Origin of the sequence: Paraburkholderia sediminicola (genome assembly GCF_046026855.1) — a bacterium.
GTDB lineage: Bacteria > Pseudomonadota > Gammaproteobacteria > Burkholderiales > Burkholderiaceae > Paraburkholderia > Paraburkholderia sediminicola_A.
This window is the reverse complement of the sequence record NZ_JAQQET010000019.1, coordinates 57,672-115,342: the sequence shown is the minus strand read 5'-3', so window position 1 is coordinate 115,342 and position 57,671 is coordinate 57,672. Positions and strand designations below refer to the sequence as shown.

The window sequence follows — 57,671 nt, the reverse complement described above, 5'->3', positions numbered from 1 at the left end:
TTCTGACCGATTCCGAATTCCTGCGTTTTTCCGAACTCCAGCAGAAGCAGTCGAGCTTCACGATCACGCCTGAAGAAGCCGACGAACTGCGCGACATCGTCGCTCATGCGCAGAAGCGCCGCGACGACCGCGCCGCAGCGATGCAAAGCATCGAGACTTTCATCCAGCAATTCGACATCAGCCCGGACGAGCTGTTTTCGGCCGAGCAGATCGGCGATGCCGCGCGCACCTTCGGCCTGATTCCGGCCGCGAAGAAAGAGCGTGTGCTGCCGCCGTCGTTCACGTTCAACGGCAAGCCGTATCAATGGACCAACCGCGCGCTGCCGGACGACATCCGCGTTCCTCTGTTCGATGCCTTCAAGGCGGGTGAATCGGTGAAGTCGTTCATTGCGACGCTGAAGGACGCGAACCGTTGCGCGGCGACCATCGCGCGTCTTGAGCGCGAGACCGGCGCTGTTTACGCTGAAGCGTTGCTGGAAGAGTTGGCCGTGACCCGCACGCAGGTCGACGAGGCTGCGGCGAAGCTGTCGGCTTAAAGCTCAATTCTTAACGCCTCGCCTGGCCGTTAGTCTTGCCACATAAGCAGCACAGGCGGTCGGCATCTTTTGCGATTGGCGGCCATCTCGCGGGTGGCGGCCACGCGCAGCGGCTACGGCTTCGCCGTGGCCGCGCATTTCACCCTTGAGCACCGGTCTTCGCCGCTCCCGCCAGATTGACCGCTTCGGCAAGCGCCGCCCCCGCCACTTAACCCTGCGCCGTTTCATCCAGCGCCATCCTGAAGCCGACCACGCCCGGATCCTCCGTCGGCGTAATCGTGAAACCGCGCGATCTGGCGAGCGCGATCATCGGACCGTTTTCCCGCAACGCCTCGCCGACCAGCCAATGGATGCCGCGCGCCCGCGCGTACTTGATGATCCGGTCCATCAGCAACTGCCCGAGCTTCCGACCCTTCTGGTCCGAGCGTATCGCGACCGCAAACTCCGCGGTCTCGTTGTCGGGATCGGCGACGGCGCGCACCACGCCGAGCGTCCGCGTGAAACCCTCTTCACTGTCCACTGTCGCGATCAGGGCCATCTCACGGTCGTAGTCGATCTGCGTCATGCGCGCGAGTTGTGAATGGTCGAAACTGCCGACCGCGCCGAAGAACCGTAGGCGCAAATCCTCCGGCGTCATCGCCTCAACGAAATCGTGATGCGCGGCTTCGTCTTCCGGACGGATCGGCCGCACCGTGACCCGCAGACCTTGCCAGTCGAGCGTCTCTTCAAAGCGCCTCGGGTACGGCACGATCGCAAGCCGACTGCGCGTCGGCGCGATGCTCAGAGTAGGTTCGACCACCACCACATGGTCGGAAAACACCCTCAACGTCAACGCGAGTCCGACGATCTCCTTGACGTCGCAGACGGCCTGCGAGAGCGCCGTCAACGCGGCTAGTGCCGGTTCCGGCGCGATGAGCCGGGCGTAACGCGAGCGCGAGACGATGTCGCGCGCCAGCATCGGATTCAGCGGCGGCAGGCCGTACACGCGCAGCGGCTCGGAGACGCCATCCGCCGACGGCGCGGTGAAGCGGAACACAGGGCCGAAGTTGTCGTCGTCGTGAAGCTCCACGGCGAGATCGACGACCGGTTTCTGCGACGGCGTAGCGGCTTGGTCGGCGCCCGCTTGCGTTTCGACGCGCAGCCCGAAGCGCTCAAGAAATTGAGCGGCCGCTTCCCCGGTTAGTTGGCGCTCACCTGCGGCGAGTGCGGCGCGCGCCTGCGCCTGGGCGGCGTCGATTGCTTCGGGAACCTGCGCCGGCAGATCTTCCGGCGTCTGCATCAACAGCTCGCGGCCCATCCGGTAATCGACCAGCCGGGCGAACGCGCGCGCGAGCCGCTGCGGCGTCGTGTGAACCGGGATGCCTTGCGCGTGCAGCGCGTCCCGCGTCGCCGCATCCACGCCGCCGAAAAAGCATGCGAGCAAACCGCGATACGCGAAACGCTGATTCGCGATTAGCGCCTGCGCAACCTCGCCGACCGGCGCGCCATGGGTCGACGCGTGAACCACGAAGGCCGTCCCCGTGCTGCGGTGGTCGGCGAGCAGCTTGAGCGCGGTGCCGAAGTGCTCGGGACGAGCGTCGTCGCCGAGTTGCAGCGGGTTGCCCGGCACCGCGTACGGCAGCGCTTCGGATAGCGCCGCATCGGCTTCGGCGGGCCACGGCGCAAGCGTGTCGCCGGCGGCTGCGAAGGCGTCGCAGGCAAGTGTGGCGAGGCCGCTGTCGCTCGTGATCAACGTGGCCGTGGCGCCCGCCGCCACGCGACCCACGCCGAGGGTTTCGATTTCGTCGAGCAGATCGTCGAGCGCGTCCACGCGCACCATGCCCGCGCGACGGAACGCGGCAGTGTACAACGCATCGGCGGGATCGGCACGGCCCGAGCGCAGCGCCAGCACCGGCTTGTTGCGCGCCGCCGCCCGGGCAGCCGACATGAACTTGCGCGCCGCGCGCACCGTGTCCAGTTCGAGCAGGATGGCGCGGGTGCCGGGGTCGCTTGCCAGATAGTCGAGCACGTCGCCGGCATCCACGTCAGCCTCGCCGCCGAGCGCCACCGCGTGCGAAAACCCCAGCCCGCGTGCATGTGCCCAGCCGAGCACCGCATTGGTTAACGCATTCGACTGCGACACCCACGCCACGCCACCCGCTTTCACCGTGCACGAAGGCGCGCCGAGATACGCGTGGAACGCCGGCGACACCACACCGAGACTGCCCGGCCCGACGATGCGCAGCAAATGCGGACGCGCCGCGGACAACGCATGCCGCAGCGCCAGCCGGTCCTCGTCGCAGCGCACCTCGCCGACGATGATCGCCGCGCGCGTGCCCAATCCGCCGAGCTTGTGGATGATGCCAGGCCAGGTGTCCGGCGGCGTGCAGATCACCGCAACGGTGGGCGCGTGTGGCAGATCGCCTGCGTCGCCAATCACCGCGCGGCCGTCGAGCGTGTCGTATTTCGGATTGACAGGCCAGACGGGGCCCTCGAAGCCGCCTTCCAGCACACGCCTCCACACCATCTCACCGGTGCTGCCCGGCCGCTCGGAAGCACCGATCACGGCGACGGATTTGGGTCGAAACAAGGCGTCGAGATTGCGAACGGTCACGGGCGCTCCGCGGAGTGGAGAAGGCGCGCCCGGTGGCCGGCGCGCGTCTTCGTCAGGATAGGCGAAGTCGGGACCTTGCGCGGGGCTCCTGATCGGGCGGCTTGACGTGCACGAGTTTCGGCTTGATCCGAGCCAACGCACACTGGAATTTTTTTAGCGCACTCAGGCAAAATATTGAGCCGGAATGCGACAATCCTCGAGAGGCTAGACGGCACATTGGCCAGAAAAATCGTCGGCAGATGACGGCCTGCATCACGCGTCGGAGACAACGCGCGGCAGGCACACAGCGCGCACATCGATTCCGTGGTCACGGCAGGACGCCAGCCGGCCGGCAACGGATGACCCAAAGAGACAGAAGGTGATTTATGCGGCGCTTGCCATCGCTGATCGCGTTGCGCTTCTTTGAAGAGACGGCCCGTCATATGAGCTTCAATCGCGCGGCCACTGCGCTATGCGTGACGCAAGGCGCGGTGAGCCGGCAGATCAAGCTGCTTGAGGAGTCGATCGGCACAAAACTGTTCGAGCGCGATCACAAGGGCATCCGCCTGACGCCAGCCGGGCTGCAGTTCCTGCCTTGCCTCTCCGAGGCCTTCGACACGATCGAGCGCGGCTTCCGTCAGATCACTGCAGCAAAAGGCCGTCGCCGTCTCGTACTCGCTGTGCCGCCCACTTTCGCCACGCAATGGTTTTCGCCGCGGCTTGGTTCGTTGGCGGACGAATTGCCCGACGTCGAACTGTCTGTCCGCACCTCACCCACCGAGGACTGTCACTGCAGCATCCGCTTCGGTCGTGACGCGCTGGCAGGTGCGCATTCCGAATTGCTGATGATCGAACGCCATGTGCTGGTTGGCGCGCCGCGCCTGCTTGGGCAGCCGCTCGACATGCTGCTAGAACATATGCCGGCGCTGCATGTGCTGCATAACGACGCCAGGCTGGACCTATGGCCGAACTGGCTGGCAAAGGCGGGTATGCCTGCCCGTTACGCGGAGAACGGCACCGAGTTCTCCACGCTTGAGCAGGCGATTCGCGCGGCACGCAAAGGCGGGGGGCTGGCGATCGTCGACCGGAACATGATCGTAGAGGAACTGGCGGACGGCAGTCTCGCGCAGTTTTCCGATATCGAAGTGGCCGGGCCGTTCGGTTACTGGCTCGACGTGGCGCAACGCCACGCGGCGCCTGAGCATGTGCAGGCGTTTGCCGGCTGGATGCGGGAAGAGGTTTTGAAGACGGGGTGAGGTGCGCGGAGCCAGGCTTCCTCGCTCAGGGGTTCGCTGCGCCGGGCTCACCCTCTATTCATCGGCCAACCCTGCATACTGGTGTTTAATGGCCCATACACGGGCTTTTAAGCAGGTTAATAGCCCATACAAGGACCATTAAACAGTTTCACTAACGCACTCTGGTGTATCTACTATAATAGCCCTCATGGAGTCCACTAAACCCATTAAAAGCCCACATGAGGGCCGTAATATCGAGAAACCGCTCCCCACGCCGGTGCAGCGAACGCTCTCGAAACTCGGCGAGGACCTCAACCGTGCGCGTCGCCGACGAGGGCTGACGCAGCAGGCGCTCGCCGAGCGGATTGGGGCGGGACTCAATACCGTCAAGCGGATGGAAGCGGGCGACCCGCGCGTGCAGTTGCACTTCCTGGCTCGGGCGCTCCATCTGTTCGGAGAGTTGCAACGCCTCAACGACCTCCTCGACAGTGGCCAGGACGATACCGGTCTCATGTTGATGGATGAGAAGCTTCCTCAGCGAGTACGCACCCGCAAAAAAGCCACCAAAGCGTTCTGAAGGCCTTGCGAATGAAAACCAAAGCCGCCAAACCCGGTATTCGTCAGAACCTGGAGGTTCACCTCGGGGCGTCCGGGCAACTTGTCGGGCATCTGACCTACGCGAGCCAAGGGCGTCGCGAGGTGTCACAGCTCGTCTATGACGATGCCTGGTTGACGAAGCCGGACAGATTTGAAGTCTCGCCTGATCTGCCGCTAGTTTCGGGCTATCAGTCGCGTCGGGCAGCCAATGCAGCGGACTCGACGTTTCATTTTGCGCTGGCGGATACCGCGCCTGACGCGTGGGGGCGCCGCATCATCGAACGCGCACGCGCCAAAGAACGCAAGAGCAATCCACGTCTGCCGCCCTTGAACGAGCTCGACTATCTGTGCGCAGTGGATGATTTCAGCCGCGTTGGCGCGCTCCGCCTTTGCGAGGACGGTGTATATCTACGCACGGTTGCTGAAGGTCGGCGTGCGACGCCGCCTCTGATCGAGCTTGAGCGGATGTATAGGGCAACGCGTGCGGTCGAGACGAGCAAGGACACCACCGAAGATCTGCGCTACCTGCAGGGCAAGGGCACCTCGCTCGGCGGGATGCGTCCCAAGTGCACTTTGCTGGATGAAAACGGCAAGCTGGCCATCGGCAAGTTTCCTAGCGTGAAGGACACCGTCAACGTCACACGGGCCGAAGTGCTGGCGCTGCATCTCGCGCGCAACGCGGGCATCACCACGGCCAATGCCCGTTGCGTTGATCTCAATGGCACGCCGGTTGCCCTCATCGAACGGTTTGACCGGGAAGGCGCTGACTTGCGCGTTCCCTATCTGTCCGCCGCCTCAATGTTGCAGGCCTCGCGCCAGGACGATCACGCTTACACGGAAATCGTGGATGTCATGCAGCAGAAATGCTCGCATCCTGACCAGGACGCGCGGGAACTATGGCGGCGGCTGATCTTCAATCTGCTCGTCACCAATACCGACGACCATCTCCAGAACCTGGGCTTCCTGTACGACGGCAATGGTCAGTGGCGCATCGCGCCGGCCTTCGACGTGAACCCGATGCCCGGCAAGCTGCGCGAGTCCAAGACCTGGCTTACGGAGGACGCCGGTCCTATCGATTCGGTTCAGATGCTTCTGGACGCGCGCGCGTACTTCGCGCTGTCCGAGGGCCAGGCGCGGGTCGTTCTGGCCGAAGTTCTCGACGCGGTACTGGACTGGCAGCAGGTGGCGGTGACGCCCGAGGTCGGCCTTACTCCTCAGGAACTGCCGGACTTCGAGGACGCCTTTGAACATGACCAGACGGACCAGGCTCGCAAGCTGCTGGGGCGGCCGATGCTACGCCCCGAACTCGAGGAAGAAGCAGAATAGCGAGCGGGAGATCTTTGCTTTTGCGCGCATCCAGCTATGGCCGAAGCGGCGCTTACCTTCTTCGTCGATGAGCGCCTGTATGACGGTAGTCTTGCGCAGTTTTCCGATATCGAAGTGGCCGGACCCTTCGGTTCCTGGCTCGACGTGGCGGAACGCCACGCGGCGCTTGAGCATGTGCAGGCGTTTGCCGGCTGGATGCGGGAAGAGGTCTTGAAGATGGGGTGAGGTGCGCAAAAAGAAGAATCAGAATCCGAGGCGCCCTTCCTTTTTTAAGCAGCATCCACTGCACTCACCGTCAGATTTTTCCTACTTATTAAGATTCTTCCTATATTTACTGAGGCAGTGGACAGCGAAAATGCATTTTGCCGATGACTTTGTCGCGCCACCGTAAAGACATGAGGGTTGAACCGGCAATCAAGCCGATTCATATATGACTCGCCACTCGATCATCAAGCCCTTCCTGGTCCGATCTCACGGATTCCTTTTCGACAACATTGGCCTCGACATGGCGACAGGTCGTCGCCGCCAACGATATGAACTCGTTGCAAATGGTTTATCACTTCGAGGTGCAAATTGAACCGGTTGAAAAGTTGCAGTGTCCGCGTGCTGAACCCGTCAGGGCGACTGACCCATTCATTGCGTGCGGCGAATCTGTTGCGCATTTTCCGCGTCACGTGCCAGGCCGCCGCCATCTTCCTGCTTTGCGCGACGACCGCGCGAGCCGATTGCTCCTGGGCAAATGGTGCTGGGCCTTTGAACTTTACGTACAGCATCCCGCAACTCACAGTCCCGCGTAATGCGGCAATCGGAACTGTTATTTACTCCGCGCCAGCGCAAGCGGGGACTCCTGCTACTGGCTATTACGCCAACTGTGACAGTGGCACCGTCTGGTCATACACCGTCAATGGCGGATCCCAGGTTAGCAGCAATCCCAACACCTTTGCGACCAACGTACCGGGTGTTGGCATGCGCTTCTATAGAGTAGACAGCGGGGGGAGCACAAGGTATTTCGGGCCAGGAAACACTGGCAACTACGGTGGCGCGTGGAGCTTTAACGGCGCGACGTTTGGCGTCGACGTGGTCATCACAGGCCCAGTCGGAAGCGGAACGGTAGATGGCGCGCTGACGGGAACTTTTACGCAAGGCTCATTGACTATTGTGACAATGAAAGTCAGTCCCGCTGTAGTCGCCGCGTCGACCTGCAGCGTAACCTCGACCTCGGTTGCCGTGACTCTGCCACAGGCTTACACAGGCCGGCTGCCTACCGCCGGCGCAACCACGGGAGCCACGCCGTTCAACCTTGCTCTCGACTGCTCGCCGGGCACCAGGGTCAACGTGACGCTGACCGACGCATCCAATGCTTCGAACACTTCAACCACGCTAAGCCTCGCGCCAGGCTCAACCGCAACAGGTATCGGTCTGCAGGTTCTCAATGGTTCGACGCCGATTGCTTATGGCCCTGACTCCGCGGCCGCGGGAAATCAGAATCAATGGCTGGCTGGCACCGCCGCCGGTGGTTCGATGACGATTCCGCTGACTGCCCAATACGTACGCACGCCGGGCACCGTGGCGCCCGGCACCGTGAAAGGTTTGGCCACATTCACGATGTCGTATCAATGACCTCCCCTCGTTCATCCATCTCGACGTGGCGCAACGCCACGCGGCGCTTGGCAGAACGATCCCTGCGGATATCGCAAATACGTGGATGAATTTTGCAATGCCTTATCCAAACGGCCAAAATTGACCATTTAGTCTGGGCAAGTAACAGGCGCCACGCCACCCTGATTTATAATCATCAAGCCATCGGAAAACACCCGGCGGTCAGGTTTGGAAGCCTGTATGTAATGCCCGCACACCCGCCCAGGCGGGGCGTGCGTCTACCCCTGCACGTCTGTTGTTTTTCAATGGGCGGGCTGTGGTGGGGGAGCCGCAAGGCTCGCCGGCTTGGCGTTACACCGGTCTTCCAATCCCGCTACGTGCCCGCTCACCCACTTGACAAGCGAGTGTCGGGCGATCCAAGCTGTATCAGGGAGGTCGCACCATGAGCAAATCCACAAAACAATCTCAACCCGATTCACGTCCGCCAGTCGACGCAATGCAGTACGAAAAGCTTGCGCTGTCTGCATTCGATCTGTGTGAACGGCAGTTGACCCAACTCAATACGCTGATCACACTTGCGTCCTCAATGTGTAGGAATCCTGCCATCACGAGCGACGAAAGACGACGTCAGCGAACGCTACTTGAATTGCTTGTCGACACAGCGGAGCAATATCAGCGAGAGCTCGAGTGTGACCGCGAACTGTACCAGGTCATCGCGCTCGATGCGAAGGGCATCCCTCAAAGCCGTATCACGGCGAGGCGCGCGGCGCGCCTTCTTGAAGAGGCATCAAAAGTAACGGAGAAAGCTTCGCCTACCGAAAAGGCCTCAGCGTGCGAACAGGCCGCCACTGAAAGCGCGACAAGTGCAGCCGCAGATTCGCAGCAAGTGCGCCACTGATCCTTGACATCCACCCACCCTGAAGGGCGAGGTTTGCCGCGCATTGGGTCAAGGGCCGTCACCGTCCTGCATAAGCTTCTGTGTATGCACGTGGGCTAGTAGCGACAGCCACGTGAACCCTGCAAGCAAAAAGGCCCCGTCGCTCAGTGGCGGGGCCTTTCACATGATCGGTCAGCGTTGGCGTGCTAACGCGGATACCTGATTACATCGCCTTCTTGAACGGCGCACCCGAATGTTCGCGCAGTTCGTTAAAGACAATCTTCGGCCACGCCTTCTGCGCGACTTCGATTTCCGACACGTGCGATGCGAGATACGTCGGCGCATCCGATGCATCGAGCGCGATCCGCGCCGCGTACGAATCGGTGAAACGGCGCAATTCAGCCGCATCGTCGCAGGTCACCCAGCGTGACATCCGATAGCGCGCCGGCGCCATCCGCACATCGACCTTGTATTCCGTCGACAAACGGTGCGACACCACTTCGAACTGCAGTTGACCAACCGCACCAAGAATTATCAAGCCGCCGACTTCCGGACGGAACACCTGAATCGCGCCTTCCTCACCGAGTTGCTTCAGCGCTTCGCCGAGTTGCTTGGCGCGCATCGGATCGACCACTTCCACCGTCTGGAAAATTTCCGGCGCGAAGAACGGCAAGCCGACGAACTGCAACAGCTCGCCTTCGGTCAGCGTATCGCCGAGGCTCAACGTGCCGTGATTCGGAATACCGATGATATCGCCAGGATATGCCTCGCTAACCGTCTCGCGACGCTGCGACAGGAACGTCACCACGTTATTCGCGCGGAACGTCTTGTTCGTGCGCGTCACCTTCACGGCCATGCCGCGTTCGAAATGCCCCGAACACACGCGAATGAATGCCACGCGGTCGCGGTGCGCCAGGTCCATATTCGCCTGCACCTTGAACACAACGCCGGTGAACTTCGGCTCGTCCGGCAGCACCGGACGCTGCACGGTCATGCGCATCGACGGCGGCGGCGCCAGATCGACAAGCGCGTCGAGAATTTCCTTTACGCCGAAATTGTTGATCGCTGAGCCGAACAGCACGGGTGATTGCTGACCCGCGAGGAACTGCTCGCGATCGAAATCAGGCGATGCGCCGGTGATCAGGTCGATCTCTTCCTTTGCCTTGACCCAGGCATGGCCGAAACGGCGCTCGCCTTCTTCGTCGCTGAGCGCTTGCAGCGTTTCGACCTCGCCGCCCGCCTTATCCTGCCCGGCGCGGAACAGGCGCACCTGATCGCGCTGGATGTCGTAGACGCCCTGGAAGTCCTTGCCCATGCCGATCGGCCACGTGAACGGCACGGCTGCAACGCCCAGATGCTGTTCGATTTCGTCGAGCAGTTCGAGCGGCTCGCGCACTTCGCGGTCGAGCTTGTTGATGAAAGTGACGATCGGCGTCTTGCGGCTGCGGCAGACTTCGAGCAGTTTGAGCGTTTGCGCTTCGACGCCGTTCGCGCCGTCGATCACCATCACAGCGGCGTCGACTGCAGTCAGCACACGATAGGTATCTTCGGAGAAGTCTTCGTGGCCTGGCGTGTCGAGCAGGTTGATCACGGCGTTGCCATATTCGAACTGCATCACCGAGCTGGCCACCGAAATGCCCCGCTGCTTTTCGATCTCCATCCAGTCGGAGGTCGCGTAGCGATTGCTCTTGCGGCCCTTCACGGTACCGGCGATCTGAATCGCGCCCGAGAACAGCAGCAGCTTTTCAGTGAGCGTGGTCTTGCCCGCGTCCGGGTGGGAAATGACCGCGAATGTGCGGCGGCGTTTGAGTTCGGAGACTGACATCGGGTCTGGCGGTCACGGATAGGGGTTCGGGCGGTCTTCGGCAGCTTGTGGCTGCCTGCCTGCCAAGTCTTGCGTGGCGGCGTCGAGCTGCGGGAGCGGGGTCGGAAACCCGCATCACATGGCAACTCGGACGCATCGGAACCAAGTCACGAACGAGCGTTCGACAATACCGGAATCGCCAGCGCAGAACAGCGCAGGGAACGAATGATACACGTCATGGAGGCGTCGCGAGGAAAATGGCTTGGCGCTATATCCGGCGCGACGCGGGGAGCCGCTGCGCGACTTGGCAAAGGCGGCACACCGCCGCCTTGCTCCAGCACTACTGATACGACATCGTGAAAGTGGCCGTACCTTTCACCGTCCCCAAAGTCAAGGCGCCGGCTGTCCGGATGTATCGGACCGTGAGGGGAATGCTCATCATGCCGACTGACGACTTGCCCACAAGCCATTGATTCAGGTTCCCCGCCACTGCGGAGTCCGGCCCGAATGCCACGGGCTTTGTGCCGTTCAGTATCTGCAGCCCGACGCCCGCCGCTGACGAACCTGGCGCCAAGCCAAGCGTGGTCGACCGGTTGGAACCATCCGAAGCGTCCGTCAACGCAATGTTGACGTTGATACCCGCTTTCGAACAGTTGAGACCGAGATTGACCGGCGCGGACCCTTTCGTCGAGCCGACAGTAGCAAAGCCGTCGGCGGAAATCGGCAGCAAGGTGACATTCAGAGAAGGTGTGGTGACGCTACACGTCTGGCCTGTAATAACCGTGCCGGGATTGAGCGCCAGCGAGTGCGGCGACGTCGAAGGCGAATTTGGGTCATTCAGGCACCCCCCGCTGTATTGGATAGCCATGCTCGGTAAAGTGGTCAGCGTACCGTTGCCAACTGGCCCGGTCACCACGAGGTCTGCTCTTGTATAAAAAATGGGTTGCCCGCCACTCGAGCTTGGCGCAAGCGTCTCACTCGATGGCGCCTGGATCAACGGATTTGGGCTACCACCCCAACCGGAAGTCACGTAAAACTGAACGCCGATTCCAGGCACATTGGTTTGATACGTACCTGTCATGCTAGGGACAGGCGTACCGTCGACCGTGATCGTCTTCGTGACCGAACATGTTGCGGAATAAGTAATCTGGTTCTGAATCTTGACGGTCTGTAGAACACTGCCTATGGGCAAGTCTCGTGACGGCGCAAACGACGCAGAGAAGCTTATGTTGTCGAAGTTGTCCGTCCAACCCTTCGCGTACGGCAAATGGATGTAGTCGGCGTACGCATGGATTGAGCCGAGCAACAGCAAGCCCGCACAGAGCGCTTTCATGACGTGCGCGCCAATGTGGCTAACCTGACGCGCACTGGACGACGTCGCGTCGTTTGCGCCACGCATCGTTACTATTCTGGTGAATTTCATAATCGTCTCTGCGTTAGTAAGTTGCGTGAGCAATGGTCGAGTCGGGTGGCAGGGCGTTCGTTGACTCGCTCGACGTGCCGCCCACACAGTGCGCTTCCACCGATGTATAGGCTGCACTCGCCTTACCCATCTGCTTGGACAACACATAATCAATCTGGCACTGCTCAGCAGCCGCCGAACCCCACTTCACGAACAACGAGCCTTTGTCTTCCAGCCCACGCGCGAAAATCCGGCTGTCCTGGGCAACAACGCCAACAGTTTTGCCGCTGCTATCCACCACATCCACACCGAACGGCAGCGCCTTGTCGCCGAGCTGCGGCGCACGAATCAGCGCGGCACGTCCGTTCACCGTCTTGTACTTGATCATCACCACCGAACCGAGACGCGGCACAGCCTGTTCCGATGTCGATTCGAACTCGACATCGGTCGACGTGCCCTTCGGGTCGATATCGACGGTGTTCATGCCGTAAGGCGTGAGGTAAGGCACAACCGCATAGCCGCGGCTGTTGACCTTGACGCCCGGCGCGCTGGTCACGTTCGCACCTGCGGCGCCCGGCGCGTCGACGATGCCGAACGTGTCGCCCACGGTTTGCGAAAACGTCACGCCGCCCGGGTGCGCGACAACCGTTCCGCTGACACCCGCGGACACCTGGCTCGAATTCGAACCCGCGCTCGCTGACGCCGTCATCTGCGCATACGGCGCACGATAGGCGCCGCTCACGCCCGTGTTGGCCGATCTGTTGCCGTTGCCAGCACCATACGTGCCGTACGCGTTATACGAGTACTCGTTGTTCTCGCCCAAGGAGCCGCTGAGGTTGGCCTGCAGACTCGTGTTGCCACTCGAGTTCGAGAGGTTCGTCGACAGCAGCGGCGCATGCTGGCTATGGCCAAGCGGAAGCGTCGTGCTGACCATGTACTGGTTCGACATCGACCCGTCCGCGTTACGCGTGCGTCCAGCGGTAATGCTGTAGGTCCCGTACTTGAAGCTGTTGGTGTAGCCGGCCTGGTAGAACGTATCGCTGCCGCCGTGATTCCAGTACTGCTGGGCGGAAGCACTCAGGAACACCGTGCCGTGTTCCTTGAAATTCTGGTTGACCGTGAGCTGAAAACGATTGCGCTGGCGGTAGACCGAATTCGTATCGCCGCCGCGCATCGCGAGATCGCGCACGGAGGCCGCATCGGTCAGATTCATAAAGCCCGCAGTCGAATAACGGTACGCGGCGACCGAAATGTTGGTATCAGTCGGATCGATGAACTTGCTGTAGCCGATGCGCAAGCTGGTGCCGCGCATCGTGCTCTGGTTCGGCACCTGGGTCTGCGCACCCGTCACGTCGGCGGAAAACGCGCCGAACTTCGTGTTAAGTGCGGCGCCGAGGTCTGCCGCCACATAGCCGTTCGCGGCCACACCGCCGCCGTAGGCCGTCACTAGGTTGGTGAGACCGCGCTGCAACGTGAACTGCGCAAAATTCGGCTTGGTGTCGAGCGTGGCGTTACGTAATTCGCCGGCCGTGACCGAAAAGCGCGTGGTGCCCGGCCGCAGCGACTGCGCAACCGATGCATATGGCACGGTAAAGCTCTTCGTGCGACCATCGGCTTCGGTGACGGTCACATCGAGGTTGCCACCGTAGCCGGTCGCATACAGGTCGGTGATTTCGAACGGGCCCGGTGACACGCTGGTTTCATAGATCACCTGGCCGTTCTGCCGAACCGTCACACGCGCATTCGATTCCGCCGTGCCACGCACCACCGGTGCATAGCCGCGCAACGATTCGGGCAGCATGCGGTCGTCGGTAGCGATCTGCGCTCCGCGGAATTGCACACTGTCGAACACGTCGCCCGTCGTGTAGCCGTCGCCCACCGTCACCTGCGATTTCAACGCGGCGACGTCATGCTGCAGATAGGTCGCGATATTATCGAAGTGCGTGCCCTGCCCGGTCGCCTGCGACACCGACGATTGATGGCGGAAATGCCACGCGCCGATGTTCACGCCGGCGTTCAGACCCAGATAGCTCTGCGTCGATTCCATGCCTGAACCGGCGGTGTGATAGGTATTTGCGTTGTAGCTCACGAATCCCGCGTTCACACCGTCCTGCCACATTTCGGGCGGCACATAGCCACGCGCGGCGTTGCGCATGTATTTCTGCGGCACGCTCAGCGTGAGCTTCTGTTCCGAAAAGTCGAAGTCGACCGTGGTGTCGGGCACCATGGCTGTCAGATCGACGCATTCGTCGGCCTTGGCGCCGGCTGTCGGTCCGGACGGCTTTGCAGCGGTCGATTCCGCACCTGCGCCTAAGTCATCACGCGTGTCATTGGCGGCGCTCACCGCGGCGGCTGCATGTTCCGGCGCCTTCGCACCGGTAACCGCGCCGACCTTGGCGAAATCGACGCCGAGCGTTTCCAGCATCTGACGGCTGAAGCACGGACGCGCACTTTGACCTTCGCTACTCGCCACGAAACGCACATCCTGGTGCGCCACACGTGCATCGTTCACCCAGATGTCAACGGAATACACGCCTGGCGACACCATATTGCCGCGCGCAAAACGCGTAACGTCCACGGTCTGCTTTGGGTCAGTGCGCAGGAACGTTGTATCGAACTGAACGGCGTTGCCGTCATTACTGGTTTCAGCTGCATTCACGCTCGCCGACTGGACGCCGCCCAGCGCCGCGAACACCGACAGCACAACTGCGGCGACGGGGCTCAGGCCGAACGGACCAGAAAATTCACTGGTGCGAGCTTGCGACTGATGACGAGGTGAGAGTTTCATGATTTAACTGACTTCCAATGTCTGCAACAGGCGTGCGTCGTCCCTGTGCGTTGCCTGTGCAACACACGCTGTGGTCGAGAAAGGGTTGAGCTATGGGCGGAAAACTGCCGCCCGACCGGCAAGCGGGTGCGGTCTATTTGCCGAGCGTCGCGTCGCCATTGAGGGCGCCGCCGTAATCGCTAATCGCGGTGTAGTGAACCTTTGAACCTGCCGATACACCATTCATCTTTGCAACCGGCAACACAACCGATGCGCGCGGCGCAACCATGCCGCCCTGTTCGTTCTTGAAGGTATGACCATCGCTTTCGACATCGACTTCGCTAAACGACACGTAGTACGGCGTCGGATTCGATACGCTCACCGCTTCGCCCTTGCCATCCGGCGATGCAACTACTTTCCAGCTCAATTGCGCCGGTGCATCTTCAGGTTTGCCAGGCAATTTGGCCGGACGCACAAACACCTTGATACGCGTGCGATAGGCCAATTGAAGCGAGTTGGCGTCGGCCGTGCCATTTGCTTTCGGCGGAATATCGAGCACGTTGAGCCAGTAAACCGATTCGCGATCCTGCGGCAATGCTTCACCGCTGTACATCACGCGCAGCGTCTGCGCTTTCTTCGGGTCCATCCGGAAGATCGGCGGCGTAATCACAAACGGCACCTTGATCTCGCCAGGTTTCGCATCCGCGTTGCCATCGTCCATCCATACCTGCACGAGTGACGGATTGTGGCTATCGTTATCCAGCTTGACTGTGACTTCGCGCTGCTCAAGCGGATACACCACTCGCGTACCGCCGATCGTCACGCTTGCTTGTGCGCTGCCTGCGAGCAGCGCACAAGCAAATCCGATTCCTATCGTCATTTTTCCGAGCAACTTCATCACAACACCTTTAAATGTAATCTTGAAAAAAGGCCGTTAAAAAGGCGTTCGCCTGAGCGAACGCCCCGGTCATCGCTTACTGATACTGCATCGTGTACTGAACCGACGTATTCACTGCGCCCGGCGTTGCCTTGCCCGTGGCGTAGTACTGCGCGAAGTACTTCAGATTCGCGCTACCGCCGCTGATCGTCGCGCCGTTGGTCGAGATATCGTTGTTCAAACCGGTCGTAACGTTGATCGGTTGCAGCGAGGCGTTAAGCAGACGCACTTCCACGTTCGCCGCCGGGCCTGAAACGGCCTGGTTCGTCAGATAGCCCGTGGTCTGGTCGACGGTCGAGCCGTTTTCGAAGGCGGCGACCGCCTTGGTAGCCGTACCCGAGCAGCCGCTCAATGCAAGCGTGATGTCGGTCGGGCTCGACGTACCTGCAACTGCGCCTTGTGCGGCCAGCGTGCCTGCCGAAACCGTCGGCAGAACGACCGCGAAGTCAGCGGGCGAACCCGATGCCGTGCCGTTGATCGAGCACGTGGTGTCCGAGACGGTGCCGGTGAAGGTAATCGTGCCGTCCGCCGCTTCGGCGCCGAACGATGCGAGGCCCAACAGACCGCCGGTTGCGATCGCGATTGCGGAGAGGATTGATTTCATGTTTGCTGCTCCAGTGAGTTAAGAAATTGATTGAATCAACGGCGATTCGATATGCGGTAAGACTCGCCATTTGCCCCTGGGCGCTCCAATGTTCTACGCCGGGAAAATGGCGGTCTTTGCTTCGAACTATTGGCCTATCGTTCAGGCGCAAAACAATATTAAGATTTGGCGCGACGCAAGTACGTAGGACGATTCCTATTTAATTGAGAATCGCCTTACGTGACGTGAGATATTCCTGACAAGCGAACCCGCACGGGGAATGGGAATAAGACTTTTCTTAAAAATCCCATCAGAAGGTTGATTTCAGACAACGCGACGCACGAAAAAAACCCGCCGCACCGTTGCCGGTGCGGCGGGTTTTATTGAAACAGGTGGGCGCGTTACGCGCCGCTGGCTTCGTTCAACGTCAGGTGCTTCGTCTCAGGTGCCCAGGCGATCGACACCACCATACCGACCAGCAGCACAGCGGCAAGCACCATCATCGTCGCGTGAAAGCCTACGTGGACGATCCCGAGCGGCAGCAGAAAGGTGCCGACTGCCGAACCGAGACGGCTGCACGCAATCGCGAGCCCTACGCCACACGCGCGCACTTCCGTTGGAAAACACTCTGGCGGAAACACGCCGACCAGATTCGAAAACGCCGACATCGTCAATGTGAAGATCGCGAATGCGACGATCATCGCGAGCATTGCGGACTCCGGCAGTAAACTCAACGCAATCAGCGACGCACACGTCACCGCGAACGAACTGATCAGAAACACGCGCCGGGACAATTTAATCGTGAGCCAGATACCAATCAGAGCGCCAAGCACCAGGAACCCATTCAGCAGTAAATCCGCGCCCGACCCATCATTCAAATGGATCGCTTTAAGAATGGTCGGCAGGAACGTGTAAATCGCGAAATACGGAATCACGAGACACACAAAAAATGCGCAATTGAAGATCGTTCTACGGATCAGATCTTTCCTGAACAAACGCATGAAACCGCCATGCGACTGCGCGTGCTCATCGTTGCCGCCATCGAGCGTCACGTTGGGGCCGAAGTGCTTGAGCACGATCGCTTTGGCTTCGGCAACGCGCCCTTTGCCGTGCAGCCAACGCGGCGACTCCGGCGTGCCCATGCGCAACAGCAGCACGATCAGAGCCGGAACGCCCGCCGATGCAAGCAGCCATCGCCACGCATCAGGCGACGCGTCGGCATAGTGCATACCGAGCACGTTAGCCACGACATAGCCGACGGTCCACACCACGCTGAACGAGCCGAGCAAGGTCCCACGGTGTTTGCGCGGCGAGAATTCGGCGAGGATCGCATGCCCGACCGCGAAATCGCCCCCCATGCCGAAGCCGATCAATACCCTTAGCAAACACAACTCGAACGGCGAGCTTACGTAGAACTGCGCAAATGCCGCGGCCGTGATGATCAGGAAGCTCAGCAGAAAGATCTTCTGCCGTCCCAGCCGATCCGACAGCCAGCCGAACACGAGGCTGCCGACAAAGATACCCATCAGCGCGGAGCTGCCGATCATGCCCATCCAGAACGCGTCGAGCGGCATCTGGCGGTTGAGTGACGCAAGCGCATAGCCGATCGTGCCGAGCGCGAAGCCTTCGGTGAAGTGCGCGCCGAACGTCAGCCCGGCAATCTTGATGTGAAACCTGTTCAGCGGAACGTCGTCGAGAGAAATGGGGCCGTGCGCGGGTGCCGCGGCGGCGGCCGGCAAAGTGGGGGCGAGGCCGAGAGCGGCTGCCTGGAGGTCCTGATTGCTCACGCTGTCTCCTTCGTTGTGTGGACAACCCTTGCGTCGCCGGCATGGCTTTTGTACGCAGGGCTGCATCGCCCGCCTCGCCTACAGCGCGAGGCGGACGCGTAAACGCCTGATGCGAGGGCTAGCGGCCGAGGCCGCCCATCATCATGTATTTCAGCTCGGTGTATTCATCGAGGCCGTATTTCGAGCCTTCGCGGCCGAGTCCAGACTGCTTGACGCCACCGAACGGCGCGACTTCGGTGGACAGAATCCCTTCGTTGATGCCGACCATGCCGCTTTCCAGCGAGTCGGCGACGCGCCAGGCGCGTGCGAGATCGCGCGTGTAGAAATAGGCGGAGAGGCCGAAGGGCGTGTCGTTGGCCGCGGCGATGGCTTCGTCTTCGGTCTTGAAGCGAAAGCACGCGGCAACCGGACCGAAGGTTTCCTCCGCGGCAATTAGCATCGACTTCGATACATCGACCAGCACCGTCGGTTCGTAGAACGTGCCGCCAAGCGCATGCGCCTTGCCGCCGGTCAGCACCTTCGCGCCTTTTCGCAGCGCATCGGCGACATGCGTTTCAACTTTCTTCAGTGCCGCCGCGTTGATCAACGGGCCTTGCTCGACCTCGCCTTGCAACGCATTGCCCACGCGCATTTTTCGCACGGCGGTGGTCAGCGCCTGGGTGAACGCTTCATGAACACCGTCCTGCACGTAGAAGCGATTCACGCAGACGCAGGTCTGCCCGGTGTTGCGGAACTTCGACGCCATAGCGCCCTGGACGGCGGCGTCGATATCGGCATCATCGAAAACGATAAACGGTGCGTTGCCGCCCAGCTCCAACGACAGCTTCTTCAACGTATCCGCAGACTGCTTTGCAAGCAGCTTGCCCACCCGCGTCGAGCCGGTGAACGACAGCTTGCGCACGACTTCAGATTCAGTTAGCACGCCGCCAATCGCCACCGCATCGCCGGAAACGATATTGAATACGCCGGGCGGAATGCCAGCCTTCTCTGCCAGCACGGCGAGTGCGAACGCGGAAAGCGGCGTCTCTTCCGAGGGCTTCAGCACCATCGTGCACCCTGCTGCAAGCGCTGGGGCCGCCTTGCGCGTGATCATCGCGAGCGGAAAATTCCACGGTGTGATTGCCGCGACCACGCCGACCGGCTCGCGCGTCACAATGATTTTCGCGTTCGGGTTCGGGCTCGGAATCACGTCGCCGTAGCTGCGCTTCGCTTCTTCCGCGAACCATTCGAAGAAGCTCGCCGCGTAACCGACTTCGCCTCGCGCTTCGGCCAGCGGCTTGCCTTGCTCGAGGGTCAGCAACTCAGCCAACGCGTCGCGATTTTCCAGCATCAGCTCGCCCCAACGCCTCACACGTGCGCCGCGCTCTTTCGCCGTCATCACGCGCCACGCGGGAAAGGCCCGCTCGGCCGCGGCGATGGCCTGCGTCGTTTCCGCCGCGCCGCCTCTCGCCACGTGGGCTACGACTTCGCCGGTCGCGGGGTTCAGCACGGAGTAAGTGGTCGCGCTGTCATACCATTCGCCGCCAATGTAATGTCCAGTTCGAAGAAACGCGTTCATGCCGCCTTCTCCAAAGTTTCGACGAAGCCGCCCTGTGCGAGCCGCGCCTCGCGAGCGACGCGCTTGCCCGCGGTGTAGTCGTTGATCAGGTCGCACGGTGTGTAGTTGCGTTCGAGTTCGAACAGTTCGTCGGCAGAGAGCCGGGTGCTGAGCGCGGCCAGCGCGCTATCGAACTGCGCGGGTGTGTCGGCGCCAACCAGCATGCTCGCCACACCCCCATGATTCAGCACCCATGCTTGCGCAATCTGTGCAGCCGACACACCACGCCTTGCCGCCACCCGAGCCACCGAAGCGGCGATCTCGCGCGATGCCGTGTCGCCGTACATTTGAGCGGTGAAGAAATCGGTCTGATTGCGCGTGGAGTTCGGATCGCAAGTCAGCAGACCGCGCGCGAGCGGACTGAACACGGAGACGCCGACACCGCGATCCTGGCAGTACGGAATCATTTCGCGCTCTTCCTCGCGATATGCAAGGTTGAGCTGCAACTGCATGTTGATCGGTTTGTGCCAGCCGTTGCGCTCGCAGACCTGCATGATCTTGGCGAACTGCCACGTGTACATGGTCGACACGCCGATATAACGCGCCTTGCCGGCGCACACAATATCGTTCAACGCGCCCATGGTTTCTTCTACCGGTGTATTCACGTCGAAGTAATGCAGCATGTAGATGTCGACGTACTCCATGCCGAGGCGCGTAAGCGACCCATCGATGCCATCCATGATGTGCTTGCGCGAATGGCCGCCGGCGTTCTGATACGCGCCCATGTCATAGCCCACCTTGGTCGTCATGACGATTTCCTCGCGGCGCGCAATGCGTTTCAGAATACGGCCCACTACTTCTTCACCCACGCCGGTCGAATAGAAATCGGCGAGGTCGATGAAATTGACGCCCGCTTCCAGCGCGTGGCGCACGATCGGCTCGCTCTGCGCTTCGTCGAAAATCCACGGCTTCCATTGCGGCGTGCCCATGTTCATCGTGCCGAGGCACAGACGCGAAACCTTCAGGCCCGAGTGGCCGAGGCGAATGTATTCCACAGTGCTGTCTCCTTCCTGATCGCATCGAGTTGCGCAAGCGGCTGCGTCGGCCCCATGGCGTGCGAACCGCGTGGCGCGTGATTAAAGTTGTTTCGGGGTGTAGAACGGATTCGATACGTCACGTGCCGCGGCGAAAACTTCTTCGCGATGCGGCAGGCCCTTCATCGCCGCGAGGATCGCGTTCTTGCACGCGAGGTAGTTGTTTTCGAAGACAGCGTCGAGATTGTCGGTGCCCGGATTGACCCAATTCGCCGACACCACTACCCAATCGTTTTCCGCTTCGGGCGGCAAGGTGCCGTTCTCCAGCGACTCAGCCACCGCTTTGGCGATGCCGGCTTGCGAGGCACCCCACGTTGCGTTGCCATGAAAGTCGCTGCCGATTTGCGCCTTGTTGACGTAAAGCGTCAACGGCTTGGTCGGCACACCTGGCCGCGCGATCACGACGAACGGCGCATGTCCTACGGAAGGCGTCGCCAATGCAGTAGCGAAGGCCTGACCCGCAGGCCCGTTGCGCGGGCCGACGAGTACGTTGATGTGCGCGAGATTGACGCCGGGGCCTTCGAAACCTTCGCCGATAAAGAGTTGTGTGTCCGTCGATACGCTCATGGTCTTTCCGTCGAGGTGAGTGGATGACCGATTGTGCTGTCCGGTCTTCGCGACCATGTATCGATGAGTTTTGATCTGGGGTATGAGGCGAACTCATCTCCGGGTTTGCCTAGGGGCGCCTTACGTGGCGCTCAGGCGACGACCAGGTGGCGCATCGAGTCGCGCACCTGGACGGGCGCAAAGGTGAGAGTTTTCGGGACCCGCGATTGCGAAGCTCGAATCGGGGCGAAAGGTGAACACACCGACGGCCGATCACGCACTCGCGGCGCGACGTTCAGCCGCCAGGCAAAGTCTGTGAAAAAGACGGCTTGAGAACCGACCGACGGATTCCGCGATTCTTCGGATAGCCTGGGAACGCCCGCCAGCAAAGGCAGACGCGGGTTTCAAGAAAGATCGTGCGACCAAGAGGGACTGCAGAGGTGATCGCGCCGCGAGGTGCGTCATCCGACAAAACCAGGCTCACCGAAACAACGGACCCTGGCTCGGAGCAGTTGGATAAATCCACGACGCGCGTTACAGGCTCACACGAAAGGTGAGCGTTTTCGGGACCCGCTCAACGGTGCGAGAAAAACCCGGCGCAACCTCACTTCGGAAAACCCGGCGCGTTGCGAGCGCAAGCGCCATGCACGAAAGGGCTTCAGACTTCGATCAGAAAGCGCTCGCGATTCTTGCCAGCGAGCCAGCCAGGCGAGCGGCCACGACCGCTCCAGGTCTCGCCGGTTTTCGGGTTACGGTACCTGGCGACTGAAACCGTTTTGCGTCCGGTTGTACGTTTGCTCGTGAAACCCAGCTCTTCCGCCGTGAGGTCGTATTCGGCGACCTTTTGCTTGATCTCAGCGATCGCCTGTGCGATTTCTTTTTCGCGCGCCACCGCAACTTCCTTGTGGAGCTTTTCGAGCTGGGCAGTCAACTGTTTGTACGAGGCCATGGCGGGTACTCCGATCAATTTGACGAACTGCAGTGCGGACGCTCCGGAGGAAGTCTCCGTGCGCGCACACTATCAGACGAATAAAGTGCCGGATAGAGCGGCCCGCGCAGGGCGGCCCGCCAGGATGCGCCCGCAAGGATGCGCCCGCAAGGAGCGACCCGCATAGAACGGCATGCGACCAACCGCCGTCCACAGTTACCCGCTCACCTGCCGTCGCTAACGCACTCAATCGTCAATCGCATCGTACACGCGGCGTTCGAAATCGAGCGACATTGGGAATGGTTCGACAGCACGCCGCTGAATCAGCATAAGACCGATCAGGTCTTCCACCGGATCGGCGAACCAGCTTGTGCCATACGCACCCGGCCAGCCGAACGATCCCATCGAACGATAACCGAGCGGCAACTGCTGCGCAGGATCGTCGACAATGGACAAGCCGAGGCCAAAGCCCTGGCCCGCCCACAGCACGTGACCGAACGCCGGCACGCGGCGCTGGTCGCGGGTCAGGAAATTCGAGCGCATCAAATCGACCGAGCGATGCGACAGCAAGCGTATTGAACCGACACGTCCACGCCCCAGCAATAGCTGCGCAAACTGCAGATAGTCCTGCGCCGTCGAGACGAGGCCGCCACCGCCGCTCTGGAACCGGTCGGGATTCGCCCAGCGACTCGCCGACGGATGATCTTCGACCACACGCCGCCGAGTGCCCGGTTCGACGCCATAAGCCGTCGCCAAACGCGTGAGCTGCGCGTCGGGCACCCAGAACGCCGTGTCGCGCATGCCGAGCGGTTCGAAGATCCGTGTCCGGAAGAAGTCGCCGAGCCGCATGCCGCTGATGCGCTCGATCAGCACGCCGAGGACGTCGGTCGCGATGCCGTAGTGCCAGCGCGAGCCGGGCTGAAACATCAACGGCAAACCCGCTATCCGCGCCAGCCACGCGCTGGCATCCCCACGCGCTTCAATGCCGTTGAAGGCCGCCGCGTAAGCCTCGGCCAACGGACCGGTGGCGGTGAAGTGATAAGCAAAGCCGGCGCGATGGGTGAGCAGATCGAGTACGGTAAGCGGCGTTCTGACCGGGTTGGTTTCGTCGAGCGGGCCGGTGGGGTCACGCAGCACGACCGGAGCAGCCAGCTCCGGCAGCCACGCGGAGATCGGCGTATCGAGTGCGAGCCGATCCTCCTCAATCAGCATCAGGATCGCCGCACTCGTAACCGGTTTGGTCATCGACGCGATGCGAAACAGCGTCTCGCGCTCCATGGGCAATTGCGCGGCTTCGTCGCGCAAGCCGAGCGGCTCGAAATAGCCGATTTCACCGCGCCGCCAGACCAGCGAAACGACGCCCGCCACCTCGCCGCGTTCCACATAGCCTTGCATGGCGTTCGTGAGCGCCGTCAGGCGGATCGCCGATAGTCCTGCTGGGTGCATGATCCTCCTGGGTCCTTAGGCGTTACGTTCCCTTATTCTTGCAGAAAACGTTACCCGATCAGACGGTACACGTAATCATCCGCCCCCGCGGACAGTCACGCTTTCTGCCGGCTCTCCAATGCCGAGAGGGCTGCATTGAGCCGTTTGACGCGGCTCGCCTGCGCCGGCACCAATCCCGCCCCGGACACCGAAGCGATGCGATTGCGCCAATAGGACAAAGGGATACGGTCTTCAGCAGAGATATGCGAAATTACATGTTCAAGATGCTCGATATCTTTTTCGAGTTGACGGTGATTCATTATTTTCCCCGGAATTACTCATTGAACCCGTTTAAAAAGCATAAAACGTGCCGCAATTACCTCGTCCCGCCACTCGGGCGGAAAATCTTTCTTAAGCTGTTAATCCGGCCCGTCGCGATCCGGCAAAATCTGCGTATATGTTTTATCTTTGAGCCGGCGAGTTAAGGATACTGCGAAGATTCTTCGCGTTCCGTTGGGTGCCGCACCGACTCAGCTTAATGGAGAAACCGGAGCGCTTCGTTATTGGCGCAAACGGTATAAGCAATAGTCTGGGAACAGCTAGATAAATATTCAATGTGCATCATAACCGTTTCGGCAATGCGCATTAGAGGCAGATATTTATGACGGCCATATGCGTATTGCGCGACATCATGGCCGGGTTTGGCCCGTTCAAACGGGATCTGCGCTGCGAGAGACACCGCCGTCATAGCCGCGCGGCGAGATAAAGGAAGAAAATAGGCAATCCGTTACGCTAGCCATTGGCCGGCGTAACGTCATTTCGCCCGGCAGGCGTATATCAGACTGAACGTGCCATTGTCGCTCGACTGCCGCACGACGTCGAAAGCGCCGCCACAAGCTGCGCTTGCCTGCTGCGAGCAGGAATCGGAGCCTTCCCGGCATTGAACCAGCGTAGTCGGACGGCCGTCCGACAGAAACAGCGGTGCGCTGCTGCTGCAACCGCTCAGTACGGCGATTGCGGGAAGCGCCAGCGCGGCACAGGTCCGGCGCGCGACAGAGGAAAGATTGCGTTTCATTTGAAACCCCGATCACATCTTGTTTTTCGATCACGCGATTGTGCCACGCGGCAATTACGCTGCGTCACTCAATGACGCCTGACTTTGTCACACCTCGATACCGTATGCCGCGATCTTCTTGTAGAGCGTCGCGCGGCCCATGCCGATCTGCATTGCCGTCTCGATCACACGACCGCCGTTGGCGCGCAAGGCGTCGCCCAGATAGCGCTTTTCGAACGCAGCCATGGCGTCGCTCCACGACGTCGCTGCGGACGCCTCTGCCGCCGCGTCTGAAGCGTGCGCTGCAGAGACAGCGCTGGATGCGTATGGACGGTGGCCGCCCCCATGTGCCGGACCGATGAACGGCGCCAGCGCACGTGCATCGATCCGCTCGCTGTCCGAGAGCATTACCGCGCGCTCCAGCGTATTGCGCAGCTCGCGCACATTGCCGGGCCATCCGTACGAACACAGCAGCCGCAATGCATCGTCCTGCAATTCGAAGTGACTGGCGCCACGCGCTTGCGTCGACAGATCCTCGAGCATGGCGTAGGCAAGCGCTTCGATATCGGACGAACGCTCGCGAAGCGCCGGCGCCTGGATGGTCAACACGTTCAGCCGGTAGAACAGGTCCGCGCGGAAACGTCCTGCCGCGACCAGCGCCGGCAAATCGGCCGAGGTCGCCGCGATGATCCGCACGTCCGCGCGCACGATCCGGTTCGAGCCAAGCGGCTCGAACTCCTTGTCCTGCAACACGCGCAACAGCTTGCCCTGCAAAGGCAACGGCATGTCGCCGATTTCGTCGAGAAACAACGTGCCGCCGTTCGCGAGTTCGAACTTGCCGGCACGCCCCTTCCGGTCCGCGCCGGTATAAGCGCCGGGCGCGGCGCCGAAGAATTCGACTTCGAGCAAGGTGTCCGGAATCGCCGCGACGTTGACGGTCACGAGCGGCTGGTTCGCCCGCGCCGAGCCGCCGTGAATGGCATGCGCCAGCAGCTCCTTGCCCGTGCCGGTTTCGCCGAGCAACAACACCGGTGACTCGAGTTGCGCTGCCCGGCGCGCCTGGCGCTTCACTTCGAGACTGGCCGCGCTCGTGCCGACAAAGCTGCCGAACGTGTACTTCGCCCGTCTTGCCTGCGCGAGCGACTGACGCGTCGCGATCAGTTCCTCCTGCACGCGCGAATAATGGGAAAAAAGCGGCGTGAGCGCCTTCAGTTCATCGAACAACGCGAACCCTACCGCGCCGACCGTTTCACCCGCATCGTCTTTCAGCGGCAACCGCGTCACGACAAGCGGCTCGCGATCCGTTTCGAGGATGTCGAGCAGAATCGGTTTGCCGGTGTTCACGACCTCGCGCATCAGGCTGTTGGGAATCACCGCCTCACAATCCCGGCCAATTGCCTGCTCCGGGTCCGAAAAACCGAAGCGCGCCGCGTAGCGCTTGTTGATCCAGACGACTCGCGCCTCGGCGTCGACGATGAACGTGCCTTCGCTGAAGTTTTCGAACGTGCGGAAAAGCGAATCCATCGCCCGGCGGAGTACGTCGCCGTAGGTGGCAGGAAGGCCCGCCCAGTCGTTCATCATGATGTCGCTGTCTCCGGCTATCGTCTTGTTTATGCTTATCTCATTTCGTAGACAAGCATATCTCATCGATGAGATCGACCAGAAGCTTTACACATAAGGGTTTAACCTCAATTCAGCCTATGTTCGGAGGATTTGTGTCCCGCTTTAGAGACGTTTGGGTACAATCGGCCGCATCACGTTTCGAACTTCTGCCTGTGAAATCAATGGCCGGGCCGCTGCGGCGCGCGTGGCATGGAATCTGCATTTGCGAGCGCCGGGCCGTTGCATTCACTGGGACGGCGTACACGTAGAACAATCAAGCTTCGGAGACTCAATGTCCTTTGTTATCGTCCTCGCCGCGTTGGCGTTTCTGATGTTTGCCGCATATCGCGGCTACAGCGTCATTCTGTTCGCGCCGATCGCCGCCCTCGGCGCGGTGCTGCTGACCGATCCAGGCGCCGTTGCGCCAGTGTTCTCCGGCATCTTCATGGAGAAGATGGTCGGCTTCGTGAAGCTGTACTTCCCCGTGTTTCTGCTGGGCGCGGTGTTCGGCAAGGTCATCGAACTCTCCGGCTTTTCGGAGTCGATCGTGGCCGCGGCCATTCGCTACATCGGCCGCTCGCGCGCCAATGCGGTGATCGTCGCGGTGTGTGCACTCCTCACCTATGGCGGCGTATCGCTGTTCGTGGTGGTGTTCGCGGTGTATCCGTTCGCGGCCGAGTTGTACCGCCAGAGCAATATTCCGAAACGCCTGATGCCGGGCGCGATCGCGCTCGGCGCGTTCTCGTTCACGATGGATTCGTTGCCGGGCACGCCGCAGATCCAGAACATCATCCCGACCACCTTCTTCAAGACGACGTCCTGGGCCGCGCCCGCGCTTGGCGTAATCGGCTCGCTGTTCATCATCGTGGTTGGCCTCACGTATCTGGAATGGCGCCGCCGCGCGGCAATGGCGACCGGCGAAGGCTACGGCACCGATCTCGTCAACGAGCCGGAGCGCGTCGAATCGAAGCAACTGCCGCATCCGCTGCTCGCGGTCGCACCGCTGGTGCTGGTCGGCGTGGCGAACTTCCTGCTGACCCGCTGGATTCCGAACTGGTACGGTGCGTCGTACACCGTCGCACCGGACATCCTGCCGGGCATCCATGCGCCGGTCACGACGACGATCAAAAGCGTCGTCGCGATCTGGGCCGTTGAAGGCGCGCTGCTGCTCGGTATCGTGATGGTCGTGGTGACGGCGTTCGGCCGCGTGCGCGAACGCTTCGCGGTCGGTACCAAGGCTGCGGTGGCGGGCGCTCTGCTGGCTTCGTTGAACACGGCGTCGGAGTATGGCTTCGGCGGCGTGATCGCAGCGTTGCCGGGCTTCCTGGTGGTCAGCGACGCGCTGAAGAGCATCCCGAATCCGCTCGTCAATGCCGCCGTTTCGGTGAGCTCGCTTGCGGGTATCACGGGTTCGGCGTCGGGTGGTATGAGCATCGCGCTTGCGGCCATGTCCGACACCTTCATCAAGGGTGCGGAAGCCGCGCATATCCCGATGGAAGTGTTGCACCGGGTCGTCGCGATGGCGAGCGGCGGAATGGACACGCTCCCGCATAACGGCGCGGTGATCACGCTGCTCGCGGTGACGGGTTTGACGCACCGTCAGTCATACCGCGATATCTTTGCGGTGACGGTGATCAAGACACTGGCGGTTTTCTTTGTGATCGCGGTGTACTACATGACGGGGCTGGTTTAACAGCATCGCTGAAAACTGATCGACTGCAGGCAAGCCCCGGAGTTTGTGCACAAACTCCGGGGCTTTTTTTATTCCCTTGAGGTGGCCGTGTGCCTGATCGCCAGAGCGCGCCCGGCGCCACCGTACGCGTCAGTGCATCGACTCTTCATCCAGCCCGAAGTGATCGGATAACGCCTCGTGCAGCGAGATCGCGCGTTCGTCCATTTCGGTCGTCCAACGATCAGCGTTCTCGCATAGCCGCTGCAGTTCCCGGCATTGCTCAGCGAAGACCTGTTCCTGAACAATCAGGAACGCCCCGCTCGCGCTATGCGCCCAGCCTCCCAACGCCACCCGGTCCTCCTGCTCGACGATCGTCATCAGTCTCGGCAGATCGGTCTGCAAATGCGTTTTCAGCATGGCTGTATAGCGCGCCTTGTCGTCCGCACTTAGGGTGGTCGCCGCAGCAGCGGTGGCGGTGGCGCTGGGCCGCACCACCTGTTCCGTCGCAGCGGGCGGCCGCGCGACCGCGACCAGCGCCGCCTCCAGTTCGCTCAACGACGCCGGCTTTCCGACATAGCCAGTAAAGCCCCGCTCGCGCCAGCCTTCGCGCTGCTGATTGTCGGTGACGGCGCTAAAAGCCAGTACCGGCACGTCCGGATTGGACTTGCGCAACGCCGCGAGCAATTCGTAGCCGTCCATGAGCGGCATATGGATATCGGTGAGCACCACCGCGAAACGCGCCTGCTCGAATATCGCGAGCGCCAGCCGCCCGTCGCCGGCGAGCGTCGGCGCGCAGCCCAACGTATTGAGTTGTTCGACGATCAACGTCTGGATCAGTGGGTTGTCTTCGGCAACCAGCACCGTCAATCCCCGCAGCGCTGGATTGGCCAGCGGCTCCGGCGTCGCAGCGGCATCGGCCGGTGGCGCCTCGACACCGCTGGGCACGGTGCCTTCGGCCGCGAGCTCGACCGCGGACAGGATCTCCATCCGGTTGAACTCGCCGACTTCGAGCACGCCGTCGCCGCGCGAAGTCGGCCGATACGGCCCCATGCGCGTAACCCACGCCACGCCGACAGGCTGCAGCGCGCGCAGTTCGGCAATGGCGTCGAGCCCGTATTCGCCGGTGGTCACCATCACATCCGGCCGGTTCACCCGCAACCAGGCTTGCGCGCTACGCAATGAGGTCACCACGTGCGCCACCCAGCCCGCCCGCTGCAACCAGCTGTCGACAATCTGTCCCGAGTCGCGCTCCTGGCACAGCACCAGCGCACTACCCCGGCGTTCCATTTTAACGACCGGCACGCGCAGCGCTTCCGGCGGCAGCGCAAGCGGTATCGAAACCGTGAACGCGCTGCCCACCCCTAGCACGCTCTCGACCGAAATATGACCGCCCATCAATTCGCACAGCCGCGCGCAGATCGACAGGCCCAAGCCGGTGCCGCCATAACGGCTCGAGGTGCTCGCCTCGCCCTGCACGAACGGATTAAAAATACGCGCTACCAGCGCCTGATCCATGCCGATTCCCGAATCGTAGACCGCGCAGATCAGGATCGGTCGGCCTTGCAGATCCTCCTTCACTTCCGCGCTCATCGTGATCTTGCCGCACGAGGTGAATTTGAATGCGTTGCTCAGCAGGTTGTTGACGATCTGCGCGATGCGGGTCCGGTCGCCGCACAGCACCTGGTCGAGCGTCGGTGATTGATGCGAATAAAAGCGGATCGCACGATCCGTCGTCATCGGTGCATAGGAAAGCGCGATATTTTCGAAATCGTCGATTGGACGGAACGCCTCGATCACAAGCTTCATTTCGCCGGCATCGATCTTCGAGAAGTCGAGAATGTCATTGACGATACCGCGCAACGCATCGGCCGCGACATTCAAGGTCGCAAGCCGTTGCGCATGCGCTTCAAGTCCGGGCGTGCGCGCGAACAGTTCCAGGTTGCCAAGCAGCGCGTTCAGCGGCGTACGGATTTCGTGGCTCATCGACGCGAAGAAATTCGAACGCGCCCGCATCATTGTCTCCGCGCTCTGCTGCGCAAGCCGCAGTTGCTGTTCGAGGACATGCTGCGCGGTCACATCGAGAATCGCACAGAACAGCACGTCCTCGCCGGCATAGCGCGCGGGTGCGTAGGTGAACTGGAGGAACTGGTCCTGCGCCGTGCCCTCTTCGGCCGGCCGCCCCGGATGCAGTTGCTGGGCGGCCTGCGGCCGCGGCCCAGGCCGTGCCGGCGCGACGAAGGCGGCGATCTTCGCAAACGCCATCACGGACGGCTTGTCCGGCGTCTGGGCGAGAAACTCGCTGACGATATGCGGCGGCAAGCGATTGCCGTCCGGTTCGATATGCAGCAGGTCCGCGGCAAGCGCGTTCGCAGTGAGAATGGAATAGTCGCTCTGCCGGACGATGCACAAACCGACCGGCGTCGCGCTGACCAGAATGTGATTGAGCGTTTCGCTCTCCAGCGCTCGCGACGTCTCCAGAAAGGTGTTGCGCAACAGCCGGAGGCCCCAGAAGCGGGCCGTCAACGCGATGGCCAGCAGGACCAGCAGCGTGAGGCATGCGAGTACCGCCAGTTGCCAGCCAAGCGCGGCGGCGAGCGCGCCCCACGATATGTAGCCGACCACCACACCGAAGCCCGGACTCAGCGTCTGATAGAAAATGGCACCGTGCCAGGTATATCGGTACGTGTCAGGCGGCCTGCCGGCGATCGCGTCCTGCAGCGCTTTCGCAGTTTGCGCGTCGACGGGCGGCGACGATGCAATCACCCGATGGTCCCCCGTCATCAGTACCACGATGCCTTCGCTGTCGGGCCGGGCGAGATCCGCGGATAGCGCTGCGAGCGGAATGCTCATGCTGGTCAGCGTGATCGGCGTATCGCCGGCGTAGTAGGCACTGACCGCTGAAATCACCGGTATACCCTGCAGCGGATCGAGATATGGGCCGAGCCAGATATGTTCGTCCTTGCCCGGCACGCGCTTGCCGGTTTGCAGGTCCAGTTCGTGTTCAAGGGTCTCGCGCAGGGTGCTCACGGTCTCCGGCCGGAGTGGCGCGGCGGCCGGCACACCGACAGCGGCGGATTGGCCCTTCGCCGGCTGCCCGAGTGACGGCAGGATCGCGGCGTAATCTTCAGTGAGCCCGATCAGCATCGCCCGCTGCGGCAGTGCGAATGCCTGCTGTGTCACCAGGATAGACTGCGCCGCTTCGTACAGGCGCCACAGTTTCTCGTTTAATTGCGGCCCCCATGCCGTGCGCGTCGCTTCGCCGACCAGCAGGTCGAAATCCGCGTCGACCCGCTCGACCGTGCCGCGAGCGGCACCACTCTGCCGGATCGACTCTTCAATGGCATCGGGCACGCGCAGCACGTTATCGGTGCCGCGATAGTAGTCGAGCGTGAATTCGGCGCGCCGCAGAAACGACTCTTCGCGATGCAGGACCAGGAGGATCTCGGTGGCGCTCTGGGAAATGAAGCTGCGCCGGTAGTCGAGCTGCTGGGCGCCGACAAGAACCACGAGCAGCAAAGCGAAAATCACCACGATCAGCATCAGCGAAGCGATCGTCGCCACGTACACCCGCCGTTGGCGCTTCGCGTTCTGTACGAGCGAAGCGAACGCGTGAACGAGTGACTCCTGAGAACGGTCGAGTATCTTCTGCATCGTCTCGCTTGAGTAGCGTGATTCGCGCAGGCAGACCACTGCGAGTGTCGAGGAGACGAGATGCGTCTGCAGGCCTTGTCCGGCGCAGTGTAACGCTTTTGAAGGCACCACGAAACGCATCCGGCACCGGTTTCCACGGCGATACAACACGCATGAAACAACCCTGCATTAACGGCTCGGCGCGTCATAAACCTGAGTGGTTTACTGGGAAACCCTAAAGACTGCGGGGTTAATGCCGTTATGCCTTGCATAGCTGTAAGGACCGCACGAACGCGTGTCCGCACCTGCAAGGAAAACCATGCGCAACAACCAGCCTGTCACCGGGCACGAGTACGAATTCCCTGCGTCACAGATGCTGGTTTCCGCGACCGACCTGACCGGCCGCATCCAGTATTGCAACCCGGCCTTCATCGCCGTCTCGGGCTACACGCGCGACGAGTTGATCGGCCAGCCGCACAACCTGATCCGTCATCCGGACATGCCGCGTGAAGCCTTCGCCGACATGTGGACGACAATCCGCGACGGTCGCCCGTGGACCGCGCTCGTCAAGAACCGCCGCAAGAACGGTGACCATTACTGGGTGCATGCGAACGTCACGCCGGTCGTCGACAAAGGCGCGGTGGTCGGCTATCTGAGCGTGCGTGTGAAGCCGGAACGCGACGCGGTGCGCGCAACCGTTGCGTTGTACGCGCGGATCCGCAACGGCGAATCGCGAGCGTTCAAGCTTCATCGCGGCGTGGTGGTACGCACCGGCATGCCCGGCCAATTGCAATCGCTAATGCGCCTGCCGGTCGCAACGCGTGCGGCGATCGGCTATGCGATCACGCCGTTGGCTTTGTTGCTAACCGGCCTCGCTGCATGGGACGGCACACCGCCCGCGCCGTTCTGGATTGCGTTCGGCGTCACTACTGCATTCGGCCTCGTTTCCTGGCGGGTGCTGACGCGGCAACTCGCCGAACCGATTCGCGACATGTCCGGCTTCGCGACCCGCCTCGCCGCGGGCGATCTGACCGCCGATCTGATGATCGCGCGTCACGACGATCTCGGCGATGTGCTGCAAGCGTTGAATCAACTGAAAGCGAATCTCGCGGCGATCGTCTACGACGTGCGCGCGCAGATCACCGGCATGCTCGACAACGCGCGCGAAATCTCCCGCGGCAATGTCGATCTCGCGCGCCGCACCGAATTGCAGGCGGCGTCGCTCGAAGAAACCGCCGCCACGATGGAAGAATTGACGACCACCGTGCAGGCCAACGCCGATGCCAGTGTGCGTGCGCTCGATCTGGCGAAAGACGCGCAAGCGGCGGCGGCCGTCGGCGGCAAGATCGCGGGTCAGGTCGAGCAGACCATGGCCGGCATCACGGCGGCATCGAAGCGCATTGCGGACATCACCGGTGTAATCGACGGCATCGCCTTCCAGACCAACATCCTGGCGCTGAATGCCGCCGTCGAAGCGGCGCGCGCGGGCGAAGCGGGCCGCTCGTTCGCGGTCGTCGCAGGCGAAGTGCGGATGCTGGCGCAACGTTGCGCGGCGTCGTCGAAAGAAATCAAATCGGTGGTCGAAGCGAGTGCAACCGAGGTGGCGCTCGGCACCGAACTGGTTGCACGCACGACCTCACAGATGCGCGTAATCGATGAAGCGGTGAGCCGCGTGTCGTCGATCATCGTCGAAGTGGCGAATGCAAGCAGCGAGCAGGCTGAAGGGATTCGCCAGGTCAATCAGGCGGTTTCGCATCTCGACGGCGCGACGCAGCAGAACGCCGCGCTGGTCGAGCAGGCGGCAGCCACGGCGCAACGTCTCGCGGAACAGGCCGATGTGCTCGACGAAGCGGTACGCCTTTTCACCGTCGCCGATACAACACCCGCGCCGCGTTCAGCGCAGCCGCTGCGGCATTCAGCGCAGCCGCTGCGGCAGATACCCACGCACCATGTAGCGCTGCATCCGGCGCACACCCCGGCGCCCGACTTCACGCGCGACGCCGCGCACGGAATCGCGCATGAGGTCGAGCAGGAAGAATCGACATTGATCTGATAGATCGGCGTTACTCCCACCTCGACAGCCTGGAATTGGCGCATCAGGATGGAAGCGTCAGCGCTCAATTGGTTGTAAGGGCAGGCTGACCCAAGTAACAACGGCGTTTAGCAGCCCGTCCCTTCAAGGACGGGCTATTTTTTTCCAGTTGTTTCTCTCGGTGCGCCCAGTCCTAACCGACGCGCGCGTCAACACCGTGACAGTAGGGGAGAAGGACTGCACCGCCACGGGGCACGAAAAATGCAGCCGTCGTTGCGGGGAGTCGCGTTAAACTGGTTGTCACAGTCGGGCGCCATGGCGCGCGCTGCCCGGTGGGCCTTGCCAGCTATTGGCCAATACAGCGCGGCGCGGCGCCCCGGCAAGCAGATAGGACGGGCAGATTCCCCGGGTGTGAGCGCGGCACGACAGACGGCGCGCGAACCTGGCAGTACGCCCGTACAATGGTTCGATCAACAACGGAACAAGGACAACCTCGATGCGCACTACCGGGTCCTCCGGGTCAATGGCCCTGCTCACCGAATACGACGACGCAACGGCGCGCGAACTCCGCTCGCTGCGCCTCGAATCGACAGAAGACGGCAAAGGCATTCTTCTGATCGAGGTCGATGAGCGCAAGCCAGGCATCCACCGCGAAGTGCGCTACGAAATCACGCCGGCCGAACTGATTGCGACGATTCGCGCGCATGGCGCGGAGTTACCGGGCGAACAGCACAATCACCGTCAGTAAAGCCGCAGCGCACGGTATTGCGTTCAAGCGCGAATACCGTGCGCCGCTTCTGCACCGCCAGCTCTGGTTTGCGTACCGCAGGGCGCTTTACGGACATCCGTAGGGCGCTATTCGCCACTCGCTTGCCGCGAACGTTTCAATCAATTTCGCTTTATTTCATTCGCGCTTCTAATCCGCGCTTTTAATCCGCCAGGCATGCCGCGGCCGCGCTTTTAACACGCGAATAACGGGCCGCTTTTCCGGACATTTGCACGTCTTGAAAATGCGTCCATAATCCTTACATCCTCCGTTGCTTTCCCTACCTGCTCCGCACCCGAAAGGGCTGCGGATGTAAGCCGATGCTACATGATCTCGTCGAGCAATATGGACCGGCGCTCGTTTTCGCGAACGTGCTGGCCGCCTCGCTCGGGCTGCCGGTGCCGGCGATGCCGTCGCTCGTGCTGTTTGGGGCGATGGCGGCCATGCATCCCGGGTCAGTGGGCACGCAACTGATGCCGGTCCTTGTGTTGTCGATCTTCGCCACGCTGATCGGCGACAGCGCCTGGTATCTCGCCGGCCGTCTGTACGGCGGCAATACGCTGAAAACGATCTGCCGTCTTTCGCTCTCACGCGACACCTGTGTAAAAAAGACCGAACGCTTTTTCGGCCGCTGGGGCGTGCGCGTGCTGGCGGTGGCGAAGTTCGTGCCGGGCCTGTCGATCGTGTCGATTCCAATGGCGGGCGCAATGGGCACGCGCTACCGCACGTTCCTCACTTACGACGGCATGGGCGCCGCTTTGTGGTCGGGTACCGGTTTGATCATCGGTGCACTGTTCGCCCGGCAAATCGACATGCTGTTCGCCATGGCCGGACGCCTCGGGCGCACGGCCGCGCTGGTGGTCATCGCGTTGCTGCTCCTGTATGCAGCCTATCGCTGGATTCGCCGGCGCCAGCTGATTGCCAAGCTGGCGACCCAGCGGATCGAAGTCGAAGAACTGGCGGCGCTGGTGGCAGCCGGCAAAACGCCGGTCCTGTTCGATATCCGCTCGCAGGAAAAGCGCGCGCTCGACCCGTTCGTGATTCCGGGCTCGCAATTCGCCGACGAACGGCAACTCGACGAGATCGTCGCAACGTACCCACACGATCAGAAGGTGGTGATTTACTGTTCATGCCCGAATGAAATATCCGCGGCGTGGATGGCCAAGCAGATGAACGAAGCCGGCTTCGCCGACGTGCTGCCATTGCGCGGCGGCATGGAAGCCTGGCGCGACTCGGGCAAGACGGTGGACGCGCTGCCCGGCATGCCGCCGCCCGACGTGGCGGTCGACGATATCGCGCCGAAGGCCGTGTAGCGCAGCAGCGCATTCATATCGGCGCCCTCGTGCGCCCGCGCCGCTTCGCCCCCCGTGTCGATCAATCAGGATGAACACAGAAGGAGCGGTTCAATGCTGTCGACTCAAGAAACAGAAGGGCAACAAACTATCGTCGCCGACGCGCCGTTTTCGTCGCTCGCGACGCGCATGCATCAGATGTTCCCCGAACTCACGTGTGCAGAGATCGATCGTCTGCGCCGGTTCGGCGAAGTGGGCCACTGGGAAGCCGGGGAACTGCTGTTCGAGACCGGCCACACCGGCCCGGGTATGTTCGTGATGTTGAATGGGCGCGTGAAGGTTTATCAACGCGATGGCATCGGGCGCGAAGTTTTGATTGCGGAGCATGGCGCCAAGCACTTTCTCGCCGAAGTCGGCCAGTTGTCCGGGCGGCCCGCGCTGGTCAACGGCATGGCCCTTAGCCCGGTCGACGCATTGCTGATTCCGCCGGCCAAGCTGCGCGCGCTGATCGTCGCCGAGGCCGAACTGGGCGAACGCATCATGCGTGCGCTGATCCTGCGGCGCGTGGCGCTGATCGAAAAGGGCGCGGGTGGCCCGATTCTGATCGGCAACAGCAGCGACGCCAGGCTCGTGATGTTGCAAGGCTTCCTGTCGCGCAACGGTCATCCTCACTCGGTCATCGACGAACGCGACGAAGACGCGTTGCGTCTGATCGAGCAATTCGCCGCGCAGAAAGAAGACATGCCGCTGGTGATCTGCCCGGACGGCTCGGTGCTGCGTCATCCGAGCATGCCGGAACTCGCCACCTGTCTCGGCTTGCTGCCCGATCTCGACGATTCGCATGTGTACGACGTCGCGATCGTCGGCGCTGGCCCGGCCGGCCTCGCTACCGCCGTGTACGCGGCGTCCGAAGGCCTCTCGGTCATCGTGCTCGACAGCCGCGCGCCGGGAGGCCAGGCAGGCGCCAGTGCGCGGATCGAAAACTATCTCGGCTTTCCGACCGGCATCTCGGGTCAGGCGCTGGCGGGCCGCGCGTTCGTGCAGGCGCAGAAATTCGGCGCACACGTCGCGATTCCGGTCCACGTCAAGGCACTGCATTGCGCGGAGTCGCCGTATCGGCTGGAGCTCAAGTGCGGCGGCAAGATCACCTCCCGCGCGATTGTGATCGCAAGCGGCGCGGTCTATCGGCGCCCCGCGCTCGAAGGGCTCGACCGCTTCGATGGGCGTGGCGTCTATTACTGGGCGTCGCCGGTCGAGGCCAAGCTGTGCAAGCGCCAGGAGATCGTGCTGGTGGGCGGCGGCAATTCGGCGGGCCAGGCGATCGTCTATCTGGCGACGCACGCGGCCAAGGTTCACGTGTTGATCCGCCGAAGCGGCTTTGAAGCCACCATGTCGCGCTACCTGATCGACCGCATCCGTTCGCTGCCGAATGTGTTCGTGCATCCGCATTCGGAGGTCGGACGGCTCGAGGCGGACGAAATCGGGCTGGCGTCGGTCTCGTTGAAGAAGCCGCTGCCGGACGGCACCCAAAGCTTCGATACGCGGCATCTGTTCCTTTTCACCGGCGCGGATCCGAATACCGACTGGCTGCGCACCTGCGGCGTGGAACTTGACGACAAAGGCTTCGTGCTGACCGGCACGAGCGTGGACGGAGCGGTCTGCGATCTCGCTACGACTGTCGAAGGCGTGTATGCGATCGGCGACGCACGCGCCGGCTCGACGAAACGCGTCGCGGCGGCGGTCGGGGAAGGTGCCGCGGTGGTCGCGCAGATCCACCAACTGCTGGCAGTATCAGCTGGCGAAGCAGTGGCTTTGGGCGCCTGACGCGGCTGAAATGCCTGAAACGCCCCGCCGGCGCCGGAATGGCGCTGGCGGGTAATCTGCTGTTACACACGCCTTCAACTGGTTGCACCTGTCTTGCTTTCTGTCTCGTAATATTGCCGTCAGCCATTCGACAGCGAATGGCAAGCTCTTTCGACCGCAATTTTGCATGGGACCAGAGTAACCGCGCCGATGCGAACTCTGGTCGACAGCCTTGCATGGGACTAGAGTAAGCGCTAAAGCGCTAACTCTGGTCGACACAGGAGACCAGCATGATCCAACGCGCGATCGTTTTCGCCGCCTTCGGCCTTGCCGCCGCCTGCGTATCAACCGCCGCCCTGGCCCGGGTGGACGTCGGTGTGTTCGTCAATACACCCGGCCCCATATATGCCCCGCCGCCCGTCATGTACGCGCCGCCACCGGTCGTTTACGCACCGCAACCAGCGTATGGCTATGGCTATGGCTATCGCGGCGATTACTACCGCGGATATCGCGGGCACCGTGACCATGGCCGCCACCGCGGCTGGGATCGCCATCATGGGCACGGCCGGTAACGTCGGTTCATGACGTGCGGCGCGCCGGGCTCCGCTTTGGGTAGCGCGTTCTTATGCCATTCCTTTGCGCCTGCACTAGCGTCGTCCCGCAGGCCGATTCGTCTGCCGTATTCACGCTACAGTAGCGACTGCTGATCCAGGCCGGACCTCGCGTCCGCTCCCATCGCAGTCACTCAATGATCAAAGCCCGTGACCGACGCCCGCGTGAAGACCCTTTCGCTATCCGCCGCACGCACCCTGCATCTGGCCGCGCAAGGTTTGCTGACGCCGCCGCGCCGCAAGGCCGTCAAAGCCGACGTGCTCGACGCGATCCGCCGCATGGCGCAATTGCAGATCGACACGATCCACGTCGTCGCGCGCAGCCCGTATCTCGTGCTGTTCAGCCGGCTCGGCGCGTATCCGCAGCAATGGCTCGATGAGCATCTCGCCGAAGGCAAGCTGTTCGAATACTGGTCGCATGAAGCCTGTTTCGTGCCGACCGAAGACTACGGCTTGCTACGCCATCGCATGCTCGACCCGAGCGGCATGGGTTGGAAATACGCGGCCGAATGGCACAAGAAGTATCGCAAGGACATCGACAAACTGCTCGCCCATATCCGTGCGACGGGTCCCGTGCGTTCAGCCGACTTCGCCCGCGAGGCGGGCAAGGGCAACGGCTGGTGGGACTGGAAGCCGGAGAAGCGCCATCTGGAAGTGCTGTTCGCAATCGGAAAGTTGATGGTGGCCGAGCGGCGCAATTTTCATCGTGTCTACGATCTGACCGAGCGCGTATTACCGGACTGGGACGACGCGCGCGACCTGCCGCCGCGGGAAACCATCACCGAGGAAGCGTTGCGCCGTACCTGCCGTGCGCTCGGCGTCGTGCGCGCCGATTGGGTCGCCGATTACTACCGGCTGCCGCGCCGCCCCTATCGCGACGAACTGCATGCGCTCGCCGATCGGGGTGAGCTGATCCCCGTGCAAGTGGAAGGCTGGAAGCAGGACACTTTTGTTCATCATGAATTCGCGCCGATGATCGACGACGCGGCAACCGGCAAGCTCGCGTCAACCGTCACCACGGTGCTGTCGCCATTCGATCCAGTGGTGTGGGACCGCAAGCGCGCCGCCGCGCTCTTCGACTTCGACTATGCGATCGAATGCTATACACCCGCGGCGAAGCGCAAATACGGCTACTTCGTGTTGCCGCTTTTGAGCCGGGGGCGCCTGGTGGGTCGCGTGGATGCGAAAGCGCATCGGACCAACGGCGTATTCGAACTGAAATCGCTGCACATCGAACCCGGCGTGCGACTCAGTGCGAGGCTTGCGGGCGATCTGCGCCGCGCATTGCAGCGCTGTGCGGACTGGCACGGCACACCGCAACTGGACATCACGTCCGCGCCGCCGGAATGGCTTGAGGCGATGAGCGCGGACAACCGTCTGCAAGCGTGACCATGCGGCACAAGACGCGTTCTTAGTGCAACGCGGCCCACGCGAGCGACAAGGAAAACACGCCCAGCACAATCGACGCGCCGCGCTGCATCTTCACCGGATTCAGCCAGCTGAGCTTGCCGCTGCCAAGCGCCGCGCCGAAGGCGATCCACGCAAGCGCGATCGGCACCAGCAGGCAGGCGAATATCAGCATCGCCATCGTATAGGCGGGTACATGCGTGAACGCGATGGAAGGAAAGATCGTACCGGCGAACAACAGGCCTTTCGGGTTGAGCAGCGTCGCCACGAATAGCGTACGCATGCCGCTCGCCCGCTGCGTCGAATCGGGCAGGGCCACCGCCGCACGCCACATTTCGACAGCGAGATACGCGATGTACACGCCGGCCGCCACGCGTAACAGTGAAGGCAACCACGGCAACGCATGCGCGGCTTGCGTGAGAAAATGTCCCCACACTGAAATCGACACGAGATAGCCGGCCAGTTCGACGGCGATCAGCGGCAAGGAAAGCCGCACGCCCTGACGCAAACCAGCGGCGGCAAGCAGCGTATTGGTCGGACCCGGCGTAATCAGCACCACGATGATGCCGACAGCCAGCAACGCAATGGCAGACAAGGAAAGCATAAAAAAAGGCGCAATGATGGAAACAATGCGCCTTTTTATCACAGAGAACCGCGCCGCCGAAATGCGGCGGCGATTACGATGCGAACCAGGCCGCTCGCAGGCGGCGCACCCCCGCCTTCAGTGGTCGAGTTTCGCGCGCAATTCGCGAGCGGCTTCCAGCAAACCCTCATAACCTGAACGTGCATGCTCAGGCAGATCGGGATCGCCGACGAACGCACCGAGGGTTTCGATCAGACTATACAGAATGCCCTTTGCGGCACCTGAAGCAATGCTGCCGGACGAGACCTGCTGATCCACGTGACTGAGCGCTGCATCGAGGTTTTCCAGGTCGGGCCGGTCGCCCGTGGGCGGCTTAGGCGTTACGTCTTGCGTCATAATAAAACTTCTCTCCCATGCAAAGCGGTCGATCCGGAGTTAGCGCTTTAGCACTTACTCCGGTCCATGCACCGGTGAACAAAGCCACCCTTTCACGTTGTTATATACCGATCGCGCGCTGGCGTCTATTCGTGATCGAACTCAGCGCGATCCACGTGATCCCCGTTAAGGCGTCTATCGATACATCAGGATTTTCGCGCGCGCCTCGAAGCGCATAAACATACGCGGCAAAACGCCGTTATTTACTTTTAAGCCTCACGCGATAAGCACATCGTCGCGCGCCGGCGAGCACATGCTCCTCACGCTCGATCGATCCTTCCTCGCCGACGATCTCCGCGAACAGTTGCAACTCCGTGCGGCAAAAACCCTGACAGGTTCGCGCCGCCGCGCAGATCGGACAGTGGTTCTCGAGCAGCAGCCAGTCGCGCCCGTCTTTCTGCAACTCGGCCATATAGCCTTCGGTGCTGCGCAGTTCCACGAGCCTGGTGAGCCGTGCCTTGAGCCCCTTGATCGGCTTGAGCACTGCGAGATAGTTCGCGCGCGTTTCTATCGCACGCTGATCGATCAATTTGTCGAGCCCCTCTTCGCCGAATAGATGGCGGATCGAGCCGAGCAATTGCACGGTCAATTGCGGATGCATATCTGGAAAGCGCGCGTTGCCCGCTTCTGTCAAACCCCAGCTTTGACTCGGCCGCCCCGGCCCCGCCTGCGATGCCTGGCGCCCTTCGATCAAGCCGCCTGTCAGCAGCTTCTGGATCTGCTGCCGCGCGGCTTCGACCGTGATGCCGAGTTCTCCCGCAATCGACGCCGTCGATAAAGGCCCCTGCGTCTTCAACAGATTCAGGATGCGGTCCACCGGAGCAGCAGTCGACGCAGCTCGCGCGATCATTGGCGAATTTTCCAAGCTTTCATTTGCATATCTCATTGGAGCACATTATTATCCAAGCCAATACTTGCATAATAAGCCAGCCTCGCACGGCTGTCCATGACATGAAAAATCTGCAATCAGATGTGCCGGCCTGGAGCGATCTGCTCAGCGGCAGCAACGGCTGGCGAGCCTTGGGCCTCGCAGGCGGGGTCGCGCTGCATGCCACCAACGTGTACGTGGCGACGACGATCCTGCCGTCGGTCGTGCATGACATTGGCGGGCTCGAACTGTATGCGTGGAACACCACGCTGTTCGTGGTCGCATCGATTCTCGGCTCGGTGCTGTCGGTGCGCCTGCTCGCGATGCTCGGCGCGCGCTCCGCGTACTTCAGCGCGCTGGCGGTGTTCGCGTTGGGCACCGTGGTGTGCGCGACCGCACCGTCGATGCTATGGATGCTCGCCGGCCGCACGCTGCAAGGTTTCGGCGGCGGTATTCTGCTCGCCCTCAGTTACGCGCTGATTCGCGTGGTGTTCGAGGAGCGCCTGTGGCCACGCGCAATGGGGCTGGTATCGGGCATGTGGGGCGTTGCGACGTTATGCGGCCCAGCGGTCGGCGGCATCTTCGCGCAGCTCGGTGACTGGCGGCTGGCGTTCTGGGTGTTGCTGCCGGTCGTGCTGCTGCTCGCCGTGATCGTGCATCGCGAGGTCGATGACAAACGCGCCCACGGTGAAGCGGCTCAGCCGATCCCGTTGCTCAAGGTCAGCTTGCTCGGCGCCTCGGTCCTGGTGATCTCGCTCGCCGCATTAACCGACGACATGCGCTGGAACGCGCTCGGCGTCATCGCCGGCCTCGGCTTCGTATGGCTGCTCGAAAGACTCGAACGCAGCGACCCTCGCACACGCTTGTTGCCGAGCGGGTCGTTCTCGATTCGCACGCGGATCGGCAGCATCTACGCCTGCATGAGCCTGCTCGGTATCGGCGTGACCAGTGAAATCTTCGTGCCGTATTTCTTGCAGACGATCCACGGACGTTCGCCGCTGGCCGCCGGCTATCTGACCGCATTGATGGCAGCCGGCTGGTCGGTCGGCTCGATGTTCAGCGCCGGCCGCTCCGCGGCCGCCGCGCAGCGCTTGAGCCGCGCCGGGCCAGTGATCGCGGCAGTCGGACTCGCCGCGCTCGCATGGTTGATGCCAATAGCAGGTCTGTTCGACGGCTTGCCGGGCACGGTCGCCTTGTGCGCGGCGCTCGCGAGCGTTGGGCTGGGTGTCGGGATCGGCTGGCCGCATCTGCTCACGCGTGTGTTTACCGCCGCGCGGCCGGGCGAAGAAAACCTCGCGTCACTCTCGATCACCACCATTCAACTGTTCGCGATGGCGTTCGGCTCGGCGCTCGCGGGCCTCATCGCAAACGGTGCCGGTCTTACGACTCTCGCTCCGCTGCCAGGCGCGCAACACACCGCGCTCTGGCTATTCGCGACGTTCGCGCTCGCGCCCCTGTTCGCTGCCGGGCTGACCCGCCACACGCCGCGTCTCACTGGAGAAGCATTGTGATAGACCGAGTACAAGCCATGCGGATCTTTGTGCGGATCGTCGATGCCAGCAGTTTCACGCGCGCCGCCGAGTCGCTCGACATTCCACGCGCCACCGCGACGACCACCGTGCAGGCGCTCGAATCCCTGCTCGGCGTGCAGTTGCTGGTGCGTACAACACGCAAGGTCACGTTGACCGCGGAAGGCGCCGCCTACTACGAACGCTGCGCGCAGATTCTCGCCGCAATCGAAGAAGTCGAGTCGGGTCTCTTCAACAGCCCGGAAAATCTGCGCGGCCGCTTGCGCGTGGCGATGCCGGGCATGATCGCCGCATCGATCGTGGTGCCCGCCCTGGCCTCGTTTCGTGCGCTGCATCCGCATGTCGAACTGGCGCTCGGCGTGAGTCATCGCACGCTCGATCTGGTCGGCGAGAGCGTGGATTGCAGCATCGAGTTGGGCGAGTTGCCCGACTCCCGGCTTCTGGTACGCCGCCTCGGACTACTCGAACGCGTCACCTGTGCGAGCCCCGCGTATCTCGCGCGATTCGGCGAGCCGCGTCACCTGGACGATCTCTCGAATCACGTCGCGGTGAACTGGCTGTCGACGCAAACCGGCCGGCGCGTGGACTTCGACTTCAACGTGGCAGCGCGGGCAAGCAAGGTCAAAGTGGACAGCTTCATTCAGGTGAACGACGAACACACGTACCTCGCGTGCGGGCTCGAAGGGCTGGGGATGATTCAGCCTGGGCGCGCCGCCGCTGCGCCGTACCTTGCATCCGGACAGTTGGTCGAAGTCCTGCCGAAGTGCAAGCCGACACCCATCGCCATCTCCGTAACGTATGTGAAAAGCCGGCAGATTTCGCCGCGCGTGCGAGCCTTTGTCGACTGGCTTGCCGAGGTGTTCGAAAACACTCCCGGAATGGTTAAGGCAGCGCCACGGCTGGCCAATCCACCGCCGTGGCCGGTGCTCGATGCGCAGCGGATACACGAAGCCGATACGAAATCGCACTAGGCGCACCGGCGTGCAAATACGCGTCGATTTGCACTTATGCGCTTCAACGCGACTGCGCGAATTCCTCCGCTACCGCAGCAATCAGCACCTGCATCCGCGCGGTCTTGTACAGATCGGCGTGCGCGACTACCCAGACATCGAATGGCTCCGCTCGATGCGGCATCACGCGCACCAGTACCGGTTCGTAATCGGCGCGAAAACACGGCAGCTCGGCGACACCGAAGCCGGCAAGAGCCGCCTCGAACAGCATCGCCGTGGATTGCGTCTGGAACACGAGACGTCCACGCGAAGTCGGCTCGCCACACAAAGCCGCCCACATCGACGGCGAGACCGGCTGTTGATACATCACCAGATCGTGACCGTCGAACGCCTCACCTTCGCGCGGCTCGCCGCGTGCGGCAACATATTCGCGCGACGCGTAAATGCCGACCTCGAGTTGCGCGAGCTTGCGTGCGATCAGGTCCGGCGCATCGGGCCGCAGCGTGCGGATCGCCACGTCGGCTTCGCGCCGCGTCAGATTGGTGATCTGCGCGGACGTCACGCAGACGATTTCGATGCCCGGATGCGCACGCCGTACTTTGGCAATCGCCGGCACCACGAAGCGTTTGCCGAGCGAATCGGTGGTGGCGACACGAATCGTGCCGGCCAGTTGATCGTCGAGTCCGGCAATCCGCCGTTCGATCGACAAGGCGGCCTGCTCCATCGTCTCGGCCGCCCCGAGTAGTGCTTCGCCGGCCGGCGTCAGCACGAACAAGGCGGGGGTGCGCAGAAACAGCGTCGTCGAAAGCGTTGCTTCGAGCGCGGCGATCCGCCGGCCGACCGTCGCCTGATCGACATCGAGTTGCGCCGCCGCGCCGCGCAACGTCCCCGTGCGCGCCACGGCGAGAAAAAATCGTGCGTTGTCCCAGTTGATCATTGGCTGCGTTATCCCTGATGCATTTTTGCATCATACACATGCAAATTCACTGCTTTATTGCATTCGCGGATGTGACTAGACTTCGTCGATCGACCCAATGCAGATTTAGTCCTAGGAACGTGCGATGACCGAATGCACCGCTGAACAACCGCTGGCCGCCGCGCTTGCCGACACAGTGCGGCAGGCCAAACGTCCGCGCCTGACGTTGGCGTTGGTGGCGAGCGGCATGTTCATGGCTGTGCTCGACACCACCATCGTCAACGTCGCGCTGCCGGCGATGCACACCAGCCTGGGCGCGTCCGTGGGCGGCCTCGCGTGGATCGTCGACGCATACACGCTGAGCTTCGCCGCGCTGATCCTCGCGGGCGGCGTCGCGTCCGACCGGTTCGGCGCGAAGGCGGTGTATCTGTGGGGACTTGCGTTGTTCGTCGTCGCTTCTGCGGCTTGCGGGTGGGCGCCGAACGTCGGCGCACTGGTGGTCGCGCGTTTCGTGCAGGGCAGCGGCGCGGCGCTGTTTCTGCCGGCGTCGCTCGCCATCGTGCGCAGCACGTTCGACGATCCTGTCGAGCGCGGCCGCGCCATCGCGGCATGGGCCGGGATCGCCTCCGTGGCGGCGGCAATCGGGCCGGTACTGGGCGGTCTTCTCGTGCAAGGCTTCGGCTGGCGCAGTGCATTTCTGATCAACGTGCCGACCGGGCTGCTTGCGTTCGCGGGCGCATGGGTCGTCGTGCGCCATTCGACGCGCAGCGTCGGGCGCCGTTTCGACTGGGGTGGGCAGTTGGCGAGCATCGTCGCACTCGGGGCGCTCTGCTATGCGGCGATCGAATTGCCGTCGCGCGGAATCGCTGCCCGCGAGGTGTGGGGCGCGGCACTGCTCGCCGTGCTGGCGACGCTGACGCTCGTCGCCGTCGAGCGCCGCGCCCACCATCCGATGGTGCCGGTCGAGTGGTTCAACAACCGCATGTTCGTGACGATGAATGCGATGGGTACGCTCGTCTATGTCGGTTACTTCGGATTGCTGTTTGAGTTGAGCCTGTATCTGCACGGCGAGTTCGGTTTCAACGCGCGGCAGATCGGTCTGACGCTGTTGCCGCTCGCCGGCAGCCTGTCGCTCGGCAACGTACTAGCCGGCAAGTTGCATGGCCGCTTCACGGCGACGCAGTTCATGACAACGGGACTCGCGCTGGCCGCACTTGCGGTACCGGCGATGGCAATGAGTCTGGAATGGCGCGCGCCGTGGGTCGTCACGTATGCGGCGATGGTGATGTTCGGCGGCGGTACGGCGTTGTCGGTGCCGCCAATGATCTCGACCGTGCTGGAACAGGTGCCCGGCGAGTTGGCGGGTGTCGCCTCGGGCGTGCTGAATGCGTTGCGGCAGGCGGGTGGCCTCGTCGGCGTCGCGATGGCGGGTGCGGCGACGATTCTGTCGCCGCATGTGTCGACAGCGTTGTGGTGCGTTGCGGGAATGGGGTTGGTGACATATGCGAGCGCAGCGGTTCTGGCTGCGTTCGCGGCCTTCGCGCCGGCATGGAGCGAAGGCCGGCGCGCGGCTTGAGTTATCCCTGGTCTGGCGCGGCCGGATGCGGCCGTGGCCGTAGCTTGCGCCACACGCCGGCCGGTCAACTAGCGGCCGTTCCGGGCCTCAGGTGTGTGCTGAGACGGCAGCTTGAGCAGCAGCCGCTTCCGCCGCAGCCACGGCGGGCGACACGATCGCCGCCTGACCGGTCTGCCGGCGCGAACGGCCCGAGCTCAGATAGTCGGCGATCGAATCCTGCGTGACTTCGCCGATGTAACGGCCGTCGCCATCCAGCACCGGCATCCATGACGAGTTGAACTGATACATCTTCGACAGCACGATGCGCAGATGCTCGTCGGCGCTCACCGTTGCCTTGAACTCGCTCAGATGCTCGCCGCACACGCCCTGTCCCGCGCGCGCCGCACGGCGCGTCACATAACCGAGCGCCTGCTGGTTGTCGTCAACGATGGTCAGGTAGCGGCTATCGCTGTCGTCCATCATCTGGAACGCGCGCGTGACGGGCGTATCAGCGCGTGCGGTTTCCGGCTGCGTCGCGGCGTCACCGGCCTTGACCAGTAGCAGACGCTTCAACGTGCTGTCCTGACCGACGAACGCACCGACGAACTCATCGCGCGGATGCGCCAGCAGCGTGTCCGGGTGATCATATTGCACCAGTTGCCCGCGGCGGAACACGGCGACGCGATCGCCGAGCTTGATCGCTTCGTCAATGTCGTGGCTCACCATGATCACCGTCTTGTTCAACTGACGCTGCATCTGGAAGAACTCGTTCTGGATCGACTCGCGATTGATCGGGTCGACCGCGCCGAACGGCTCGTCCATCAGCAGCACCGGCGGGTCTGCAGCCAATGCGCGAATCACGCCGATCCGCTGCTGCTGGCCGCCCGACAACTCGCGCGGATAGCGCTTCAGATACTGCTTCGGATCGAGCGCGACCATCGACATCAATTCCGTCGCACGTTCGCGACAGCGCTTCTTGTCCCAGCCCAGCAAACGCGGTACGACCGTGATGTTTTCTTCGATCGTCATGTTTGGGAACAGGCCGATCTGCTGGATCACGTAGCCGATGTGACGGCGCAGTTCCACTTCGTTCAGACCGGAGGTGTCCTCGCCGTTGATCAGCACGCGGCCCGAGGTCGGCGCGATCAGACGGTTGATCATCTTCAGCGTGGTGGTCTTGCCACAGCCTGAGGGTCCGAGAAACACGCAGATTTCTCCTTCGCCGACAGTGAGGCTCACCGAGTCGACGGCGCGTACCTGCTGGCCGTCTTTCTGCGTAAACGTCTTGGTCAGTTTGTCGAGTTCGATCATGTCTTTTGTACTCCCTTCGGTGTCAGCAAGCGTTGCAACGCTTGTAGCAGCAAGTCGGCGACGATCGCGAGCACGCTCACGAGCACCGCACCCACCAGTAGTTTCATCATGTTGCTCTGGCCGATCGCACGGATGATCAGCGTGCCAAGGCCGCCTGCGCCGATCACCGCGGCAATCGTCATCACGCCGATGTTCATCACCACAGCCGTGCGCACGCCGCCGAGAATCACCGGTACCGCGAGCGGCAAATCGACAAGACGCAGCCGTTGCCAGTCCGTCATGCCGATGCCGATACCGGCTTCCTTGATGCCGGCGTCCACGTTGCGCAGCGCAAGGTAGGTGTTGCGCATGATCGGCAGCAGCGAATACAGAAACACGGCAGTAATCGCCGGCACTGCGCCGATGCCCTGGCCGAAGCGCGAGAACACCGGGATCATCAAGCCGAATAGCGCGATCGACGGCAGAGTCAGCACGACGGTCGCAACGCTCAGCAAGGGCGCGGCAAGCCACTCATGGCGATTGATCAGGATACCCAGGGGTACGCCAACGATAATCGCGCAGCCCACCGCGATCCCCACCAGCCACACGTGTTGCGCGGTCAGTTGCAGCAGTTCCGGCCAGTTGGCCGATAGATAGTCGAATACAGTCATATAAAGGTCTCCGCTCAGGGCAGCTTGTGCGTGCGCAGGAATTCCGCCGCGACTTCACGCACCGGCTTGCCGTCGATGTCGACCTGCTTGTTCATCTCGAGCATCGCGTCGTTGTTCAGCGCGTCGGATAGCGCGTTCAACTGCGTGGCGAGTCGCGGGTTCTGGTCGAGGATCGGTTTGCGCACCACCGGCGTGGCGTTATACGCGGGGAAATAGTGGCGGTCGTCTTCGAGCGGCACGATGTTGAAGCCCTTCACGCGGCCGTCCGTCGTGTAGATCAGACCGATCGGCACCTGGTTGTTATGCAACGCCGTGTAAACGAGGCCAGGGTCCATCTGACGCGTTTCCGCACGGCTGAACTGCATGCCGTAGGCGGCTTCGAGCGGTTTCAACCCGTCCGGGCGATTGGCGAACTCCGCATCCATTGCGAACACGTGCTTCTTGTTCGGCTCGGCGGCGAGCTTCGCGGCGAGTTGCGAGATCGTGCGGATGCCCGTTTGCTGCGCCAGCTGCTGCGGTAAACCGAGCGCGTACGTGTTGTTCAGCGGCGAGCAGTCGAGCCAGACGAGACCACGTTTTGCGTCGAGCGCTTTTACGCGCTCATACATCGTCTTCGGGTCGAGCTTCTCGGTGATCTTGTTGTAGACGATGGCGGCCGTGCCGGTGTATTCCCACACCACATCGACCTGGCCGTTCTCCTGCGCACTGCGCAGCAGCGTGCTGCCGAGACCCGTGCGGGCGTCGATCGTGTAGCCCTTCGAGCGCAGGTACTGCGAGGTGATCTCGGTCAGAACATACTGCTCGGTGAAGTTTTTGCCACCGAGCACCAAAGTCGCCGCGCCTGCGTGGAGACTCGAGAAGAGCAGCGCGCCGGCTGCGATCCAGCGGCTGCGTTTGAACAGATTCATCATGCCGTCACCCCGCGTCGTGCAAGCAGGTAGCGGCTGCCGGCCGAGACGATGCCGTCGAGCACCAGCGCGAGAATCGCAGTGGCCGCGGCGCCAAGCAAGAGCTGCTGCTGATTGTCCAGATAGATGCCCGGGAAGATCAACGTGCCGAGGCTGTCCGCGCCGATCAGATACGCGAGCGGTGCGCTGCCCACGTTGATCGCGAGCGCCGTACGCACGCCGCCGATGATGATCGGCATCGCGTTGGGCAACTCCACGCGCACAAGCGATTGCCAGCCAGTCATGCCGAGACCGCGGGCCGCTTCACGCAAGGCGGGCGATACGTTCTTCATGCCTTCGTAAGTGTTACGCGTGATCGGCAGCAAGGATGCGAGGAACAGTGCGACCAGCGCCGGAATATCGCCGATACCGAAGATGCCGAGCGCGATCGCCAGCACGGCCAACGATGGAATCGTGTTGCCGATGTTGAAGATTTGCATGAAGCGTTCTGCATGACGCGCGAACGACGGGCGGCTGAGCAGCACGCCGCAGGGGATGCCGACAAGCAGTGCGAGGGCCATCGAGTAGCCGACCAGCAGCAGGTGCCGTTTCGTGTAGTAGACGAGATCGGGCGCGTACTGGTGCAGTGCGCTGGGGTCGATCGCACGGCACAGCAACGCGACGACAATGCCGATGGCGACAAGACTGCCGATCAGTCTGGCAGGACGTTGAATCATGAAGATGCGCCTCCTTGTTCGAGCGACGCGCGGAAATAGCCACGCCGCACAGGCGTCGTGATGACGCTGCGAATGGGAAGTTCGGGACGCGGCTAGTGCCGCGAATTGAACCGAGTGGTGCCGAGAGGTTTGTTTTTCCTCGGCGCGAGGGTGGTGTTTGCGTCTGCCCTCGGTGGCTTGCCAGTTAGTAAAGACTGGCGCCAGATCCATCGATGATGTGGATAGCTACGCTAGGTAGCTTGTCCGTTTTAAGGGGCTTGGGGCCCCTTGAGGTGCCGGCTTTTTACCTGCGATGGGTTGGATGCGGTTTGCTGCTAATTTGCATTCAACCCCTTCTAACTTTGGCTATGTAGCTGAGATTTCACGGTCAGGATGCTGGGATTATACGGGCGTTGGGTGGGTTCGTCTACCCATGTGGTTAATCCATAGCCGTTTTGGCTTGCTGTTTGGGTGCCTGCGGCGGAGGCTTTGCTTGTTTTGTCTCTTGTTTTGTCTGTAGTTTTGTTTGCCTGCTCGGCGCGTCTTGTCTGTGCTTTTATGGCGTTGGCCTTTTCTTGATTTGTTATTGGTCTATTAGCGTTCGCCCCTGTGCGGGGCAGGCACTTACTTCTCTTTGCCGCCGCAAAGAGAAGTAAGCAAGAGAAAGCGGCTCACACCGCTAATTCTTAAGCGGGTCCCCCGCGCAGTTGCGGTAGTGGTACATCTGGAATCTGTGTTCTCGCACATTCTGCCTCGGTGACAAGGCAGTCATACTTCCTGCGGCGCTGCGCGCGCCGACGCGTGGTTCAAAAACCATAGGGGTGCTTCTTTGTGTGCGAGGTGTCTGGTGAAGCCCTTGCAATTGCGCGCTTTGCGCTTTTCGCGTTCCCGGAAAAGCTCACCCGTGGTGTCTTCAGTTTACTTTTTTGCTCCCGGAAAGACTCACCTTTAGTGCTGTTGGTGCAGGCGTGATCGTTTAAGGCGTCGCTGTTTCTTGATCGGCTCTCCTCAAACATGTTCGCGCTCAAACAACGCTTTGGTTACCTACCCCTAAACAACGGTGGTCGCCTCTCCGAAAACGCCGCCAGCCCCTCGCTGAAATCAGCGCTTTCGCACGCCCGTCGACGCAGTTCGGCAATCTGCTCCATCGCCTGAACAGGCATGGGCTGCAAATCTTCAAGTATCCGAAGTTGTTCCTTGACCGCCTGGATCGCCAGCGGCGCTTTGTTTGCTATTCCGCGCGCAAGTTCAAGCGCCGTTGCTTCCAGTTTGTCACTGTCGACCAGGCGGTTGATTACGCCGAAACGCTCCGCGCGTGAGGCGTCGAGAGGTTGCGCGCCGAAGAACATCTCCTTCAATACGTGAATTGGCAGATTGTTGAAGAAGCGCAGCAGGCCGCTCGTCGTATAGGGCAAGCCGATGTTCGCCGGTGTCATCGAAAAACACGCGCTGCCGTCGGCAACAACGAGGTCGCAACTCATCGCCAGATCGACGGCGCCGCCCCACGCGGAGCCCGACACCATCGCAATCACCACGCCCGGGTAGGCACGCACGCGGCGCAACACCCGTTCCAACGGCTTGCCGTAGGCGATCGGGTCGCGGTCGTGCGCCAACTCTCCAAGATCGTGGCCCGCGCTCCAGACGTCCTGCCCAACCCCGCTGCCAAGTATCACGACCGGTATGCGCTGTGCAGCAAGCTCGCAGAGGTGCGAGTCGAGCGCTTGCAACAATTCCGCGCTGAGGGCATTCCTGCGCGCAGGATGACTGAACGTCAAGCGTGCGATCCGTTCATCTACGATATCGACCGTTACCGCAAACGGCGATGCGTTCGGTGTGCTCATTGTGTGGCCTCTGCAGCATATTCCAAGATTCGCGGCGCGCTTGATACGCGACCTCCGCGGTCCTGTTTCGAGTTTTGTCTCGGGCTCATAGTGCAGCCCCCGCAGCATGTTCCAAAGTTTGTGGCCTGCTCATTGCCTGGCTCCCGCGCCGAGTTCCAGGTTTTGCGTCGGCGCTCATTGCGAAACTCTAGCGGTGCGTTCCCGCGCCCTCTCCGGCCGCAAATACTCGCCCTGCTGATGCACGGCTTTCGCGGCAAGCAACGCCTCAATTGCGGCCTCATCGAATCCGGCCTCGCGCAACACATCGACAGTATGTTCGCCCAGACCCGGCGGCGCATGCCGGCTCACGTGATGCGAAGAATCGCCCGTTACCGCGGAACTCGACACCGGCGTCACAACCTGACGCAGCGCGCCGAGCGCCGGATGTTCGATCGTTTCCACCAATCGGCAATGCTGCACTTGCGGATCAGCGAACACTTCATCCAGCGTATTGATCGGCCCCGCCGGCAAGCCCACCCCGATGAACAGTTCTGTCCACTCCCGTTTGCTGCGCGTCTTCAACCGCGCTTCCAAAGCGGCCTTCAGTTCATCACGATGCGCAACGCGAGCTTCGTTGGTCGCGAAGCGCGAATCTTCCGGCAACGTGGGCAAATCGAGCAATTGGCACAAGCGCAGCCACATGTCCGACGTGATCGGCGCGATGTTGAGCGGACCGTCCGCAGTTTCGAACACCCCATAAGGCGCGATCACCGCATGCGCGTTGCCGGTACGGCGCGGAATGTCGCCAAGGCTCAGATAGCGCTGTCCATGCACGCTCAGCAGCCCCACCAGACTCGCGAGCAACGACGTGCTCACATGCTGGCCATGCCCGGTTCGCTCACGCTCCAGTAACGCGGACAGTATCGCCATCGCGAGCCACATGCCCGAACTCAGATCGCCGATCGCGGTGCCGGTGCGGGTGGGGTCGCCATCGGCGAAACCAGTCAGGCTCATCAACCCGGAATAGCCTTGCGCGATCTGGTCGAAACCCGGCCAGCCGCTCATCGGACCATCGGCGCCGAACGCGTTGATGCTGCCCATCACGAGGCGCGGATTGCGCGCGCTGAGCACGTCATAGCCGAGCCCCATGCTGTCGATGGTGCCAGGCTTGAAGTTCTCGATCACCACGTCGGCATCGTCGATCAGCCGGTGAATCGCGGCCAGTCCCTCCGGGTTGCGAAAATCGATGCACACGCCGCGCTTGTTGCGGTTGCAAGATAAGTAGTAGGTACTCACACCCCGGTCGAACGGCCCCCAGGTCCGACTCATGTCGCCACCCGGGCCCGGTTCGACCTTGATGACGTCCGCGCCGAGATCGGCCAGCACCATCGAGCAGAACGGCCCCGACAACGCACGGCTCAGTTCGACGACCTTGATTCCTTGTAACGCTTGCATTCAGTTCTCCAGCGAATTGATGAAGGGTGCAGATAGCTCGAGCGCTGCGTCGACGCGTTGCCTGCAGCGTCCAGTGACTGGTGCGAAAGGCCCGAGGGACGTGTCGGCGTTATGTCTACAGCTTCCGACGACCAGTGCGAATAGCCTAGGCGAAGCGCTCAACGAGGCGCTATTCCGGCAACGTCTGATGACGGGTCTCGACAGCGAATGGCAAGATCAACAGGCCAATCACAAAGGCCACAGCAGTCCATGCAATCGGTAGTCCGAGCGAACCTTGCCAATGAATCGCGGCAGCCAGCAGAAAGTTCACCCCGGCGCCGAGCAAGCGGCCCACGGACGCATTAAAGGCAAACGCAGTGGCGCGTATCCGGGTCGGGTATTGCTCCGGCAGCCACAGCGAGAAGATCGCGAAATTGCCACCGAAGAAGCCGAGGAACAGCAGAGACACCATGAACAGATTGAGCCCATTCGCCAGATAGAAAACCCAGCCGAAGGCGAACACGATCGACACCGCCATCCCGGCGAAATACACGCCGAGCGCACCCCGTCGCCCCAATCGTTCCGACAGCCACGGCGCCACAAGACAACCGAGAATCGTCCCAACCGACAGCACCGCCGCGCCGATCGATGCAAGATGTACAGCGCCGACACGGTCGATGCCGGCGCGCGTCGCCAGCGTCACAACCGCGCTCGCTTCGTAGACCGAACCCGCCCACAAACCAATGATCGCGACGCCCACGAGACTCGCACTCGTCAACGTGCGACGCCGATAAGCCGGCGCGAATATCTCCATCAGCGGCCGGCGCCTGGGCATAGCCGCGGCGTTCGTCCGGCCAACGCCATGCGCGGCCTTGCGCCATTGACCCGGCTCCTTCACCTTGAGCACCGTGAAAATCGCCACCAACGCAGGTGCCAGACCGCACAGGAACATCGCACGCCAGCCGTACGTCGCACCGACCGTATAGTTCAGCAAAGCGGCAAGGAAGAATCCGACGTAGTAACCGGTCTGCAGATAGCCCGCTCCCATCTTGCGGCGATCTTCCGGCCAGCTCTCGGCGACATAAGTGCCGGCCAGCGCCCATTCGCCACCCACGCCGATGCCGGCAATCAGCCGGAAAGCGGCAAGCTCCCAGACGTTGTGCGCAAACGCCGCGGCGCCAGTGAACACCGAGTAAATCAGGATGCTCGCAGCCAGCGTTTTGACCCGCCCAAAACGATCGGCGAGCGGCCCCCAGATGAACGACAACCCCCAGCCGATCAGAAACAATGCAAACAGAATCGAGCCATACATGCCGAGATTGCCGGGCGTCGCGGCAATGCCCGAAACAGGCAGCAATTCGGTCAGCGCCGGAATCAGCACCAGCGCGTAGATCACGGAATCCACGCCGTCCAGCACCCATCCCGAGTAAACCGCCCAGAAGCCGCCGATCTGCTCGCGGGTGAGGGGCGTGCGCCGGGGCTTGAGCCCGGCCGTCGATGCAGCGATCGCTTTGGACATCCTTGTCTCCTGTGTCGACCAGAGTTAGCGCTTTAGTGCTTACTCTGGTCCCATGCAAAGCCGTCGATCAGAGTTGACGCTTTAGCGTCTTACTCTGGTCTCGTGCAAGATGGTTGCTGCCAGCAGGCGCCGGCCGTTTTGAAGCGGTGCCGGACAGCTCAGGCTGGGCACGCTTCGGTTTTTTGTGGATTGAGTATAAGAACGCGCTCGATAATCGAAAAATATGATATTTCTCTAGCTCGATCGGATTTCGTTATGGGATGAAGGAGCGAGCGGCGTACATGGACCTTCGGCAACTGCGGTATTTCGTCAAAGTGGTGGAGTGCGGCAACGTCACCCGCGCGAGCGAAGCGCTGCATATCGCGCAGCCCGCGATCAGCCAGCAGATGCGCAATCTGGAGCGCGATCTGGAGATGCAGTTGCTCGAGCGCAGCGTGCAGGGCGTGGCGCCCACCGCAGCCGGGCAAACGCTCTATCGGCACGCGGTCGAGTTGCTGCGGCAAGCCGACAGCACGCGCGAACTGCTACGGCAGGACGCCGAGCTTCCGCAGGGCAGAGTGTCGGTCGCCATGCCGTCTAGCACGGCGCGGATGGTGGCGATCCCGCTTGCACGCACAATTCGCGACCGCTACCCCGGCATCGCGCTGGAGTTGGTCGAAGCACCAAGCGCAGAGCTCGGCAGTCTGATCGGCAGTGGACGGGTGGAGTTGGCTGTCGTGGTGGACGCAGTCGAAACACGCGGGGTCGCCGCGCAAAAGTTGCTCACCGAGGCGCTCTATCTGATTGCATGGCCGGAATTTCAGATGCCGCGCGAGCCGGTGTCGATCACCGAACTCGCGCGCATGCCGCTGATCCTGCCGAGCGCACCGAATACGATTCGCAGCCGCGTCGACTGGGCACTGCGCGAAGCCGGATTGCCGTGCGACATTCTCTTCGAGGCTAGTTCGACCGCGTTGTTATTCGCGGCAGTGATGGCGAAGTTAGGCGTGACGATCTTGCCGTGGACCGCTGCGCACGTCGAACTCGATGAACACAAGCTCAAGCTTGCCAAGGTCGATCACCCGCTGTTCTCGCGCGACCTGTCGCTCTGCTGGCACGACACGGCGTTACTGAGCAATGCCGTGCAGAAGGTCAAGGCGACGATACTCGAACTGTTCGACAGCCTGGGAAAGCGGCCGGAGTGGGCAGCGGATTAGGGCGCCGTCGCCTCAAAGCGTCGGCATTCGCGGAGCCGCCTGAGGAAGCGCAGTTGGACCCCAGGCACCGCGCTCTCAGGATGCCTTCACCCGCCGCACAAAGATACGCCGCGTGAGATCGAACGCCACCAGATTCCCCGCCACCACCAGGAAGAGTCCGACCACCGCCAACGCGGACCATCGGTAACCTTCGAATACCGTCGACGCCGCCAGCGCCACAATCGGGAACAGTACGGTGCAGTAGGCGGCCCGCTCTGGCCCAATGCGCCCGACCAGCATCAGGTACGCGGTAAAACCAATCACCGAGCCAAACACGGCCAGATAAGCGAGCGCACCGAGATAACGCGCGTCAGGCTCGATGGAGAACGAAAAGCCGACCAGCACGCTTCCGACCGTCAAAATGCCGGCACCGATCAGCATCGCCCAGCTATTGGTCGCGAACGGGTGCAAGCCCATCGATTGCATCCGGCTCGACAGCAGATTGCCGGCCGAAAAGCACAACGTGCCAAGAAACGCGATAGCGAGTCCCAACCACACCGTGTGGTCGCCCAGGTGTCCTGCCATCTGCTGGACAAACAGGCACACGATGCCGACGAGCCCCAACGCCGCACCGGCAATCGCCGACGGTTGTAATGGCCGCCCCATGAAGAGCCGGCCATTGATCGAATTCAACAGCGGCGCGGTGGAAAACACCACCGCCACGAGGCCACTCGGCACCACCTGTTCGGCATAGTAGAAACACAGAAAGTTGAGACAGAAGAGCGCCAGGCCTTGCGCGGCCAGGAAGCGCCAGGCGGCGCGCGGCGGCCAGATCGGCCGGCGCATGATGCGCAGTAGCGCGAACAGTATCAGCGCCGCGATCCAGAAACGCCACGCAATCGACACGGGCGGCGGCACCGCCCCCAATTGCCATTTGATCGCGATCCATGTGGTGCCCCAGATCAGGACGGTGACGGCATAGAGCGAAAGATTCATGACGAAGCCTGTAGCAGCAAAATGCAGAAGCTCAACTATGCTGCCGCGCCCGCCGCCGCACTTGTCCAGGATTGCGCACTTTTTCGGACCGGCGAACCGCCGGCGACCGCTCGCCGTATACTGAGGCTTACCCTGTCACCGGATGCATCCCGCTCGTTCCGTGAACGCCAGACCGCCCGCCCCCGTGATCGAATCCACCGAAACGCCGTTCGGCCTTCAGTCGGTCTGTCACACGCTGCGCAGCGCCAACGCGAATCTCGAACGGTTCGCGTGGCTCGGCGACCGGCTCGCCATCGCTCTCTGGACCCGCGACACCGAGGAAGCCGAGACCGTCTATGATCGGCCGGGCCATCACACGCTGTCGTGCTATCTGGATGGCGGCTATCGCACCGAGCGCCAGAAAATGCCTGGGCGCTACGGCGCGCCGTCGCGGCTCTGTGCGTTACCTGGCGAACATGAATCACGCTGGTGGGTGCGCGGCCACATGCATTTCATGCATCTTTACTTCCTGCCCGAACACTTCACGCAGCGCGCCGTGCAGGAGCTCGATCGCGAGCCGCGCGAACTGACGCTCGCCGATCGCACCTATTTCGAAGACGCCCGCATCGCGAGCCTGTGCCAATCGCTCGCCAATGAAGACTGGCAAGACCCCGACAGCTTGCTGCGCACCAATGAAACCGCGCATCAGGTGTTGAGTCTGCTGCTGCGCGCACAAGGCGTGCGCCGCACGGATGCGTCGCTCAAGGGCGGCCTGTCGGTCGCAACGCGGCGGCGCTTGCGCGACTACATCGAGAGCCATCTGGCACACACGCTCACACTCGGCGAGCTTGCCGGTGTAGCAGCATTGTCGGAATATCATCTGGCGCGCATGTTCCGCACGTCGTTCGGACTACCGCCCGCTGCGTG

47 protein-coding genes and 1 pseudogene (2 of these 48 cut by a window edge) are annotated in these 57,671 nt (G+C 62.1%); 20 read left to right on the top strand and 28 right to left on the bottom strand.

The window, feature by feature from the left end; translation table 11 throughout:
- Window positions 1–536, top strand: partial view of a hypothetical protein gene (locus PQR40_RS21630; protein ID WP_408389673.1) — the 3' portion only. Its footprint begins 10 nt before the window's first position; the window shows 536 of its 546 coding nt (coding positions 11–546); its start codon lies beyond the left edge, outside the window; its stop codon occupies window positions 534–536.
- Window positions 537–744: 208 nt separating this feature from the next.
- Here the strand turns inward: PQR40_RS21630 and PQR40_RS21625 are convergent, their stop codons facing one another.
- The gene (locus tag PQR40_RS21625; protein WP_408509845.1) at window positions 745–3,129 is read right to left on the bottom strand and encodes a bifunctional acetate--CoA ligase family protein/GNAT family N-acetyltransferase; all 2,385 of its coding nucleotides are present in this window, start codon (window positions 3,127–3,129) and stop codon (window positions 745–747) included.
- A gap of 365 nt (window positions 3,130–3,494) precedes the next feature.
- Between PQR40_RS21625 and PQR40_RS21620 the strand changes: the two genes are divergently transcribed.
- The 7 genes and pseudogenes from PQR40_RS21620 (at window position 3,495) to PQR40_RS21590 (ending at window position 8,763) form a co-directional block, all read left to right on the top strand.
- Window positions 3,495–4,364 carry a LysR family transcriptional regulator gene (locus tag PQR40_RS21620; RefSeq protein ID WP_408509844.1) on the top strand — a complete coding sequence of 290 codons (870 nt, stop codon included), beginning with the start codon at window positions 3,495–3,497 and terminating at the stop codon, window positions 4,362–4,364.
- 187 nt (window positions 4,365–4,551) lie between these two features.
- Complete coding sequence (gene relB / locus PQR40_RS21615; protein ID WP_408509843.1) at window positions 4,552–4,920, top strand: type II toxin-antitoxin system RelB family anti-toxin; 369 nt, start codon at window positions 4,552–4,554, stop codon at window positions 4,918–4,920.
- An 11-nt stretch (window positions 4,921–4,931) separates the two neighbouring features.
- Window positions 4,932–6,266, top strand: a complete 1,335-nt coding sequence (locus tag PQR40_RS21610) for a type II toxin-antitoxin system HipA family toxin (RefSeq protein WP_408509842.1) — start codon at window positions 4,932–4,934, stop codon at window positions 6,264–6,266.
- A 36-nt stretch (window positions 6,267–6,302) separates the two neighbouring features.
- A complete protein-coding gene (locus PQR40_RS21605) occupies window positions 6,303–6,491 on the top strand; it encodes a hypothetical protein (protein ID WP_408509841.1) in 189 nt (62 codons plus the stop codon).
- A gap of 378 nt (window positions 6,492–6,869) precedes the next feature.
- A pseudogene (locus PQR40_RS21600) lies at window positions 6,870–7,394 on the top strand (hypothetical protein); the annotation flags it as partial.
- Window positions 7,395–7,430: 36 nt separating this feature from the next.
- On the top strand, window positions 7,431–7,886 hold the full coding sequence (locus tag PQR40_RS21595; RefSeq protein WP_408509863.1) for a fimbrial protein: 456 nt from the start codon (window positions 7,431–7,433) through the stop codon (window positions 7,884–7,886).
- Window positions 7,887–8,307: 421 nt separating this feature from the next.
- Window positions 8,308–8,763: a hypothetical protein gene (locus PQR40_RS21590; protein WP_408238980.1), complete on the top strand. Its 456-nt coding sequence runs from the start codon at window positions 8,308–8,310 to the stop codon at window positions 8,761–8,763.
- 202 nt (window positions 8,764–8,965) lie between these two features.
- Here the strand turns inward: PQR40_RS21590 and PQR40_RS21585 are convergent, their stop codons facing one another.
- From PQR40_RS21585 to PQR40_RS21520, 14 genes are all read right to left on the bottom strand, one after another.
- Window positions 8,966–10,567: a peptide chain release factor 3 gene (locus tag PQR40_RS21585; protein WP_408509840.1), complete on the bottom strand. Its 1,602-nt coding sequence runs from the start codon at window positions 10,565–10,567 to the stop codon at window positions 8,966–8,968.
- Between the two features lie 319 nt (window positions 10,568–10,886).
- The gene (locus tag PQR40_RS21580) at window positions 10,887–11,879 is read right to left on the bottom strand and encodes a fimbrial protein (protein WP_408509839.1); all 993 of its coding nucleotides are present in this window, start codon (window positions 11,877–11,879) and stop codon (window positions 10,887–10,889) included.
- A 103-nt stretch (window positions 11,880–11,982) separates the two neighbouring features.
- Window positions 11,983–14,736, bottom strand: coding sequence for a fimbria/pilus outer membrane usher protein (locus PQR40_RS21575; protein WP_408509838.1), 2,754 nt, complete (start codon window positions 14,734–14,736; stop codon window positions 11,983–11,985).
- 133 nt (window positions 14,737–14,869) lie between these two features.
- Window positions 14,870–15,595 (bottom strand): fimbria/pilus periplasmic chaperone, encoded by a 726-nt coding sequence (locus PQR40_RS21570; RefSeq protein ID WP_459252661.1) that lies wholly within the window; start codon window positions 15,593–15,595, stop codon window positions 14,870–14,872.
- Window positions 15,596–15,689: 94 nt separating this feature from the next.
- On the bottom strand, window positions 15,690–16,256 hold the full coding sequence (locus tag PQR40_RS21565; protein WP_408509836.1) for a fimbrial protein: 567 nt from the start codon (window positions 16,254–16,256) through the stop codon (window positions 15,690–15,692).
- A 380-nt stretch (window positions 16,257–16,636) separates the two neighbouring features.
- Window positions 16,637–18,022 carry an MFS transporter gene (locus tag PQR40_RS21560; RefSeq protein WP_408389687.1) on the bottom strand — a complete coding sequence of 462 codons (1,386 nt, stop codon included), beginning with the start codon at window positions 18,020–18,022 and terminating at the stop codon, window positions 16,637–16,639.
- 118 nt (window positions 18,023–18,140) lie between these two features.
- Entirely contained in the window at window positions 18,141–19,580 is a 1,440-nt protein-coding gene (locus PQR40_RS21555; RefSeq protein WP_408484522.1) for an NAD-dependent succinate-semialdehyde dehydrogenase, read from the bottom strand.
- Window positions 19,577–20,614 carry an aldo/keto reductase gene (locus PQR40_RS21550; RefSeq protein WP_408509835.1) on the bottom strand — a complete coding sequence of 346 codons (1,038 nt, stop codon included), beginning with the start codon at window positions 20,612–20,614 and terminating at the stop codon, window positions 19,577–19,579. The genes PQR40_RS21555 and PQR40_RS21550 overlap by 4 nt, the downstream gene beginning before the upstream one ends.
- 81 nt (window positions 20,615–20,695) lie before the next feature.
- Window positions 20,696–21,220, bottom strand: coding sequence for a formaldehyde-activating enzyme (fae, locus tag PQR40_RS21545; protein WP_408509834.1), 525 nt, complete (start codon window positions 21,218–21,220; stop codon window positions 20,696–20,698).
- Window positions 21,221–21,857: 637 nt separating this feature from the next.
- Entirely contained in the window at window positions 21,858–22,148 is a 291-nt protein-coding gene (locus tag PQR40_RS21540) for an H-NS histone family protein (protein WP_408336802.1), read from the bottom strand.
- Window positions 22,149–22,373: 225 nt separating this feature from the next.
- The gene (locus PQR40_RS21535) at window positions 22,374–23,573 is read right to left on the bottom strand and encodes a serine hydrolase domain-containing protein (RefSeq protein ID WP_408509833.1); all 1,200 of its coding nucleotides are present in this window, start codon (window positions 23,571–23,573) and stop codon (window positions 22,374–22,376) included.
- A 95-nt stretch (window positions 23,574–23,668) separates the two neighbouring features.
- Window positions 23,669–23,872 carry a hypothetical protein gene (locus PQR40_RS21530; RefSeq protein ID WP_408238944.1) on the bottom strand — a complete coding sequence of 68 codons (204 nt, stop codon included), beginning with the start codon at window positions 23,870–23,872 and terminating at the stop codon, window positions 23,669–23,671.
- 494 nt (window positions 23,873–24,366) lie between these two features.
- Complete coding sequence (locus PQR40_RS21525; protein ID WP_408238941.1) at window positions 24,367–24,627, bottom strand: hypothetical protein; 261 nt, start codon at window positions 24,625–24,627, stop codon at window positions 24,367–24,369.
- An 87-nt stretch (window positions 24,628–24,714) separates the two neighbouring features.
- On the bottom strand, window positions 24,715–26,187 hold the full coding sequence (locus PQR40_RS21520) for a sigma-54 interaction domain-containing protein (RefSeq protein ID WP_408238938.1): 1,473 nt from the start codon (window positions 26,185–26,187) through the stop codon (window positions 24,715–24,717).
- 313 nt (window positions 26,188–26,500) lie between these two features.
- On the opposite strand from PQR40_RS21520, the gene PQR40_RS21515 reads away from it, so the two are divergent.
- Window positions 26,501–27,901, top strand: a complete 1,401-nt coding sequence (locus PQR40_RS21515; RefSeq protein ID WP_408240090.1) for a GntP family permease — start codon at window positions 26,501–26,503, stop codon at window positions 27,899–27,901.
- Between the two features lie 129 nt (window positions 27,902–28,030).
- On the opposite strand, the gene PQR40_RS21510 is transcribed toward PQR40_RS21515, so the two are convergent.
- Window positions 28,031–31,531, bottom strand: coding sequence for an ATP-binding protein (locus tag PQR40_RS21510; RefSeq protein WP_408509832.1), 3,501 nt, complete (start codon window positions 31,529–31,531; stop codon window positions 28,031–28,033).
- Window positions 31,532–31,829: 298 nt separating this feature from the next.
- Between PQR40_RS21510 and PQR40_RS21505 the strand changes: the two genes are divergently transcribed.
- The 6 genes from PQR40_RS21505 to PQR40_RS21480 all read left to right on the top strand — a co-directional run bounded on the left by PQR40_RS21505 (window position 31,830) and on the right by PQR40_RS21480 (window position 39,403).
- The gene (locus PQR40_RS21505; RefSeq protein ID WP_408509831.1) at window positions 31,830–33,563 is read left to right on the top strand and encodes a methyl-accepting chemotaxis protein; all 1,734 of its coding nucleotides are present in this window, start codon (window positions 31,830–31,832) and stop codon (window positions 33,561–33,563) included.
- 475 nt (window positions 33,564–34,038) lie between these two features.
- On the top strand, window positions 34,039–34,290 hold the full coding sequence (locus PQR40_RS21500; RefSeq protein WP_408240099.1) for a hypothetical protein: 252 nt from the start codon (window positions 34,039–34,041) through the stop codon (window positions 34,288–34,290).
- A gap of 338 nt (window positions 34,291–34,628) precedes the next feature.
- On the top strand, window positions 34,629–35,621 hold the full coding sequence (locus tag PQR40_RS21495) for a DedA family protein/thiosulfate sulfurtransferase GlpE (protein WP_408509830.1): 993 nt from the start codon (window positions 34,629–34,631) through the stop codon (window positions 35,619–35,621).
- A 93-nt stretch (window positions 35,622–35,714) separates the two neighbouring features.
- Window positions 35,715–37,424, top strand: coding sequence for an FAD-dependent oxidoreductase (locus PQR40_RS21490; protein ID WP_408240105.1), 1,710 nt, complete (start codon window positions 35,715–35,717; stop codon window positions 37,422–37,424).
- A 269-nt stretch (window positions 37,425–37,693) separates the two neighbouring features.
- Window positions 37,694–37,975, top strand: coding sequence for a hypothetical protein (locus PQR40_RS21485; protein WP_408336808.1), 282 nt, complete (start codon window positions 37,694–37,696; stop codon window positions 37,973–37,975).
- A 204-nt stretch (window positions 37,976–38,179) separates the two neighbouring features.
- Window positions 38,180–39,403: a winged helix-turn-helix domain-containing protein gene (locus PQR40_RS21480; RefSeq protein ID WP_408336906.1), complete on the top strand. Its 1,224-nt coding sequence runs from the start codon at window positions 38,180–38,182 to the stop codon at window positions 39,401–39,403.
- 22 nt (window positions 39,404–39,425) lie between these two features.
- Here the strand turns inward: PQR40_RS21480 and PQR40_RS21475 are convergent, their stop codons facing one another.
- From PQR40_RS21475 to PQR40_RS21465, 3 genes are all read right to left on the bottom strand, one after another.
- Window positions 39,426–40,025: a LysE family translocator gene (locus PQR40_RS21475; protein ID WP_408389701.1), complete on the bottom strand. Its 600-nt coding sequence runs from the start codon at window positions 40,023–40,025 to the stop codon at window positions 39,426–39,428.
- Window positions 40,026–40,142: 117 nt separating this feature from the next.
- Window positions 40,143–40,400, bottom strand: coding sequence for a hypothetical protein (locus PQR40_RS21470; RefSeq protein WP_028361667.1), 258 nt, complete (start codon window positions 40,398–40,400; stop codon window positions 40,143–40,145).
- Window positions 40,401–40,638: 238 nt separating this feature from the next.
- Window positions 40,639–41,289 carry a helix-turn-helix transcriptional regulator gene (locus PQR40_RS21465; RefSeq protein WP_408509829.1) on the bottom strand — a complete coding sequence of 217 codons (651 nt, stop codon included), beginning with the start codon at window positions 41,287–41,289 and terminating at the stop codon, window positions 40,639–40,641.
- 101 nt (window positions 41,290–41,390) lie between these two features.
- Between PQR40_RS21465 and PQR40_RS21460 the strand changes: the two genes are divergently transcribed.
- Window positions 41,391–42,818 (top strand): MFS transporter, encoded by a 1,428-nt coding sequence (locus PQR40_RS21460; RefSeq protein WP_408336810.1) that lies wholly within the window; start codon window positions 41,391–41,393, stop codon window positions 42,816–42,818.
- The gene (locus PQR40_RS21455; protein ID WP_408240120.1) at window positions 42,815–43,807 is read left to right on the top strand and encodes a LysR family transcriptional regulator; all 993 of its coding nucleotides are present in this window, start codon (window positions 42,815–42,817) and stop codon (window positions 43,805–43,807) included. Before PQR40_RS21460 ends, PQR40_RS21455 begins: the two co-directional genes overlap by 4 nt.
- A 43-nt stretch (window positions 43,808–43,850) precedes the next feature.
- On the opposite strand, the gene PQR40_RS21450 is transcribed toward PQR40_RS21455, so the two are convergent.
- Complete coding sequence (locus tag PQR40_RS21450) at window positions 43,851–44,720, bottom strand: LysR family transcriptional regulator (protein WP_408389797.1); 870 nt, start codon at window positions 44,718–44,720, stop codon at window positions 43,851–43,853.
- Window positions 44,721–44,847: 127 nt separating this feature from the next.
- On the opposite strand from PQR40_RS21450, the gene PQR40_RS21445 reads away from it, so the two are divergent.
- Window positions 44,848–46,278 (top strand): MFS transporter, encoded by a 1,431-nt coding sequence (locus PQR40_RS21445; RefSeq protein WP_408509828.1) that lies wholly within the window; start codon window positions 44,848–44,850, stop codon window positions 46,276–46,278.
- An 87-nt stretch (window positions 46,279–46,365) separates the two neighbouring features.
- On the opposite strand, the gene PQR40_RS21440 is transcribed toward PQR40_RS21445, so the two are convergent.
- From PQR40_RS21440 to PQR40_RS21410, 7 genes are all read right to left on the bottom strand, one after another.
- Complete coding sequence (locus PQR40_RS21440) at window positions 46,366–47,568, bottom strand: osmoprotectant ABC transporter ATP-binding protein OsmV (protein ID WP_408240126.1); 1,203 nt, start codon at window positions 47,566–47,568, stop codon at window positions 46,366–46,368.
- Window positions 47,565–48,218, bottom strand: a complete 654-nt coding sequence (locus PQR40_RS21435) for an ABC transporter permease (protein ID WP_408240129.1) — start codon at window positions 48,216–48,218, stop codon at window positions 47,565–47,567. The genes PQR40_RS21440 and PQR40_RS21435 overlap by 4 nt, the downstream gene beginning before the upstream one ends.
- Window positions 48,219–48,232: 14 nt before the next feature.
- A complete protein-coding gene (locus PQR40_RS21430; RefSeq protein ID WP_408240132.1) occupies window positions 48,233–49,129 on the bottom strand; it encodes a glycine betaine ABC transporter substrate-binding protein in 897 nt (298 codons plus the stop codon).
- Window positions 49,126–49,842: an ABC transporter permease gene (locus PQR40_RS21425; protein WP_408240135.1), complete on the bottom strand. Its 717-nt coding sequence runs from the start codon at window positions 49,840–49,842 to the stop codon at window positions 49,126–49,128. Before PQR40_RS21425 ends, PQR40_RS21430 begins: the two co-directional genes overlap by 4 nt.
- Before the next feature lie 1,019 nt (window positions 49,843–50,861).
- Entirely contained in the window at window positions 50,862–51,662 is an 801-nt protein-coding gene (scpB, locus tag PQR40_RS21420; RefSeq protein WP_408240138.1) for a methylmalonyl-CoA decarboxylase, read from the bottom strand.
- 174 nt (window positions 51,663–51,836) lie between these two features.
- Window positions 51,837–53,096 (bottom strand): CaiB/BaiF CoA transferase family protein, encoded by a 1,260-nt coding sequence (locus PQR40_RS21415; RefSeq protein ID WP_408509827.1) that lies wholly within the window; start codon window positions 53,094–53,096, stop codon window positions 51,837–51,839.
- A 169-nt stretch (window positions 53,097–53,265) separates the two neighbouring features.
- Complete coding sequence (locus tag PQR40_RS21410) at window positions 53,266–54,594, bottom strand: MFS transporter (RefSeq protein ID WP_408509826.1); 1,329 nt, start codon at window positions 54,592–54,594, stop codon at window positions 53,266–53,268.
- A gap of 281 nt (window positions 54,595–54,875) precedes the next feature.
- Here PQR40_RS21410 and PQR40_RS21405 point away from each other — a divergent pair, with 281 nt between their 5' ends.
- Window positions 54,876–55,790, top strand: a complete 915-nt coding sequence (locus tag PQR40_RS21405; protein ID WP_408509825.1) for a LysR substrate-binding domain-containing protein — start codon at window positions 54,876–54,878, stop codon at window positions 55,788–55,790.
- Between the two features lie 75 nt (window positions 55,791–55,865).
- On the opposite strand, the gene PQR40_RS21400 is transcribed toward PQR40_RS21405, so the two are convergent.
- Window positions 55,866–56,765, bottom strand: a complete 900-nt coding sequence (locus PQR40_RS21400; protein WP_408509824.1) for a DMT family transporter — start codon at window positions 56,763–56,765, stop codon at window positions 55,866–55,868.
- Window positions 56,766–56,907: 142 nt separating this feature from the next.
- Here PQR40_RS21400 and PQR40_RS21395 point away from each other — a divergent pair, with 142 nt between their 5' ends.
- On the top strand, window positions 56,908–57,671 hold the 5' portion of the coding sequence (locus PQR40_RS21395; protein ID WP_494478198.1) for a helix-turn-helix domain-containing protein. 175 nt of this gene lie beyond the right edge of the window; 764 of the gene's 939 nt are visible here — the first part of the coding sequence; its start codon is at window positions 56,908–56,910; its stop codon lies off the right edge, out of view.

Excerpts from the sequence above, each read along its gene's own strand:
- PQR40_RS21515 (WP_408240090.1), top strand. The coding sequence starts at position 26,501 with ATGTCCTTTGTTATCGTCCTCGCCGCGTTGGCGTTTCTGATGTTTGCC.
- PQR40_RS21580 (WP_408509839.1), bottom strand. The coding sequence starts at position 11,879 with ATGAAAGCGCTCTGTGCGGGCTTGCTGTTGCTCGGCTCAATCCATGCG.
- PQR40_RS21470 (WP_028361667.1), bottom strand. The coding sequence starts at position 40,400 with ATGACGCAAGACGTAACGCCTAAGCCGCCCACGGGCGACCGGCCCGAC.
- PQR40_RS21435 (WP_408240129.1), bottom strand. The coding sequence starts at position 48,218 with ATGACTGTATTCGACTATCTATCGGCCAACTGGCCGGAACTGCTGCAA.
- PQR40_RS21570 (WP_459252661.1), bottom strand. The coding sequence starts at position 15,595 with ATGACGATAGGAATCGGATTTGCTTGTGCGCTGCTCGCAGGCAGCGCA.
- PQR40_RS21595 (WP_408509863.1), top strand. The coding sequence starts at position 7,431 with ATGAAAGTCAGTCCCGCTGTAGTCGCCGCGTCGACCTGCAGCGTAACC.
- PQR40_RS21465 (WP_408509829.1), bottom strand. The coding sequence starts at position 41,289 with ATGATCGCGCGAGCTGCGTCGACTGCTGCTCCGGTGGACCGCATCCTG.
- PQR40_RS21540 (WP_408336802.1), bottom strand. The coding sequence starts at position 22,148 with ATGGCCTCGTACAAACAGTTGACTGCCCAGCTCGAAAAGCTCCACAAG.
- PQR40_RS21535 (WP_408509833.1), bottom strand. The coding sequence starts at position 23,573 with ATGCACCCAGCAGGACTATCGGCGATCCGCCTGACGGCGCTCACGAAC.
- PQR40_RS21495 (WP_408509830.1), top strand. The coding sequence starts at position 34,629 with ATGCTACATGATCTCGTCGAGCAATATGGACCGGCGCTCGTTTTCGCG.
- PQR40_RS21445 (WP_408509828.1), top strand. The coding sequence starts at position 44,848 with ATGACCGAATGCACCGCTGAACAACCGCTGGCCGCCGCGCTTGCCGAC.
- PQR40_RS21505 (WP_408509831.1), top strand. The coding sequence starts at position 31,830 with ATGCGCAACAACCAGCCTGTCACCGGGCACGAGTACGAATTCCCTGCG.
- PQR40_RS21405 (WP_408509825.1), top strand. The coding sequence starts at position 54,876 with ATGGACCTTCGGCAACTGCGGTATTTCGTCAAAGTGGTGGAGTGCGGC.
- PQR40_RS21590 (WP_408238980.1), top strand. The coding sequence starts at position 8,308 with ATGAGCAAATCCACAAAACAATCTCAACCCGATTCACGTCCGCCAGTC.
- fae (WP_408509834.1), bottom strand. The coding sequence starts at position 21,220 with ATGAGCGTATCGACGGACACACAACTCTTTATCGGCGAAGGTTTCGAA.
- PQR40_RS21440 (WP_408240126.1), bottom strand. The coding sequence starts at position 47,568 with ATGATCGAACTCGACAAACTGACCAAGACGTTTACGCAGAAAGACGGC.
- scpB (WP_408240138.1), bottom strand. The coding sequence starts at position 51,662 with ATGAGCACACCGAACGCATCGCCGTTTGCGGTAACGGTCGATATCGTA.
- PQR40_RS21610 (WP_408509842.1), top strand. The coding sequence starts at position 4,932 with ATGAAAACCAAAGCCGCCAAACCCGGTATTCGTCAGAACCTGGAGGTT.
- PQR40_RS21430 (WP_408240132.1), bottom strand. The coding sequence starts at position 49,129 with ATGATGAATCTGTTCAAACGCAGCCGCTGGATCGCAGCCGGCGCGCTG.
- PQR40_RS21620 (WP_408509844.1), top strand. The coding sequence starts at position 3,495 with ATGCGGCGCTTGCCATCGCTGATCGCGTTGCGCTTCTTTGAAGAGACG.
- PQR40_RS21565 (WP_408509836.1), bottom strand. The coding sequence starts at position 16,256 with ATGAAATCAATCCTCTCCGCAATCGCGATCGCAACCGGCGGTCTGTTG.
- PQR40_RS21500 (WP_408240099.1), top strand. The coding sequence starts at position 34,039 with ATGCGCACTACCGGGTCCTCCGGGTCAATGGCCCTGCTCACCGAATAC.
- PQR40_RS21575 (WP_408509838.1), bottom strand. The coding sequence starts at position 14,736 with ATGAAACTCTCACCTCGTCATCAGTCGCAAGCTCGCACCAGTGAATTT.
- PQR40_RS21490 (WP_408240105.1), top strand. The coding sequence starts at position 35,715 with ATGCTGTCGACTCAAGAAACAGAAGGGCAACAAACTATCGTCGCCGAC.
- PQR40_RS21510 (WP_408509832.1), bottom strand. The coding sequence starts at position 31,531 with ATGCAGAAGATACTCGACCGTTCTCAGGAGTCACTCGTTCACGCGTTC.
- relB (WP_408509843.1), top strand. The coding sequence starts at position 4,552 with ATGGAGTCCACTAAACCCATTAAAAGCCCACATGAGGGCCGTAATATC.
- PQR40_RS21525 (WP_408238941.1), bottom strand. The coding sequence starts at position 24,627 with ATGAAACGCAATCTTTCCTCTGTCGCGCGCCGGACCTGTGCCGCGCTG.
- PQR40_RS21485 (WP_408336808.1), top strand. The coding sequence starts at position 37,694 with ATGATCCAACGCGCGATCGTTTTCGCCGCCTTCGGCCTTGCCGCCGCC.
- PQR40_RS21410 (WP_408509826.1), bottom strand. The coding sequence starts at position 54,594 with ATGTCCAAAGCGATCGCTGCATCGACGGCCGGGCTCAAGCCCCGGCGC.
- PQR40_RS21605 (WP_408509841.1), top strand. The coding sequence starts at position 6,303 with ATGGCCGAAGCGGCGCTTACCTTCTTCGTCGATGAGCGCCTGTATGAC.
- PQR40_RS21520 (WP_408238938.1), bottom strand. The coding sequence starts at position 26,187 with ATGATGAACGACTGGGCGGGCCTTCCTGCCACCTACGGCGACGTACTC.
- PQR40_RS21460 (WP_408336810.1), top strand. The coding sequence starts at position 41,391 with ATGAAAAATCTGCAATCAGATGTGCCGGCCTGGAGCGATCTGCTCAGC.
- PQR40_RS21415 (WP_408509827.1), bottom strand. The coding sequence starts at position 53,096 with ATGCAAGCGTTACAAGGAATCAAGGTCGTCGAACTGAGCCGTGCGTTG.
- PQR40_RS21400 (WP_408509824.1), bottom strand. The coding sequence starts at position 56,765 with ATGAATCTTTCGCTCTATGCCGTCACCGTCCTGATCTGGGGCACCACA.
- PQR40_RS21425 (WP_408240135.1), bottom strand. The coding sequence starts at position 49,842 with ATGATTCAACGTCCTGCCAGACTGATCGGCAGTCTTGTCGCCATCGGC.
- PQR40_RS21555 (WP_408484522.1), bottom strand. The coding sequence starts at position 19,580 with ATGAACGCGTTTCTTCGAACTGGACATTACATTGGCGGCGAATGGTAT.
- PQR40_RS21475 (WP_408389701.1), bottom strand. The coding sequence starts at position 40,025 with ATGCTTTCCTTGTCTGCCATTGCGTTGCTGGCTGTCGGCATCATCGTG.
- PQR40_RS21530 (WP_408238944.1), bottom strand. The coding sequence starts at position 23,872 with ATGAATCACCGTCAACTCGAAAAAGATATCGAGCATCTTGAACATGTA.
- PQR40_RS21585 (WP_408509840.1), bottom strand. The coding sequence starts at position 10,567 with ATGTCAGTCTCCGAACTCAAACGCCGCCGCACATTCGCGGTCATTTCC.